At 55.7% G+C, this 57390-nt stretch carries 53 protein-coding genes and 1 riboswitch (2 of these 54 cut by a window edge); of the genes, 30 read left to right on the top strand and 23 right to left on the bottom strand.

Annotated features, from left to right (window positions below; all coding sequences use genetic code 11):
- The 4 genes from AC6HVW_RS15420 to AC6HVW_RS15405 form a co-directional block, all read right to left on the bottom strand.
- On the bottom strand, positions 1–786 hold the 5' end (the start) of the coding sequence (locus AC6HVW_RS15420; protein ID WP_497569525.1) for a fimbria/pilus outer membrane usher protein. 1869 nt of this gene lie to the left of the window's left edge; the window shows 786 of its 2655 coding nt (coding positions 1–786); its start codon is at positions 784–786; the stop codon falls past the left edge of the window.
- A gap of 75 nt (positions 787–861) precedes the next feature.
- Positions 862–1563 carry a fimbrial biogenesis chaperone gene (locus AC6HVW_RS15415; RefSeq protein WP_059201862.1) on the bottom strand — a complete coding sequence of 234 codons (702 nt, stop codon included), beginning with the start codon at positions 1561–1563 and terminating at the stop codon, positions 862–864.
- 57 nt (positions 1564–1620) lie between these two features.
- Positions 1621–2166 carry a fimbrial protein gene (locus AC6HVW_RS15410; RefSeq protein WP_059201047.1) on the bottom strand — a complete coding sequence of 182 codons (546 nt, stop codon included), beginning with the start codon at positions 2164–2166 and terminating at the stop codon, positions 1621–1623.
- 119 nt (positions 2167–2285) lie between these two features.
- Positions 2286–2564: a winged helix-turn-helix domain-containing protein gene (locus AC6HVW_RS15405; protein ID WP_497569556.1), complete on the bottom strand. Its 279-nt coding sequence runs from the start codon at positions 2562–2564 to the stop codon at positions 2286–2288.
- 825 nt (positions 2565–3389) lie between these two features.
- On the opposite strand from AC6HVW_RS15405, the gene AC6HVW_RS15400 reads away from it, so the two are divergent.
- Positions 3390–4322: a winged helix-turn-helix domain-containing protein gene (locus AC6HVW_RS15400; RefSeq protein WP_497569524.1), complete on the top strand. Its 933-nt coding sequence runs from the start codon at positions 3390–3392 to the stop codon at positions 4320–4322.
- A 187-nt stretch (positions 4323–4509) separates the two neighbouring features.
- On the opposite strand, the gene plsY is transcribed toward AC6HVW_RS15400, so the two are convergent.
- Positions 4510–5148, bottom strand: a complete 639-nt coding sequence (gene plsY / locus AC6HVW_RS15395; RefSeq protein WP_059201859.1) for a glycerol-3-phosphate 1-O-acyltransferase PlsY — start codon at positions 5146–5148, stop codon at positions 4510–4512.
- 107 nt (positions 5149–5255) lie between these two features.
- On the opposite strand from plsY, the gene folB reads away from it, so the two are divergent.
- Together folB and bacA are read left to right on the top strand one after the other, a co-directional pair.
- Positions 5256–5615: a bifunctional dihydroneopterin aldolase/7,8-dihydroneopterin epimerase gene (gene folB, locus AC6HVW_RS15390; protein ID WP_186485992.1), complete on the top strand. Its 360-nt coding sequence runs from the start codon at positions 5256–5258 to the stop codon at positions 5613–5615.
- Between the two features lie 140 nt (positions 5616–5755).
- Positions 5756–6583, top strand: a complete 828-nt coding sequence (bacA, locus tag AC6HVW_RS15385; protein WP_186485979.1) for an undecaprenyl-diphosphate phosphatase — start codon at positions 5756–5758, stop codon at positions 6581–6583.
- Between the two features lie 165 nt (positions 6584–6748).
- On the opposite strand, the gene AC6HVW_RS15380 is transcribed toward bacA, so the two are convergent.
- A complete protein-coding gene (locus AC6HVW_RS15380) occupies positions 6749–6928 on the bottom strand; it encodes a type II toxin-antitoxin system CcdA family antitoxin (protein ID WP_497569523.1) in 180 nt (59 codons plus the stop codon).
- Positions 6929–7229: 301 nt separating this feature from the next.
- Between AC6HVW_RS15380 and lldP the strand changes: the two genes are divergently transcribed.
- From lldP to lldD, 3 genes are read left to right on the top strand one after another with little or no spacing between them, the layout of a single operon-like run.
- Positions 7230–8885 (top strand): L-lactate permease, encoded by a 1656-nt coding sequence (gene lldP / locus AC6HVW_RS15375; RefSeq protein WP_071682112.1) that lies wholly within the window; start codon positions 7230–7232, stop codon positions 8883–8885.
- Positions 8882–9664: a transcriptional regulator LldR gene (gene lldR / locus AC6HVW_RS15370; protein WP_071682111.1), complete on the top strand. Its 783-nt coding sequence runs from the start codon at positions 8882–8884 to the stop codon at positions 9662–9664. The genes lldP and lldR overlap by 4 nt, the downstream gene beginning before the upstream one ends.
- Before the next feature lie 17 nt (positions 9665–9681).
- Positions 9682–10821, top strand: a complete 1140-nt coding sequence (gene lldD, locus AC6HVW_RS15365; RefSeq protein WP_166733417.1) for an FMN-dependent L-lactate dehydrogenase LldD — start codon at positions 9682–9684, stop codon at positions 10819–10821.
- A 28-nt stretch (positions 10822–10849) separates the two neighbouring features.
- Here the strand turns inward: lldD and AC6HVW_RS15360 are convergent, their stop codons facing one another.
- Together AC6HVW_RS15360 and AC6HVW_RS15355 are read right to left on the bottom strand one after the other, a co-directional pair.
- On the bottom strand, positions 10850–12085 hold the full coding sequence (locus tag AC6HVW_RS15360) for a multifunctional CCA addition/repair protein (RefSeq protein ID WP_497569522.1): 1236 nt from the start codon (positions 12083–12085) through the stop codon (positions 10850–10852).
- A gap of 108 nt (positions 12086–12193) precedes the next feature.
- On the bottom strand, positions 12194–12811 hold the full coding sequence (locus AC6HVW_RS15355; protein WP_021179496.1) for a TIGR04211 family SH3 domain-containing protein: 618 nt from the start codon (positions 12809–12811) through the stop codon (positions 12194–12196).
- A gap of 278 nt (positions 12812–13089) precedes the next feature.
- On the opposite strand from AC6HVW_RS15355, the gene AC6HVW_RS15350 reads away from it, so the two are divergent.
- The 4 genes from AC6HVW_RS15350 (at position 13090) to yjeH (ending at position 20150) form a co-directional block, all read left to right on the top strand.
- Positions 13090–14397, top strand: coding sequence for a CYTH domain-containing protein (locus AC6HVW_RS15350; RefSeq protein WP_021806872.1), 1308 nt, complete (start codon positions 13090–13092; stop codon positions 14395–14397).
- A 47-nt stretch (positions 14398–14444) separates the two neighbouring features.
- The gene (gene glnE / locus AC6HVW_RS15345) at positions 14445–17282 is read left to right on the top strand and encodes a bifunctional [glutamate--ammonia ligase]-adenylyl-L-tyrosine phosphorylase/[glutamate--ammonia-ligase] adenylyltransferase (RefSeq protein WP_071682108.1); all 2838 of its coding nucleotides are present in this window, start codon (positions 14445–14447) and stop codon (positions 17280–17282) included.
- Positions 17283–17396: 114 nt separating this feature from the next.
- Entirely contained in the window at positions 17397–18827 is a 1431-nt protein-coding gene (gene hldE, locus AC6HVW_RS15340; protein ID WP_071682107.1) for a bifunctional D-glycero-beta-D-manno-heptose-7-phosphate kinase/D-glycero-beta-D-manno-heptose 1-phosphate adenylyltransferase HldE, read from the top strand.
- 69 nt (positions 18828–18896) lie between these two features.
- Positions 18897–20150 (top strand): L-methionine/branched-chain amino acid transporter, encoded by a 1254-nt coding sequence (gene yjeH / locus AC6HVW_RS15335; protein ID WP_059201850.1) that lies wholly within the window; start codon positions 18897–18899, stop codon positions 20148–20150.
- A 30-nt stretch (positions 20151–20180) separates the two neighbouring features.
- On the opposite strand, the gene ubiK is transcribed toward yjeH, so the two are convergent.
- The gene (gene ubiK / locus AC6HVW_RS15330) at positions 20181–20456 is read right to left on the bottom strand and encodes a ubiquinone biosynthesis accessory factor UbiK (RefSeq protein ID WP_021806869.1); all 276 of its coding nucleotides are present in this window, start codon (positions 20454–20456) and stop codon (positions 20181–20183) included.
- A gap of 147 nt (positions 20457–20603) precedes the next feature.
- Positions 20604–20765, top strand: a riboswitch (FMN riboswitch).
- 111 nt (positions 20766–20876) lie between these two features.
- Between ubiK and ribB the strand changes: the two genes are divergently transcribed.
- On the top strand, positions 20877–21530 hold the full coding sequence (gene ribB / locus AC6HVW_RS15325; RefSeq protein ID WP_021179502.1) for a 3,4-dihydroxy-2-butanone-4-phosphate synthase: 654 nt from the start codon (positions 20877–20879) through the stop codon (positions 21528–21530).
- Positions 21531–21588: 58 nt separating this feature from the next.
- Here ribB and zupT read toward each other — a convergent pair whose 3' ends face one another.
- A complete protein-coding gene (zupT, locus tag AC6HVW_RS15320; protein ID WP_021806868.1) occupies positions 21589–22356 on the bottom strand; it encodes a zinc transporter ZupT in 768 nt (255 codons plus the stop codon).
- A 208-nt stretch (positions 22357–22564) separates the two neighbouring features.
- Here zupT and ygiD point away from each other — a divergent pair, with 208 nt between their 5' ends.
- On the top strand, positions 22565–23347 hold the full coding sequence (gene ygiD / locus AC6HVW_RS15315) for a 4,5-DOPA-extradiol-dioxygenase (RefSeq protein WP_071682106.1): 783 nt from the start codon (positions 22565–22567) through the stop codon (positions 23345–23347).
- A 57-nt stretch (positions 23348–23404) separates the two neighbouring features.
- On the opposite strand, the gene AC6HVW_RS15310 is transcribed toward ygiD, so the two are convergent.
- Both AC6HVW_RS15310 and AC6HVW_RS15305 read right to left on the bottom strand, forming a co-directional pair.
- Entirely contained in the window at positions 23405–24565 is a 1161-nt protein-coding gene (locus AC6HVW_RS15310; RefSeq protein WP_166733415.1) for a glutathionylspermidine synthase family protein, read from the bottom strand.
- A gap of 3 nt (positions 24566–24568) precedes the next feature.
- Entirely contained in the window at positions 24569–25228 is a 660-nt protein-coding gene (locus AC6HVW_RS15305) for a DUF1190 family protein (RefSeq protein ID WP_021179506.1), read from the bottom strand.
- A 339-nt stretch (positions 25229–25567) separates the two neighbouring features.
- On the opposite strand from AC6HVW_RS15305, the gene AC6HVW_RS15300 reads away from it, so the two are divergent.
- From AC6HVW_RS15300 to dhaM, 4 genes are read left to right on the top strand one after another with little or no spacing between them, the layout of a single operon-like run.
- Positions 25568–26668, top strand: a complete 1101-nt coding sequence (locus tag AC6HVW_RS15300) for a glycerol dehydrogenase (RefSeq protein ID WP_071682104.1) — start codon at positions 25568–25570, stop codon at positions 26666–26668.
- 50 nt (positions 26669–26718) lie between these two features.
- A complete protein-coding gene (gene dhaK, locus AC6HVW_RS15295; RefSeq protein WP_021806863.1) occupies positions 26719–27786 on the top strand; it encodes a dihydroxyacetone kinase subunit DhaK in 1068 nt (355 codons plus the stop codon).
- A gap of 9 nt (positions 27787–27795) precedes the next feature.
- Positions 27796–28434: a dihydroxyacetone kinase subunit DhaL gene (gene dhaL / locus AC6HVW_RS15290; RefSeq protein WP_021179509.1), complete on the top strand. Its 639-nt coding sequence runs from the start codon at positions 27796–27798 to the stop codon at positions 28432–28434.
- On the top strand, positions 28431–29861 hold the full coding sequence (gene dhaM / locus AC6HVW_RS15285; RefSeq protein ID WP_497569521.1) for a dihydroxyacetone kinase phosphoryl donor subunit DhaM: 1431 nt from the start codon (positions 28431–28433) through the stop codon (positions 29859–29861). The genes dhaL and dhaM overlap by 4 nt, the downstream gene beginning before the upstream one ends.
- Here the strand turns inward: dhaM and dhaR are convergent.
- Both dhaR and tolC read right to left on the bottom strand, forming a co-directional pair.
- Positions 29858–31807 carry a dihydroxyacetone kinase operon transcriptional regulator DhaR gene (gene dhaR / locus AC6HVW_RS15280; RefSeq protein WP_071682103.1) on the bottom strand — a complete coding sequence of 650 codons (1950 nt, stop codon included), beginning with the start codon at positions 31805–31807 and terminating at the stop codon, positions 29858–29860. The genes dhaM and dhaR overlap by 4 nt on opposite strands.
- 161 nt (positions 31808–31968) lie before the next feature.
- A complete protein-coding gene (gene tolC / locus AC6HVW_RS15275; RefSeq protein ID WP_037376203.1) occupies positions 31969–33390 on the bottom strand; it encodes an outer membrane channel protein TolC in 1422 nt (473 codons plus the stop codon).
- Positions 33391–33673: 283 nt separating this feature from the next.
- Between tolC and nudF the strand changes: the two genes are divergently transcribed.
- The 6 genes from nudF (at position 33674) to AC6HVW_RS15245 (ending at position 39139) form a co-directional block, all read left to right on the top strand.
- The gene (nudF, locus tag AC6HVW_RS15270) at positions 33674–34306 is read left to right on the top strand and encodes an ADP-ribose diphosphatase (RefSeq protein WP_021179513.1); all 633 of its coding nucleotides are present in this window, start codon (positions 33674–33676) and stop codon (positions 34304–34306) included.
- Positions 34307–34732, top strand: coding sequence for a DUF1249 family protein (locus AC6HVW_RS15265; protein ID WP_021179514.1), 426 nt, complete (start codon positions 34307–34309; stop codon positions 34730–34732).
- 27 nt (positions 34733–34759) lie between these two features.
- The gene (cpdA, locus tag AC6HVW_RS15260; protein WP_021806859.1) at positions 34760–35587 is read left to right on the top strand and encodes a 3',5'-cyclic-AMP phosphodiesterase; all 828 of its coding nucleotides are present in this window, start codon (positions 34760–34762) and stop codon (positions 35585–35587) included.
- On the top strand, positions 35587–36162 hold the full coding sequence (gene yqiA, locus AC6HVW_RS15255; RefSeq protein ID WP_071682102.1) for an esterase YqiA: 576 nt from the start codon (positions 35587–35589) through the stop codon (positions 36160–36162). The genes cpdA and yqiA overlap by 1 nt, the downstream gene beginning before the upstream one ends.
- Before the next feature lie 89 nt (positions 36163–36251).
- Positions 36252–38147, top strand: coding sequence for a DNA topoisomerase IV subunit B (gene parE, locus AC6HVW_RS15250; protein WP_071682101.1), 1896 nt, complete (start codon positions 36252–36254; stop codon positions 38145–38147).
- A 92-nt stretch (positions 38148–38239) separates the two neighbouring features.
- Positions 38240–39139 (top strand): LysR family transcriptional regulator, encoded by a 900-nt coding sequence (locus tag AC6HVW_RS15245; protein WP_186485975.1) that lies wholly within the window; start codon positions 38240–38242, stop codon positions 39137–39139.
- Positions 39140–39294: 155 nt separating this feature from the next.
- Here AC6HVW_RS15245 and AC6HVW_RS15240 read toward each other — a convergent pair whose 3' ends face one another.
- Positions 39295–39606, bottom strand: coding sequence for a putative quinol monooxygenase (locus AC6HVW_RS15240; protein ID WP_071682099.1), 312 nt, complete (start codon positions 39604–39606; stop codon positions 39295–39297).
- Between the two features lie 45 nt (positions 39607–39651).
- Positions 39652–40233, bottom strand: a complete 582-nt coding sequence (locus tag AC6HVW_RS15235; RefSeq protein WP_071682098.1) for an NAD(P)H-dependent oxidoreductase — start codon at positions 40231–40233, stop codon at positions 39652–39654.
- A gap of 142 nt (positions 40234–40375) precedes the next feature.
- Here AC6HVW_RS15235 and AC6HVW_RS15230 point away from each other — a divergent pair, with 142 nt between their 5' ends.
- The 4 genes from AC6HVW_RS15230 to ftsP all read left to right on the top strand — a co-directional run bounded on the left by AC6HVW_RS15230 (position 40376) and on the right by ftsP (position 45322).
- On the top strand, positions 40376–40498 hold the full coding sequence (locus AC6HVW_RS15230; RefSeq protein WP_256221135.1) for a hypothetical protein: 123 nt from the start codon (positions 40376–40378) through the stop codon (positions 40496–40498).
- 13 nt (positions 40499–40511) lie between these two features.
- Positions 40512–42785, top strand: coding sequence for a DNA topoisomerase IV subunit A (gene parC / locus AC6HVW_RS15225; protein ID WP_071682097.1), 2274 nt, complete (start codon positions 40512–40514; stop codon positions 42783–42785).
- A 291-nt stretch (positions 42786–43076) separates the two neighbouring features.
- Positions 43077–43808 (top strand): 1-acylglycerol-3-phosphate O-acyltransferase, encoded by a 732-nt coding sequence (locus AC6HVW_RS15220; protein ID WP_071682096.1) that lies wholly within the window; start codon positions 43077–43079, stop codon positions 43806–43808.
- 98 nt (positions 43809–43906) lie between these two features.
- Complete coding sequence (gene ftsP, locus AC6HVW_RS15215) at positions 43907–45322, top strand: cell division protein FtsP (RefSeq protein WP_021179523.1); 1416 nt, start codon at positions 43907–43909, stop codon at positions 45320–45322.
- On the opposite strand, the gene AC6HVW_RS15210 is transcribed toward ftsP, so the two are convergent.
- The gene (locus AC6HVW_RS15210) at positions 45319–46233 is read right to left on the bottom strand and encodes a LysR family transcriptional regulator (protein ID WP_021179524.1); all 915 of its coding nucleotides are present in this window, start codon (positions 46231–46233) and stop codon (positions 45319–45321) included. The two genes, ftsP and AC6HVW_RS15210, sit on opposite strands and share 4 nt — an antisense overlap.
- Positions 46234–46366: 133 nt before the next feature.
- On the opposite strand from AC6HVW_RS15210, the gene xapA reads away from it, so the two are divergent.
- On the top strand, positions 46367–47188 hold the full coding sequence (gene xapA, locus AC6HVW_RS15205) for a xanthosine phosphorylase (protein ID WP_024529143.1): 822 nt from the start codon (positions 46367–46369) through the stop codon (positions 47186–47188).
- 72 nt (positions 47189–47260) lie between these two features.
- The gene (locus AC6HVW_RS15200; RefSeq protein WP_071682095.1) at positions 47261–48520 is read left to right on the top strand and encodes a nucleoside permease; all 1260 of its coding nucleotides are present in this window, start codon (positions 47261–47263) and stop codon (positions 48518–48520) included.
- Between the two features lie 36 nt (positions 48521–48556).
- Here AC6HVW_RS15200 and AC6HVW_RS15195 read toward each other — a convergent pair whose 3' ends face one another.
- The 3 genes from AC6HVW_RS15195 to AC6HVW_RS15185 are packed head-to-tail and all read right to left on the bottom strand — an operon-like array spanning position 48557 to position 51905.
- On the bottom strand, positions 48557–49486 hold the full coding sequence (locus AC6HVW_RS15195) for a PfkB family carbohydrate kinase (RefSeq protein ID WP_021179527.1): 930 nt from the start codon (positions 49484–49486) through the stop codon (positions 48557–48559).
- Complete coding sequence (locus AC6HVW_RS15190; RefSeq protein ID WP_497569520.1) at positions 49483–50880, bottom strand: purine-cytosine permease family protein; 1398 nt, start codon at positions 50878–50880, stop codon at positions 49483–49485. The genes AC6HVW_RS15195 and AC6HVW_RS15190 overlap by 4 nt, the downstream gene beginning before the upstream one ends.
- A gap of 8 nt (positions 50881–50888) precedes the next feature.
- Positions 50889–51905: an ADP-ribosylglycohydrolase family protein gene (locus AC6HVW_RS15185; protein ID WP_497569519.1), complete on the bottom strand. Its 1017-nt coding sequence runs from the start codon at positions 51903–51905 to the stop codon at positions 50889–50891.
- A gap of 215 nt (positions 51906–52120) precedes the next feature.
- Here AC6HVW_RS15185 and AC6HVW_RS15180 point away from each other — a divergent pair, with 215 nt between their 5' ends.
- Together AC6HVW_RS15180 and AC6HVW_RS15175 are read left to right on the top strand one after the other, a co-directional pair.
- Positions 52121–52855 carry a GntR family transcriptional regulator gene (locus AC6HVW_RS15180; RefSeq protein WP_497569518.1) on the top strand — a complete coding sequence of 245 codons (735 nt, stop codon included), beginning with the start codon at positions 52121–52123 and terminating at the stop codon, positions 52853–52855.
- 87 nt (positions 52856–52942) lie between these two features.
- The gene (locus AC6HVW_RS15175; protein ID WP_021179531.1) at positions 52943–55108 is read left to right on the top strand and encodes a YgiQ family radical SAM protein; all 2166 of its coding nucleotides are present in this window, start codon (positions 52943–52945) and stop codon (positions 55106–55108) included.
- A 131-nt stretch (positions 55109–55239) separates the two neighbouring features.
- Here AC6HVW_RS15175 and AC6HVW_RS15170 read toward each other — a convergent pair whose 3' ends face one another.
- From AC6HVW_RS15170 to ahr, 3 genes are all read right to left on the bottom strand, one after another.
- Positions 55240–55845, bottom strand: a complete 606-nt coding sequence (locus tag AC6HVW_RS15170; protein ID WP_021806846.1) for a transglycosylase SLT domain-containing protein — start codon at positions 55843–55845, stop codon at positions 55240–55242.
- A 139-nt stretch (positions 55846–55984) separates the two neighbouring features.
- On the bottom strand, positions 55985–56800 hold the full coding sequence (dkgA, locus tag AC6HVW_RS15165) for a 2,5-didehydrogluconate reductase DkgA (RefSeq protein ID WP_021179533.1): 816 nt from the start codon (positions 56798–56800) through the stop codon (positions 55985–55987).
- Positions 56801–56887: 87 nt separating this feature from the next.
- Positions 56888–57390: the 3' portion of an NADPH-dependent aldehyde reductase Ahr gene (gene ahr, locus AC6HVW_RS15160; RefSeq protein ID WP_071682091.1), read on the bottom strand. It continues 544 nt past the right edge of the window; 503 of the gene's 1047 nt are visible here — the last part of the coding sequence; its start codon lies beyond the right edge, outside the window; its stop codon occupies positions 56888–56890.

Here is a 57390-nt window from a genome sequence, read left to right as displayed (position 1 = left end):
GGTGTTTGACTGCCCCATCAAGACACGGGCCTTGAGGGCTGGGACATCGCGCTGCAGGTAGGTATTGATGTTGCTGTACTGGTTCGGCCCGTTGTCCATCCGGGTATAGGAGCCGTTATGTCGCAAATACCAGGCCCCGACGTTTAGCCCGGCATTCACCCCGGCGAACAGCGAGTTGAAGGTTTCACCGTGTGAATCGCTGGTATAGCCATTGATGTTATAGCCCAGCTGTGCGGAAGCAATACCGCTGTCCCACAGCTCCGGGCTGACAGTACCCCGGGCAGTATTCAGCATGTAGACCTGAGGAATGACGATATCCAGACGCTGTTCATTACTGTCGTAATTAACCTGGGCTTCAGGAATTTTTTGCTGAAGATCGAGACACTGCTCGCCTGCTTGTTGCTGGCTTAAAAAGTCCGAGGGTAATTTTTCGTAATTGAACGCAATACTCTTAATCAGCTCGCTGGTCAGGCAGGGGTACACGGTTTTATCCGCACGCGCCTTGAACTCGATATCGATATTGCTGACCAACTGTTCGTTGACATACACCGCCGTTTTGTAGACGCCGGGCAGGGCCGATGAGCCATTGGCAAAGCGGCTGAGGTCAACCGACTTTTCATCATCAACATTCAGGAAAGACGGATCAAACTCCAGGTTCTTTGCGATCTCTTGTGGCGCGGAGGGGGCGCTTTCCGCCTGGACGCCGCCAACAAAAAAGGTCGATAACATGGCCATCGCCAGAGGAGAAAGCCGACTCTGGAGATCTGATTGCAAAGATTTAGACATAAGAGATCCTTTCAAGAACGTATTTCCTGAATAATGATGAAGACGATAATTAATGTGGTGGGACGTAGTAGGTGCTTATTTCACAACTGCATCGAAGGGCAGTACGGCACCGTAGTCGTTCACATAAGTTCCGCTGATTTTGCTTCCAGCCTGGCCCGGTAATTCCAGCGTCATGGTGCTTCGTGGGGCGATCATCGCACTGTCGAGTTTCTTGCCGTTGATGGACAGATTGACCAGCGAGGCATAGAACGGCGTCGGGTTGTTGGCCTGGACCTTGTTCCCCTGAGTACTCCAGGTGACCGCCTTGGCGGCATCGTTGGCATTACCTTCCAGGCCGGCCGGACGATAGAACAGCTTGATACGGGTACGGAAAGCCATTTGCAGCTTGTTTTCAGCGGTTTTGGCCTGACTCTTGGCCGGCACTTCCAGCACGTTCAACCAGAACACCGACTCTTTATCCATCGGTAATGCACCGCCGGAGTAGCTGATACGCAGCGTCTGGCCCTTGCCGGCCTCGACTCGGTTCATCGGCGGGGTCAGGACGAAGGGCACCTTGATGGCTGATGGTTTGGCATTGGCATCGCCACTGTCGATCCAGCTTTGCAGCAGCACCGGTGAAGGGCCCACGTTGCTGATTTTGACGCTGACTTCCTTTGCATCCGACGGGTAAATCACGCGGGTACCGCTGATCACTACGCTGGCCAGCGCATGGGTGCTGAACAGCGCCAGGGCTGCCAACGTACAAATCTGGTGTGTCGTGTGTGTGAGAAACTTCATGATTAACTCCAAACGGTCAGACGAGTTGGGAGGGGGAAATCCCCCTCCCGCAGTCCATTACTGGTACTGGATAGAATAAACAACGTTGCTCACTACGGTACCGGCTGTGGTTGGTGCTTCAGCGTAGTAACGCACGATGTATGGCAGGCTTGCACTGCCGCTGGAAATATCTTTATAAGTGGTGTTGGTTACCTGGTTCTGGTTACCCGCCTGGATCACTGCCGGAGACGCGCTTGAGCCGTCCAGCAGCTGCAGGCTGACGTTGGTAGCACCACCGGTCATGTTTTTCAGGCGGCCAGTTACCTGATCAACAGAAGAACCTGCTTCGAAGAACGCGGAAGCGGTCTGCAGGGTGCCAGAGCAGTTGTTCAGCGCCATCACGAAGCCAGTGTCACCAGCTGTGCGGGTAGCGGCCTGCAACTGGTTGGTACCTACAGTTGGCAGAGTCACGGTCGCGTCAGCAGCCTGGCCGTCAACAACAACGTCACAGGTAGTAGCGGTCAGTTCACCGTTAAAGGTGATGGTACCGGTAGAGGCTGCTTGAGCCATACCCAGAGAACCGAATGCTGCGACCAGGGATGCAACGATTGCTAACTTTTTCATATATATTCCTACTTACCTTAGTTTTGTTAAACCATTCTAATATCCATTGGAATGGCGTGGTTATATACCTATATCTAAATAGGTATGTTGATTTCGTTCTGTCATTAACAGAACAGAATTTATGTAATATGTAGTGATCCAATTTTTGAGTTATTTACGGCGTAACCCATGCCATGGATATTTTCAATAAAATCATCGGGGAGGCCGATGAACGACAGTTTCTTTCTTAATTCGTTTACCGTTTGCCACAGTCGTTGATTAGACGATGACAGGTTGAATTCGTCCCAAACGCTTTTCATAATGTCATCTTTATAGATAACAGCGCTGGTGCGATTCATTAGTAAACATGTTAACAGTCGTGATTGAGTCTCGTTTAAAGAGACCACTTTAAAAGACATGTTGTGCTCGGAAAGCTCTTCGGAGTAATGCACGAGCCTGCGAGTCGCAATGTTAAAGAGAACATTATCATTAAGCAGAAATCCATAAAGTCTATTTTCCATATACACTTGGTTCATTATTTCGCGGTTGTATCTCAAAATAACAAGCCTCCCTTGAGTCACGTATTATAGAAGCGATTATTTTCATGGCAACCTATTGGTTACGAGTAAGGTTGATGTCACTTTGGCCTGCATTACGGAATTAAATTCTGCAATAGAGGCATGTTTCAACTTTTTAAACCATGTTTTTCCATCACTCCTAGCGATTGTGGTGGGTCATTACTCCGGAAATTTTATCAGTCAAAAAAACTTTATATAGTTATTTTAAAGTATAAAATTCTGTTTTATGAAAAATATCTGATATATATCATAGCGATAAATGCATGTCGCTAGGGCTAGGATTTATCTGGCGCCATTGGTTAAATTTATCAACGCAGTGATGATGAATTATCACTATTTGCTGCAACGTGATGAATAGACTTAACTTAATCATCCCGTCCTGTTGATGGGAAAATAGTAACCGAATTGAGAGAATATTCTTAATGAAGTCATTTTAATTGTTATTATCAGGGGAAAATGCGTTATTTTTCAATTTGTTGTGGTGATTTTTTATGCGTTTTCGGGATGTTCTTTAGCGAAATTAATCTCATAAACTGTTAGATAAGAAATATGTTTTAAGGGATTGATATTAAAAGGGTTGCTTGTCGGGAAATTCTTATGTGAAGTATTATACTTCATGGTAAGCGTATGCATTTTCTTGTGGCGATAACTTCCAGGTGATTGAAAATGAAAAATAAATATGTAATCAATGACACGGTCTTGTATACACCTGATGAGCATCGGTTAACCCCCCTTGGCAGACGGGGTAAGGAAACGATCTTGAATACCCCTGTTAACCGCTGTTTGCTGTTATTGCTGCAAAATCCTGGGGATGTCGTACGTCAAGAGACTCTTCTTGCTGAAGTTTGGGAAAAACACGGCCAATACGTCACTATCAATACTCTTTACCAAAACATCTTGTTACTCAGAAGAGGCATGAGAGAGGCGGGAGTTATCATTTCGGCGATCAAAACCATTCCTAAGGTAGGGGTAAAGTTCACTGGTAAGGTTCAGTTGCTTGAGGAAGACGATAATACACAGGCTAAAAGTGAGCCTAATATTGCCGCTGAAGAGATTCCTGTTAACAGGGATTCAAAAGATGAGGCCGCCACGATTAGCAGTGACGTGCCGATAGAAAGTGTCTCTGGCGATGAAATAGTATTAAAAAATGTAAATCGGCGTTCCTGGGGAAGTTATCTCAAAGAAAATACGGGGATCCGTTTCTTCTTGCCTGCTGCATGTTTCATAATGCTTGCCAGCCTGTTTACCATTGGTCCGGCCGAAAGCGTCCTTTTTTATGATACGCATGATAAAATTGGTGAGTTAGATCAATGCTCTGTTTATGTAGATCGGGGGGATAAGAGTATTAATCCTGATGAAATTAAACGCTTCATGGCAGACAGAAATCTGAAGTGCAACTCTGGTGAATTCTTATATATTACCCGAGCACCAAGAAGCGAGAATATCCGCTTCTTCTTTTGCAGAACGGCTTCTGATGGCGATATTGATTGTTCCACGCGCTTTACTGTTGCTTCTAATGCAATAAAGTCTATGAATTCAGACCGATCAACGAGAGGGAATGCTCCAAACTCTAGGCTTACTCTTGATCATAATCCCTAAGTTTCCGTTGCAAACGAGATGGCAAAATTTGGTTAGGGGCGTCAGTGCGGCAGAGGGACGCGGGATCCGTCATCGCGGCACCAGCCAAAGGCGCGGCTTACGGCCCTGTGTGCCCTCTCAAGACATGGAGAAAATATGTTTCAGCGGCTTGAGCGTTTCAGAAGGCTGACGTTTCCAGCCTTGTTGATCACTCTTCCGGTTTATCTTCCTGTTCCACAACACCGTCTTTCTTCTTGCGGAACTTACCCCAGATCTTCCCTTCCTGGCCGCGCCACAGGCGCTGGATATTGTCGTGATGACGCATCAGGATCAGGCAGGAGAGCATCGCCACCGGGAAGGTAAACTGCGGTTTGAACCACCAGACGTAGAACGGTGCAATCAGCGCACTGACGATCGCCCCGAGCGAGGAATAGCCGCTCAGCAGTACGGTCAGCAGCCAGGTGCCGGTCATCAGGCCAGTGAGATCCCAGCCGATCGGCGCAATGGCACCGAACGCCGTCGCCACGCCCTTGCCCCCACGGAAGTGGAAGAACACCGGGTAGATATGCCCAAGACAGGCGGCGATCGCCGTCAGGCCCAAATACAGCGGTGGAACGTTGAACGCATAGGCCAACCAGACTGGCAGCATCCCTTTTAGTATATCGAACACCAACACCGTAGCCGCCGCCAGGCGGCCGCCGATACGCAGGACGTTAGTCGCCCCTGGATTTCCCGATCCATGTTCACGCGGATCCGGTAGCCTGGCGATCCGGCAAACCAGGATCGCGCTGGAAATTGAGCCACACAGATACGCGAAGATAATCATGCCAAGCGCGGTAGCACTCATAACGCGGTTCCGTTTAATAATGGTCGTTTTACTCGCAACATCTATGGATAATACGCATATTCCGTCGGAAGTGGTATCCGGCAAGGCCAAAAACTGAGAATGACGTGATGGATATCGTATTTATTGAAGAGCTTACCGTGATCACCACCATTGGCGTTTATGATTGGGAACAAACCATTGCGCAAAAGCTGGTGTTCGATATCGAAATGGCGTGGGACAACTGCCAGGCGGCCGCCAGCGATGATGTAAATGATTGCCTGAGCTATGCCGATATCAGCGATGCGGTCATCCAGCATGTGCAGCCCAATCGTTTTGCGCTGGTGGAGCGTGTCGCAGAGGAGGTATCCGAAATTTTGCTACGGCGCTTTAAATCTCCCTGGGTCCGTATTAAGGTCAGCAAGCCGGGTGCAGTCGCGCACGCCAGCCGGGTTGGGGTGATCATCGAACGCGGTCAGCGCCCAGCCTGACAAGTTGTCACCAATATGCAACTAAAGACCGATATGCTGGTCTGTAACTAGAATTGTTTAAGCGGCAAGGTATTGAACACTGCCGCTTTTTTGTGCTTGTACCTTTAATAGCGTTAAATTTGAAATGGGGTAGTGGTCTGATGGCGGACATGCATTCATTGTTTGTGGCATTCGTGCTTGGGGTAGTCGAAGGGCTGACAGAGTTCCTGCCGGTTTCCTCTACTGGGCACATGATTATCGTTGGTGAGTTACTGGGTTTTACCGGAGATAAGGCGAAAACCTTCGAAGTTATTATCCAGCTGGGTTCGATCCTGGCGGTGGTAGTGGTGTTCTGGCGCCGTCTGTTTGGCCTGATCGGCATTCACTTTGGTGGTAAACCGGTACCCCATGAAGGGCACACGGCAGGGCGGCTGAAGCTGGGCCATATCCTGCTGGCGATGATCCCGGCGGTTGTCCTGGGGCTGATCTTCCACGATGTGATCAAATCCCTGTTTGAACCAAAAAACGTGATGTATGCCTTGGTCGTTGGGGGGCTGCTGCTGCTGGCAGCCGAATGGCTGAAACCGAAAAAGCCGCGTGCGGTCGGGCTGGATGATATTACCTATCGGCAGGCATTTTTGATCGGTTGCTTCCAGTGTCTGGCGCTGTGGCCTGGTTTTTCCCGTTCCGGCTCTACCATTTCGGGCGGTATGCTGGTTGGCGTGAGCCGCTATGCGGCCTCTGAATTCTCCTTCATTCTGGCGGTGCCGATGATGCTCGGGGCCAGCGGCCTGGATCTGTACAAGAGCCTGCACTTCCTGACGCTCAGTGACCTGCCGATGTTTGCCGTCGGTTTCGCTACCGCGTTTGTGGTGGCGTTAATTGCAATCAAGACCTTCCTGCAGCTTATCAAGCGTATCTCGTTTGTGCCTTTCGCCATCTACCGCTTTATCGTCGCGGCGGCGGTCTACATGGTGTTTATTAATTAATTCTTGCACCAGCTCGAACGGTTTCTACTCTCCAATAGTGGGCTCTTTGCCCACTATGTTCATATTGCTTGTATTGGCGCATTCGATTGGTCGCTACCAGTGGCTTCAAATTCCATCAATGAGAAAATCTATTGCCGTTTTTGCAGTAGACGGTGAATTGCATTGTTAAAACGTTCTGTACTCATCGCTGAAACAGCCGTGTTCATCATGAAAATGATTTAATGCCTCGAGAGTTCCCTTGTTTTCTTCCTGCCATTTTTTCGTTGCGTGATTATGTAGTTTGGCAGCAAAGCTGGCGTTAAGGTTAATACCCACATTATTAATGAGCCTATTATTTGCTGTCATGTATGTACTCCTGCTGTTGTCTGCACCACATCATACACATATTAAAAAAGGCTATAGCGCGAGGGTTCACCAAATAATGTTGCTGCTTAATCTTGCTCATTTAGCACCCCCTTCTCCTCCTTTTGGTCCGACCAATGCCGGAAAAATGTGAACCTCTGGCACATAAACGGCAAAAACCCAAACAGACACATTGCATGTTTTTAACAGTAAGTTAACTATCGGTTATCAATTATATGACTTCGCCCTGTTGGTACGACCCATTAAGCGGAGGAGTAGGTGAATAATCGCGGGAGTTAACTACATGGAAGTCTGGCAACAAGTTTATGATCCCATTGGCAATATTTGGCTATCAAGTGCGATCGCGGCACTGCCTATTGCGTTTTTCTTCTTGGCACTGATTAAACTTAAGCTCAAGGGGCATATTGCAGCAACGTTAACCGTTGGGATAGCTTTGCTGGTGGCGTTACTCCTCTACCGCATGCCCATTGACCGAGCGCTTGCTGCGGTGGTTTATGGTTTTTTCTACGGGTTGTGGCCGATAGCCTGGATCATTATTGCCGCAGTATTTGTCTACCAGATTTCGGTGAAGACCGGGCAGTTTGACATCATCCGCTCTTCCATTCTCTCTATCACCCCCGACCAACGTTTACAGATGTTGATCGTTGGCTTCTGTTTTGGTGCCTTTCTGGAAGGTGCCGCCGGGTTTGGCGCACCGGTAGCCATTACCGCCGCCTTGTTGGTTGGGCTGGGGTTCAATCCGTTGTATGCCGCAGGGCTTTGCCTGATCGTCAACACCGCCCCGGTGGCTTTCGGCGCTATGGGCATCCCGATTATCGTTGCGGGCCAGGTGACCGGGTTGGACAGCTTTGCAATCGGCCAGATGGTCGGGCGCCAATTGCCGTTCCTGACGATTATCGTGCTGTTCTGGATCATGGCAATTATGGACGGTTGGCGCGGCATTAAAGAAACCTGGCCTGCGGTGGTTGTGGCGGGGGGAAGCTTTGCATTGGCGCAGTATCTCAGCTCCAACTTTCTTGGGCCAGAGTTGCCAGACATCATCTCCTCGCTGGTTTCACTGGTATGCCTGACGCTGTTTCTGCGGGTTTGGCAGCCAAAACGCCTGTTCCGCTTCGATCATGCAGAAGGGGCGGTCGTCGACCAAAAGCTGGTGCAGCAGCACTATGCTTTAGGGCAGATAATTCGCGCCTGGATGCCGTTTATTTTCCTGACCGCTACGGTCACCCTGTGGAGCATCCCGCCGTTTAAAGCGCTGTTCGCTCAAGGTGGTGCGCTGTACGAGTGGGTGTTCTCTATTCCGGTGCCTTTTCTGGATAAGCTGGTGGCCAAAATGCCGCCGGTGGTGGCAAACATCACGCCTTATGTCGCCGTTTTCAAACTTGACTGGTTCTCTGCCACCGGCACCGCCATTATGGTTGCTGCGATCGCCTCTGTGATTTACCTACGCATGAAGCCCAAAGATGCGCTCACCACGCTGGCTGAAACGCTAAAGGCGTTGATGCTGCCCATCTATTCCATTGGCATGGTGTTAGCCTTTGCCTTTATTTCCAACTATTCCGGCCTGTCGGCAACCTTGGCGCTGGCATTGGCGCATACCGGCAGCGCGTTCACCTTTTTCTCACCGTTCCTTGGCTGGTTGGGCGTATTCCTGACCGGCTCAGACACTTCGTCCAACGCGTTGTTTGCCGCTCTGCAGGCCACCACCGCCCAGCAGATCGGCGTTTCGGATGTGCTGTTGGTTGCGGCTAACACCACCGGTGGAGTCACAGGCAAAATGATTTCACCACAGTCTATCGCGATTGCCTGTGCTGCCGTGGGGTTGGTGGGGAAAGAGTCTGACCTGTTCCGCTTTACGGTAAAACACAGCCTGATCTTCACCTGTATGGTGGGGGTTATTACTACGCTTCAGGCTTACTGGCTGACCTGGATGATCCCATGACTGTAAATCTTCAACCCATTGAGCCACTACGCTCGGCCGATCGTTTGGTTGAGCGTATCAAGGTGATGATCCGCGAACGCCAACTGGAAATGGGGATGCGCTTGCCTGCCGAGCGCCAGTTGGCCAACGAGTTGGGTGTCTCGCGTTCCTCTTTACGTGAGGCGATTCAAAAACTGATTGGTGAAAAAGCGCTCATCAGCCGACGTGGCGGCGGAACCTATGTCTGCGACGAGCTTTCCCCCTGGTCGGAGCAATGCATCGTGGAACCGCTGAGAACCTTGGTTGCCGACGATCCTGACTATCGTTATGACATTCTGGAAGCTCGCCACGCCATTGAGGCCAGCACCGCCTGGCACGCGGCAATGCGCGCCACCGCCGCAGACAAAGAGAAGCTACAGGCTTGCTTTGACGCCATGTTAACGCTTCAGGAGAGCGATCATCCTGAACTTGCCGCTCAGGCTGATGTGCGCTTCCATTTGGCGATTGCCGAGGCTTCACACAACGTGGTGTTGCTGCAAACCATGCGCGGTTTTTTCGATTTAATGCGCTCCTCCGTCATGCATAGCCGCCAGCGTATGTACACCCAGCCGACGATTTTCACCCGGCTGACTGAACAGCACGAGGAACTGTTGCTGGCGATCCTGGCAGGCGATCCTGAACGGGCGGGTAAAGCGGCCAAATCTCACCTGGGATTCGTGCATTCCACCATAAAAAATCTGCATGAAGACGAGGCCAGGCAGGCGCGTATAACCCGCCTTCCTGATGACAATTCACCGTAACAAAGGGAGATCGTTTGATGATTATCTCAGCAGCCACGGATTATCGCGCTGCGGCACAACGTAAACTGCCGCCGTTTTTGTTTCACTACATTGATGGCGGCGCTTATGCCGAGCACACTTTACGGCGTAACGTGGAAGATCTGGCTCAGGTCGCATTGAGGCAGCGTGTTCTTAAGAACATGTCGGCGCTTAGCCTGGAAACCAAACTGTTTAACGAAACTTTGGCCATGCCTGTCGTCCTTGGCCCGGTAGGGTTATGTGGCATGTATGCCCGCCGTGGTGAGGTGCAGGCTGCAAAGGCTGCAGAACAACAAGGCATTCCGTTTACGCTTTCGACCGTATCGGTGTGCCCAATCGAAGAGGTGGCGCCGGCCATCAAGCGGCCCATGTGGTTCCAGCTGTATGTGTTGAAGGATCGTGGGTTCATGCGTAATGCCTTGGAGCGGGCTAAAGCTGCAGGCTGTACCACTTTGGTCTTCACCGTGGATATGCCGACACCAGGCGCCCGTTACCGCGATGCACATTCGGCAATGAGTGGCCCCTATGCCGCCCAGCGGCGCTATTGGCAAGCCGTTACCCATCCTGCCTGGGCGTGGGATGTTGGCTTGAATGGGCGTCCGCACGATCTGGGCAATATTTCCGCTTACCTCGGAAAGCCCACCGGATTAGCAGATTATATCGGGTGGCTGGGGGCCAACTTTGACCCTTCGATTTCATGGAGTGATTTGGAATGGATCCGTGATTTCTGGCAGGGGCCGATGGTGATAAAGGGCATTCTCGATGCCGACGATGCACGTGATGCCGTGCGTTTTGGTGCTGACGGGATTGTGGTTTCCAACCACGGTGGTCGCCAACTGGATGGGGTGCTCTCTTCTGCTCGTGCGCTACCGAAGATTGCCGACGCGGTGAAAGGGGATATCACCATCCTGGCAGACAGTGGGATACGCAGCGGATTAGACGTGGTGCGCATGATCGCGCTCGGGGCGGACAGTGTGTTGCTTGGGCGCGCCTATCTCTATGCGCTGGCGACAGCAGGCCAGGCTGGGGTGGAAAACCTGCTCGCATTGATCAAAAAAGAGATGTGCGTAGCGATGACGCTCACGGGGGCGAAAAGTATCGCTGAAATCAGCCGTGACTCGTTGGTGCTGGAGGGGTAGGTAGGGGCGCATGCCGCGCCCGTTTTACCTAAGGCTGAGGTTCTTGCTGTTTCTTCCAGTCCGCCAACGCCTGCTGACGGCGGCGTTTGACCTCGTCGCGGATCGCCAGCCCTTGCAGGCCACTTTCCACCACCTCTTTGACCGAAACCGCGTTGGCAACCTGATAGGCCTGGCGCAGGTAATCGCCCTGCGGATAAGGGTTGTTTTCAAAACCGGTGCGTCCGCGAGCATCGGCTTCGCTGGTGAGGATCATCTGCTCCAGCCGCTGCGGTTTACGCCATACATCGATGGCATCAAACAGTTTTAACAGCGTTTCTGGCCGCAGTTTATTGACCGTGTGGATCAGGTCGTGGTACTCCGCCACCAGCTTCGCCAGCTCACGTACCGGATTAGGCACTCGCAGCCGTTGGCAAAGCTTCTCAACCAGCCTGACGCCTGCAGGGCCATGGCCATAGTGGTGTGGCCAGAGTTCTTGCGGCGTGATGCCTTTCCCGAGATCGTGGCACAGCGCCGCGAAGCGGATATCTACCTCGGGGCTGAGCTGGGTGGCAATCGCCAGCGTCATCAGCGTGTGTACGCCAGTATCAATTTCCGGGTGCCATTTCTCTGGGGCTGGCACGCCAAACAGGGCGTCGATTTCCGGGAACAGCACTTTCAACGCTCCGCAGTCGCGAAGCACCTGGAAATACACCTGCGGGCTCTGGCTCTGTAATGCCTTCTCGGTCTCTTTCCACACGCGCTCCGCCGTCAGGGAGGCCAGTTCACCGCTTTCGGCCATCTGCTGCATCAGCGCGGTGGTTTCAGGGGCAACGGTAAAACCCAGGGAGGCAAAGCGGGCGGCAAAACGCGCCACGCGTAACACTCGCAGCGGATCTTCGCCAAAAGCGTCGGAGACATGGCGTAACAGGCGGGCGTCGAGATCGGCCTTGCCGTTATAGGGGTCAACCAATACTCCATCATCACCCCGCGCCATGGCGTTGATGGTGAGATCGCGCCGCAGCAGATCCTCTTCCAGCGTCACGTCCGGGGCGGCGTAGCAGGTAAATCCGGTGTAACCCTGGCCGGATTTACGTTCGGTGCGGGCCAGCGCATACTCCTCATGAGTTTGCGGGTTGAGGAATACCGGGAAGTCTTTACCTACCTGCTGATAGCCAAGAGCCAGCAGATCGGCAGGCGTTGCGCCGACCACCACCCAGTCGTGATCCACTACCGGTAAGTTAAGCAGGGTGTCACGGACGGCACCGCCGACCAGGTAAATTTTCACGGTTCAACTCCTATCAATAGCTCGTTTGATCAGATTACATCAATTGGGCAGCGGATGCGTCAGGCAATAAAAAAGCGCCCGAAGGCGCTTAAACTGGCGGAACAGCAATCAGTTCATCCAGCGGTTATTCTTGCGGCGTGGGATCAGGTGCGGCAACAGCAGGCCGAGCAGCAAACCAACGCCGGCAACGCCGCCGCCGTACATGAACCATTGCAGAATAATGGTGCGCTGTTTGTCATCAAGTTGCAGATTCACCGCGTTCACCTTCTTCTGCGCCACAACCAGCTGATTTTTCAGATCCTGGTTTTCCTGCTGCAGGCCGCTGATGGTGCTATCGCTAGCGGCCACTTTCTGCTGCATTTCGGCGGTGCGCTGGTTCCAGCTATTATCAATATTGGCCAGCTTGTCGGTCAGGGTTTTCACCTGCTGTTCTAGCTCTGGCACCTGGGTGCGCAGGCTTGGCGTCTGGCTCAGCTGATCCAGCGGGATCCAGACGCTGCGTCCTTTGGAATCGCGGATCTGGCCGTAGCTGGTGCTGTCATTGACGCTCAACAGCGTGACTTCTTCACCGGCATTCAAGGTGCCGACGATACGGTATTGGTTACCTGGGCCGCTATGGACATAAGTATTTAATTCATCGGAGATATAGCGTTTATCTTCGGCGTGTGCGCCCCAAGTGATGCTAAAACTCAGCACGGCAAGGCAAATCAGGCGTAATTTCTGCATTATGTCATCGTTTCTGCGTGGATTTATGGAACGATAGTAGAGCGTTCAGTCTGACGGCGCAACGCCAAAACCGGAATGGGAACTATCTTACTATGCTAAATCCCGTCAGTTGCGCAGCATTCTATAACGTAACAGGTTTTTTCTGCAGTTGGCAGAGTCAAGTCAGGGGGAATCGCGGTAAGATACTCTCACTGTGCGTCGTCGGGCTGAGTGCGGCCGGCAGACTCCGCCGCCGTGAAGACTCACGCGAATGCCTAACCTATTGGTGTAAAAGAACTATGAGCGTTGAAATAGAACTGAAGTTTATTGTTTCCCCCGCAGCGATTGCCAGCCTACCGGAGCGGATTGCCGCCTGGCCCAATCAGCATTCTGCGCCGCAGAAGCTGACCAATATCTACTATGAAACCGCCGACAACTTCCTGCGCAACCATGATATGGGCCTGCGTATTCGCGGTTTTGACGATAGCTATGAAATGACCATCAAAACCGCCGGTTCGGTGGTGGGTGGGCTGCACCAGCGGCCGGAATATAATGTCGCCATTGCCAAACCCGCTCTGGCGCTGAAAAAATTCCCGGCGGATATCTGGCCGGAGGGCTGCAAGCTGGCCCCGTTGCAAAAGGCGTTGCAGCCGCTGTTCCGCACCGACTTTGTGCGTGAAAAGTGGGTGGTCACTTACGGCGCAAGCGAGATCGAGATTGGGCTCGACCAGGGTGAAGTCCGCGCGGGTGAACTGGCTGAACCGTTATGCGAGCTGGAGCTGGAGCTGAAAAGCGGTGAGACTGCTGATTTGCTGGCATTGGCCACTGCATTGGCGGAACAGGGTGGTTTACGCCAGGGCAGCCTCAGCAAAGCGGCTCGGGGCTATCATCTGGCGCAGGGCAATGCCGAACGTGAGTTACGCCCGTTAAGCGTGCTGAAGCCTGCACCTAAGTCCACAGTAGAACAAGGCATGGTAGCCGCTTTCGAGCTGGCGCTGAGCCATTGGCAGTATCACGAAGAGCTGTGGCTGCGTGGCGACAAGCAGGCACGCCGTGCGGTAATGGAAGCCATCGGTCTGATCCGCCAGGCGCTGGTGATCTTTGGCGGCTTGGTTCCGCGCAAGGCAAGCACCGATCTGCGCGCTCGGCTGACGGCTTTAGAGCCTTTGCTGGTGGATAAAACCACCCAGCCGCAGGAGCTGTGCTACGGCACGGAGTATCTGCAATGTAAGTTGGCACTCACATCGTGGTTGATCACCGGCGCATGGCGGCCGTTTATCGATGCCAAATCGCAGGCTAAGCTGGATGGTTCATTCAAGCGTTTTAGCGATATCATGCTGGGCCGTAGCGCCGCAGAGCTGAAAGAAGCCTTTACACGCACCCTGAATGAAGATGAATATCAAGAGCAACTGCCACGCCTGACGCGCCAGGTGCTGGCGTTTATCCTGCTTTCTGGTGCCTATCCGGATAGCGAAACCGGGCCGTATATCGACAGCTGGCGCGAACTGCAATCAGCCATTGCCGAGCGTCGTCAGGGTTGGTACGAAGCCAGCCGCAAACAGGCATTATCCCATGCGCCATTCTGGTTAAACGGCGCGGTTCGTTAACTCCAGCGGGCCTGCCGGGCTGCAGGCCACAGAACGGGTCATTCACTATGTTGCCACTCTCTGCTGCGTTACAGCTTCAGGCACAGAACATCGTGCAGCGATTTCAGGAAACTCAGGGCGCGGAGTTGAAACTCAGCGCCGCAGAACAAAGCGTTCTGGCGTCGAGTGATTTTGTCAGCGACATGTTGCTCGGCCATCCTGAATGGTTGGTAACGTTACGCCAGCAGCCGCCGGTGGCCGATGAGTGGCAGCACTATGCCGCCTGGTTGCAGGATGAGCTTGAAGAGGTGCAGGACGAAGCGCAGCTTATGCGCGTGCTCCGTCTGTTTCGCCGTGAGAGCCTGGTGCGTATTGCCTGGGCGCAGGCTCAGCAGCTATGCACCACGCAAGAAACGCTACAACAGCTGAGTGCTCTGGCAGAAACGCTGATCGTCAGCGCTCGTGACTGGCTCTATCAAACCTGTTGCCGCGAGTGGGGCACGCCTTGCAATGCCGATGGCGTGCCGCAACCTTTGCTGATCCTGGGGATGGGCAAACTCGGCGGTGGCGAACTGAATTTCTCCTCTGATATTGATCTGATCTTTGCCTATCCGGAAAACGGCCACACCCAAGGTGGGCGGCGTGAGCTGGATAACGCCCAATTCTTTACCCGCCTGGGGCAACGGCTGATCAAAGCGTTGGATCAGCAAACCATCGACGGCTTTGTCTACCGCGTCGATATGCGTCTGCGGCCCTTTGGCGATAGCGGCCCGCTGGTGATGAGCTTTGCCGCGCTGGAAGATTATTACCAGGAGCAGGGGCGCGATTGGGAACGCTACGCGATGGTCAAGGCGCGCCTGATGGGGGGGCATGAAGATGCCTATAGCCAGGAGCTGCGTAAGACATTGCGGCCATTCGTGTTCCGTCGCTATATCGATTTCAGCGTGATCCAGTCGCTGCGTAATATGAAGGGCATGATTGCCCGCGAAGTGCGGCGGCGGGGGCTGAAGGACAACATCAAGCTGGGTGCCGGTGGCATCCGCGAAATCGAATTTATCACCCAGGTCTTCCAACTGATCCGTGGTGGGCGTGAGCCCAGTTTGCAGGGGCGATCACTGCTGCCGACGTTGCAGGCGGTGGGTGAACTGGGGTTGTTGACCGCGCAGCAGGTCGCAGAGCTGAGTGACGGCTATCTGTTCCTGCGGCGGCTGGAGAATCTGTTGCAGGCGATTGCCGACCAGCAGACCCAGACCCTGCCGCAGGACGAGCTGGATCAGGCGCGACTGGCCTGGGGAATGGATCAGCCAGACTGGCCGTCGTTGATGATGGTGCTGGACGAGCACATGCGCCAGGTCCGTACGGTATTTGATGACCTGATCGGCGACGATAGCCCAGACGTAGGCGAAGATCCCAACTACCAGCATTACCACAGCCTGTGGCAGGATGCGTTGGATGAGAGCGAGCTAGAGCCACTGACGCCCCATCTGGACGAAGAGGCGCGGCGGCAGATGCTGCGTTCCATCGCCGACTTCCGCCACGACGTGGACAAACGCACCATTGGCCCGCGTGGCCGTGACGTGCTGGATCAACTGATGCCACGCTTGCTGGCCGAAGTGTGTTCGCGCGTGGACGCGGCCACGGCTCTGACGCGCCTGACCCAGCTGTTGCTAAGCATCGTGACCCGCACCACCTACCTCGAGCTGCTGGTGGAATACCATGCCGCTCTCAGCCACCTGATCCGCCTTTGTGCCGCATCCCCGATGGTGGCCAGCCAACTGGCGCGTTACCCACTGTTGCTCGACGAGCTGTTGGATCCGGCCACGCTGTACCAACCGGTGGCCCCGGATGCCTATCGTAGCGAACTGCGCCAATACCGCCTGCGGGTGCCGGAAGACGATGAAGAACAGCAGTTGGAAGCGTTGCGGCAGTTCAAGCAGGCACAACACTTGCGCATTGCCGCTGCGGATATCGCCGAGGTGCTGCCGGTGATGAAAGTGAGCGATCACTTAACCTATCTGGCCGAGGCGATCATTGATGCGGTGGTGCAGCAGGCGTGGAAAGACATGGTCGCGCGCTACGGTCAACCAACCCATCTGCATGAGCGGGAGGGGTTAGGGTTCGCGGTGATCGGCTACGGTAAGCTGGGAGGCTGGGAACTGGGCTATAGCTCGGATCTAGATCTGGTGTTCCTGCTGGATTGTCCACCAGACGTCATGACGGATGGCGATCGCTGCATCGATGGCCGTCAGTTCTATCTGCGCCTGGCGCAGCGGGTGATGCATTTGTTCAGCACCCGCACCTCTTCCGGCATTCTCTATGAGGTGGATGCCCGTCTGCGTCCTTCCGGAGCTGCCGGGATGCTGGTCAGCACCGTCGAAGCCTTTGCCGATTATCAGCGTAACGAAGCCTGGACCTGGGAGCATCAGGCTCTGGTGCGGGCGCGCATCGTGTATGGCGATCCGGCGCTGCATCAGCAGTTCGATGCGATCCGCCGCGAAATTTTGTGCAAACCGCGTGAAGTGAACAAGCTGCAGCAGGAGGTGCGTGAAATGCGCGAGAAAATGCGCAACCATCTGGGCAGCAAACAGCGCGATCTGTTTGATATCAAAGCGGACGAAGGCGGGATCACCGATATCGAATTTATTGCCCAATACCTGGTCTTAGGTTATGCCGCGGGTGAACCGCGCCTGACGCGTTGGTCGGATAACGTGCGTATCTTTGAGCTGATGGCTAATTACGACATCATGCCGGAAGACGAGGCCCAGGCGTTGACCCAGGCTTATGTCACCATGCGTGATGAGATCCACCATCTGGCGTTACAGGAACACTCCAGCAAAGTCAGCAGCGAGCTGTTTGCTGCCGAGCGTGAGCAGGTGCGCGCCAGTTGGAGCAAATGGCTGGGCTGAGGGAGACGTATTGTTTGCCTAAGCATTGAGCTGGTAGGCAGTTTTTACGGGTATTGCGGGCTATTATGCTAATATCTGCCGAATTTATTTTTATGACTTGTTTGGAGTTATCGGATGAAAGTTACACTACCTGATTTTCGCCGCGCCGGTGTGTTGGTGGTTGGTGACGTCATGTTGGATCGCTATTGGTATGGGCCGACCAGCCGTATTTCACCGGAAGCGCCGGTGCCGGTGGTCAAGGTTGAAACCATCGAAGAGCGTCCCGGTGGTGCGGCTAACGTTGCGATGAACATCGCCTCGTTAGGGGCCAATTCGCGCCTGGTGGGTCTGACGGGGATCGACGACGCGGCGCGTGCGCTGAGCGCCAAGCTCAACGAAGTTAACGTGCGCTGTGACTTTGTCTCGGTCCCTACGCACCCAACTATCACCAAGCTGCGCGTACTTTCCCGTAACCAACAGCTGATCCGCCTGGACTTCGAGGAAGGTTTCTCCAACGTCGATCCGCAGCCGATCATGGAGCGTATCCAGCAGGTATTGCCGCAGATTGGCGCACTGGTACTGTCGGATTACGCCAAGGGCGCGCTGAGCAAGGTGCAAGGCATGATCGCATTGGCGCGTGCGGCGAAGGTTCCGGTACTGATCGACCCGAAAGGCACCGATTTTGAACGTTACCGTGGCGCTACGCTGCTGACCCCAAACCTGTCCGAATTTGAAGCCGTGGTCGGTCATTGTCAAAGTGAAGAAGAGCTGGTGACGCGTGGGATGAAGCTGGTGGCGGACTTTGAACTGTCTGCACTGCTGATCACCCGTTCCGAGCAGGGGATGACGTTGCTGCAACCGGGCCGTGAGCCGTTGCATCTGCCAACCCAGGCGCAGGAAGTGTTCGACGTGACCGGTGCCGGTGATACGGTGATCGGTGTGCTGGCCACCGCCCTGGCGGCGGGTAATACTCTGGAAGAGTCCTGCTTCTTGGCTAACGCCGCCGCCGGTGTGGTGGTGGGTAAGTTGGGCACCTCGACCGTCTCGCCAGTCGAGCTGGAAAACGCCATTCGTGGCCGCGCCGAAACCGGCTTTGGTGTAATGACAGAAGCCGAGCTGAAAAAAGCGGTAGCGCAGGCGCGCCAACGCGGCGAGAAAGTGGTGATGACCAACGGCATCTTCGACATTCTGCACGCAGGCCATGTCTCGTACCTGGCGAATGCGCGCAAATTGGGCGATCGCCTGATCGTGGCGGTGAACAGCGATGCGTCAACCAAACGCCTGAAAGGGGAAACCCGCCCGGTTAACCTGTTGGAAAACCGAATGGTGGTGTTGGGCGCGCTGGGAGCCGTGGATTGGGTAGTGCCGTTTGAAGAGGATACGCCGCAACGCCTGATCGCCGAAGTTCTGCCGGATCTACTGGTGAAGGGCGGTGACTACCAGCCGCATGAGATTGCTGGCAGTGCTGAAGTCTGGGCCAACGGTGGCGATGTGCGGGTACTGAACTTTGAAGATGGGTTATCCACCACCAACATCATCAAGGCCATCAAGGATGGGCGCGGTTAATATTTTTTGACTGTAGGGGCGCTGAGCACTGCGCCCGAAAAAGACGACGGGTAAACAGGGTGGTTTGCAGTGAGTGGACTAAAGCAGGAGCTGAGTTTAGCGCAGGGCGTTGGGCTATTGTCCACTTCACTGTTGGGTACCGGGGTCTTTGCCGTTCCGGCATTGGCGGCGCAGGTGGCGGGTGGCGACAGCCTGTGGGCCTGGCCAATACTGATTGTGCTGGTATTCCCGATCGCCATCGCTTTTGCGGCGTTGGGCCGCCATTTCCCCAGCGCCGGTGGTGCCGCGCATTTTGTCGGCCTGGCTTTTGGGCCACGCATGGCAAAGGTAACCGCTTGGCTGTTCCTCTCTGTGATCCCCGTTGGGTTGCCTGCCGCATTACAAATCGCCGCAGGATTCTGGCAGGCCACCTTTGGTTGGGATGCCAACGGCCTGTTGCTGGTGCAAATTGTCACGCTAGTGGTGATTTGGCTGCTTGGCACACGCAGCGCCGGTTCCAGTGCCAATATTCAGACCTTGATTGCCCTTCTGGTGATAGCTCTGGTGGGGGCTATCTGGTGGCAAGGCGGCATTACCCCATCCCAAATCCCATGGCCTGCGGTCAGCGATATTTCTCCTCCTAATATGTTCCACGCGTTGGCGGTGATGTTCTGGTGCTTTGTCGGGCTGGAGGCTTTTGCTCATCTGGCGACCGAGTTTCGCCATCCAGAGCGGGACTTTCCACGTGCGTTAATGCTCGGGCTGTTGGTGGCGGGGGCGGTCTATTGGGGCTGTACCGTAGCGGTGCTGCACTTCCATGCTTACGGCGAACATCAGGCGGCGGCCGCTTCGTTGCCGGGGATCGTGGTGCAACTGTTTGGCGAGCATGCGCTGTGGATTGCCTGCATCATCGGCTATCTGGCCTGTTTTGCCAGCGTGAATATCTACACCCAGAGCTTTGCCCGCCTGGTCTGGTCACAGGCCCAGGAAAAGCCTGCTAGCGGCTTAGCCAAACTCTCTGCGGGTCAGGTGCCGGTCAATGCATTGAGCGCAGTGGTAGGTTGCTGCCTGCTGTTCACTTTGCTGATCTATACCCTGAAGCTGCCGCTGGATACGTTGCTGGTGTATGCCAATGGCATTTTCGTGCTGATTTATCTGCTGTGTATGTTGGCGGGTTGGCGGATCTTGCAGGGGCGTTCGCGGCTGATGGCGATCGTCGGATCCGCTTTGTGCTTGTTGTTACTAGTGATTATCGGCTGGAAAAGCCTGTATGCGCTGGCGATGTTGGTGCTGATTTGGCTGGTGCTGCCGCGTAAAACGCCGGCGGTGGTCTCCAAGCAATAAGGGCGCATTGATGCGCCCCTTACAATAAACTTATTCGTCTGCTGGCTTGGCTACCGGTGCGGTATCCAGCTTGCCTTCCAATTCAGTCAAGCGCTGTTCCAGCAATGCCAGCTTCTCGCGGGTGCGCAGCAGGACTTGAGTCTGCACGTCAAATTCTTCGCGGTTAACCAGATCCAGACGGGTCAACTGCGCTTGCAGTACCTGGCGGATTTTTTTCTCAACGTCTTCCCCGAATTCACGTACGCCTTTAGGCATCGACTCTTGGACCTGGCGTGCGATCTGTTCAATTTTTTTCGGGTCAATCATGGCGTTTCCCTTTCTGATATTTGGTGGCAGATGCCTAGTGTAATGCGAGTTGCTCGCCGGATAAACCATTACCGTGTTTGCTGCGCGATCCCTCATTACGCGACCGGATGGCTTGAAACGCTAAAGCGATGGGGTTATAGTCGAGATGCTTATTCTCAGGGCGGGGTGCAAGTCCCCACCGGCGGTAAATCACCATTCACGGTGAAAGCCCGCGAGCGCTCAGCCTATCTCTCAGGAGTGGGTTAGAGGTCAGCAGATCCGGTGTAATTCCGGGGCCGACGGTTATAGTCCGGATGGGAGAGAGTAACGACACCTGTCGGGCGTATGCCCCGCTTGCGTTATTTTTTTGGCTATTGGCATAGCCACTCCTCAAGATCGCCCTGGTTCTGGTAATCCATAATTTTAATGAGGTTTTTTACCATGAATCAGACTCTACTTTCAGATTTCGGCACGCCGGAAGAACGCGTTGAACGCGCTCTAGATGCACTGCGCAACGGGCGCGGTGTAATGGTGCTTGATGATGAAAACCGTGAAAACGAAGGTGACATGATCTTCGCCGCAGAAACCATGACCGTTGAACAGATGGCGCTGACCATTCGCCACGGTAGCGGCATTGTTTGCCTGTGTATCACTGAAGATCGTCGCCAGCAGCTTGAGCTGCCGATGATGGTCACCAACAACTCCAGCCAGTTCCAGACCGCCTTTACCGTGACGATTGAAGCGGCGCAGGGCGTGACCACTGGCGTATCGGCTAGCGATCGCCTGACGACCATCCGTGCGGCCATTGCAGACGGTGCCAAGCCGAGCGATTTGAACCGCCCAGGCCACGTGTTCCCGCTGCGTGCTCAGCCTGGTGGCGTATTGAACCGCCGTGGCCACACTGAAGCGACCATCGATCTGGTCTCAATGGCCGGTTTCAAACCCGCTGGCGTGCTGTGCGAGCTGACTAACGATGACGGCAGCATGGCGCATGCGCCAGAAGTGATCACCTTTGCCAAGCAGCATGACATGGTGGTGCTGACTATCGAAGATCTGGTGGCCTATCGCCAGTCGCACGAAAAGAAAGCCAGCTGAGTCGCTGACTGAAATGAAAAAGCCGCTGATGAAGCGGCTTTTTTGTGCTTAAAATTCTTTATCCGATGCCGCCGCTTTGCAACAGCGTCAGGCTAAATCCCATCACCGCCATGCCGCACAGCACGCCATAGCTTGGATTATTATGTGGATCGATCTCTTTGGCCAACGGCATTAATTCATCTACCGACAGCGCCACCATAATCCCGGCCACCGCAGCCATAATCGACGCCATCACCACCGGTGAAACCATCGGGCCGAGCACCAGGAAGGCCAGAACGCCCCCCAGAATTTCTGCCATGCCGGAAATACCAGACCACAGCAGCGCCTTGGTTTTGGAGCCGGTTGCCGCATACACCGGCCCGGCGACCGCCAATCCTTCTGGAATATTGTGGATGGCGACCGCGAGCGCAATGCCCATCCCCAGTTCCAGATCGGCGCTGGCGGTGACAAAGGTAGCAATCCCTTCCGGGAAGTTGTGCAGGCTGATGCCGAGCGTCAGCAGCATGGCGGTGCGTTTCAGGTTATGGGGCTTGATGGGCTTTTGCACCAGATCTTGCGGATGCTGGTGTGGCAGCATGCGATCCAGCGCAAAGTAACCTAACAGCCCGAGCATAAACATGCCGTAGCCAAGCATGGGCGACATGCCGACGGTGTGCAACGCAGCGGGCAGCATTTCCATCAATGAAATTAACAGCATAATCCCTGCGGCAAAGCCGAGCGCAAACGCCAGCAGGCGGTTGGAGGGCTTCTGGCCAATAATGCCGAGCAGGGCACCGACAAAGGTTGCGCCCCCGGCTAACAAGGTCAGGATCAGCGGTACAGACATGCATTCTCCTTGTATACTAATGAAAATATACCCATTTCCGATACTAACAGAGCCAAAGCATAAATCGAGTGGATTTGGCTGATGGTTTCAATCGCTCCAGCCATTCAAATTTCTTGAAGATCACCATCAGGGTTATCCGGCTGCCTTGGTAGGACAAACAGCGTAATGTAGTCAGCAGAACGATTTTCACGCTAACCAAGGATTTTTTATGACCACCTCTCGTATGCCTGCACTCTTTCTTGGCCACGGAAGCCCGATGAACGTGCTGGAAGATAACCGCTATACCCAGGCCTGGCGTGCGTTAGGTGAGCAATTGCCACGGCCAAAGGCGATCGTTGCTGTGTCTGCCCACTGGTACACTCGTGGGACGGCAGTAACGGCGATGGAACATCCAAAAACCATTCACGACTTTGGTGGCTTCCCGCAGGCGCTGTTTGATACGCAGTACCCGGCACCGGGTTCACCGGAGCTGGCGGCAGAGCTGCAAAGCCTGTTGGCCCCGGCGCAGGTGATGGCCGATACCAGTGAGTGGGGGTTGGATCACGGTAGCTGGGGCGTGCTGATCAAGATGTATCCGCAAGCCGATATCCCGGTGGTGCAGCTGAGCATCGATGGGACTCAGCCAGCGGAATACCATTTTGAGCTGGGCCGTAAGCTGGCGGCGCTGCGAGAGCGGGGGATCATGATCGTGGCCAGCGGCAACGTAGTGCATAACCTGCGCATGGTGAAATGGCAGGGTGACACCAGCCCGTATCCTTGGGCGGAGTCATTCAACCAGTACGTACGTGATAACCTGGACTATCAGGGCGAACATCACCCGCTGGTGAATTTTATGCAGCATGAAGGCGCAGCGTTGTCGAATCCGACGCCAGAGCATTACCTGCCGTTGCTGTATGTATTGGGCGGCTGGGATGGTAAAGAGCCGATTTCGGTGCCAATCGATGGGATTGAAATGGCCGCGCTGAGCATGCTTTCGGTGCAGGTTGGTTGAATAAAAAAGGCGCGAAAAATTCGCGCCTTTACGATCGAATAGGTTCGACCCTACGGATTAACCAAGAATAATATGTGGGTAGAAGCGCGACAGATCCTGGGTGATCAACTCGCGATCTTCACGCAGGCCAATGCCGCAAGGCTGATCGTTGACCAGCCAGCTGCCGATCAGCGTATAGCTGCCTTCAAACTGTGGCAACTGATGGAACTGCTGCACAATCATGCCTTCTTCGCCGTATGGCCCATCTACGCGCGCCACTTCCTGACCGTTCTGGACGATCTGGATGTTGGCACCCTCGCGTGAGAACAGCGGCTTGGTGACGTAATGATCCATCTGCGGATGATCGTCCTCGGCAAAGTAGGCTGGCAGCAGGTTTGGATGATCCGGGAACATTTCCCACAACAGCGGCAGCAGAGCCTTGTTGGAGATAATGCTCTTCCAGGCCGGTTCCAGCCAGCGTACGCCAGCGTCTTCCAGCTTGGTGGAGAACATCTCGCGCAGCATGAATTCCCACGGATAGAGCTTGAACAGGTTACCGATCACCTGATTTTGCAGGTCGGTGAACTGGCCTTTCTCGCCCAGGCCAATCTCTTCCATATACAGAAATTCGGTCGGTAGGCCCGCTTCCAGCGCGCAATCTTGCAGATATTGCACTGTACCGCGATCTTCCTCACTGTCTTGGCAGCAGGCCAGATGCAACAGGCCAAAGCCGTGATTGGCTTGCAGATCGGCGAAACGTTCGATCAGTTTTTCTTGCAGGCTGTTGTACTGGTCAGAGGCGGGATCCAGCTTGCCGGCGTTGATCTGATCTTCCAGCCACAGCCATTGGAAGAACGCTGCCTCATACAGTGAGGTTGGCGTATCGGCGTTATTTTCCAACAGCTTGGGTGGATTGATGCCGTCATAGGCCAGATCGAGGCGTGAATACAGCGAAGGCTGATTAGTGCGCCAGGAGCTGCGAACAAATTCCCAGGTGTGCTTGGGGATGCAGAATTTGGTCATCAGTTGATCGCTATTGACCACCTTATCTACCACCTTCAGGCACATCTGGTGCAGTTCGGCGGTGGCATCTTCAATCTCTTCGATCTGCGCCAATGTGAATTGGTAATAGGCATCTTCACACCAGTAAGGTTCGCCGTACATGGTATGAAAGGCGAAACCAAATTCGGTGGCTTTTTCGCGCCAATCTGGGCGCTCGCTAATCGCAACGCGTTTCATGCATTAACCACCCATGCTGCGTGAGCTGCTGGAAGTGGCGCTGCTGCGCTGCATGCTGGTCTGTTTGGCCACGGATTCACCGAAACCGCCACGGGTAACGGTATTGGTCACCGCTGGTTTTGGGGCCATGGCGGTTTTAGGTACCGTCATGGAACGGCCGCCTGCGGTTGCCGGGCCATAGCTTTTACCGCTGGCGTCAACAAACTTGCCGTTTGCCGGGCTGGCGGCGTTTTTAGAGGTAAACAGCGGCTGTTGAGCGTAGCCCCCGCCACCCATCATGCGGCCCATCATGTAGCCCGCCATCAGCGGCATCCACATGCTGCCGCTGCTTTGTGATTCTGCGGCCATGCCAGCCTGTGCTGGAGCCTGGGTACATTGTGCTTCGCCGAATTCGGCGACGCAGTCTTCACGAGTGGCGTATTTAGGCGCGGTTTTTTCCGCTTCCTTCAGCGCGTTGTTATACGCGGTGGTGCACTGCTCGCTCATTGACGGGTTGGAGGTTGAACAATCGTCAGCATTTTTATACAGGGAAACCGTCTCATCCGCCTGTTCGCAGCCGGCCAGCATAAACACTGCGCTGATCGCCAAAGCTACGGGAGCAACACGGTAGCTGCGCCAGGATTTGCGGAAGGTGTCTTTGTTGATGTTTTTGGTCCGTTTCATCGATATCTATCCCATCATGCGGGCTGTATTCGCCCTTGCCCAGTCGTGGTCGATAGGATAGGGGAAAGATGCTCAAAATTAAAGCTGAAACACCCGCAGGATCCACTCTTTACGCACTTATACGTTACGGTGTGCGCCAGTTCGCTTTACGGCGCATAACTGCAGCAAAAGCGTTACATAATGGAACGTTTTGTCCGAAGCTACGTTCCATTATGTAACGTTTTTTTCCTTAGTCGCCAAGCGGCCGGCAGGTCGTATAGTCAGCAACAGAACAATACGTCGATATCATCCTCTGAAATCTGAACGTTACTTGATTAACGTCCCTACAAGGAGTCAGTTATGTTGAGAATCATTCAATCCCCAAGCAAATACATTCAAGGTGCCAATGCGTCGGCCTGCGTGGGCGAATATGCCAAAGCCCTTGCCGATCATTACTTTGTGATCGCCGACGATTTCGTTATGAAACTGGCGGGCGATACTGTGATGGGCAGTCTGCATCAGCACGGAGTGAAGTATCACGCTGGTACGTTTAATGGCGAATGCTGCCGCAAGGAAATTGACCGCCTTGGTCAGGAACTGAAAAGCCAAGGCTGCAAAGGTGTGATCGGTATCGGCGGTGGTAAAACGCTGGATACCGCCAAGGCGATCGCCTATTACCAGCATGTGCCGGTGGTGTTGATGCCGACCATTGCTTCGACGGATGCGCCTACCAGCGCGTTGTCGGTGATCTACAGCGAAAGCGGCGAGTTTGAAGAATACCTGATTTACCCCGCCAACCCGAATATGGTGGTGATGGACAGCGCCATTATCGCCAAAGCGCCGGTACGCCTACTGGTGGCGGGCATGGGGGACGCGCTCTCCACCTATTTTGAAGCTCAGGCCTGTTTCGATGCCCAGGCCACCAGCATGGCGGGCGGCAAGTCTACGCTGGCGGCGCTCAATCTGGCACGTCTATGCTATGAAACGCTGTTGGCTGAAGGGGTTAAGGCCAAGTTGGCTGCGGAGTCTGGTGTGGTCACCGAAGCGGTGGAGCGCATCATTGAAGCTAACACCTATCTGAGCGGTATCGGTTTTGAAAGCAGCGGTCTGGCGGCGGCGCACGCCATACACAACGGTTTTACCGTGCTGGAAGAGTGCCATCATCTGTATCACGGGGAAAAAGTGGCGTTCGGCACCCTGTCTCAACTGGTGCTGCAAAACAGCCCAATGGCGCAGATAGAAACGGTGTTGAACTTCTGCCAGCAGGTCGGGCTGCCGATTACCCTGGCGCAAATGGGCATCACCGGTGAACTGACAGAAAAAATCGGCAAGGTGGCAGAGGCCAGCTGTGCCAAGGGTGAAACCATCCACAACATGCCGTTTAGCGTGACGCCGGAAAGCGTACAGGCGGCCATCCTGACGGCAGACAAACTGGGCAGCGCCTGGTTGCAACGCGCATAAATCATCGGGCGCGGTTAGCGCGCCCGCTGTTTCCTACAGAGGAATTAACCGTGAAAAAGCTAATCAATCAGGTCGATTCGGTACTCAATGAACAACTACTCGGCATGGCTGCCGCTCACCCGGAGCTGCGGGTGCATCAGGATCCGGTGTTTGTGACCCGCACGGCGGGGCCGATCCCAGACAAAGTGGCGATCCTGTCAGGCGGTGGTAGCGGCCATGAGCCGATGCACTGTGGCTTCGTGGGCGAGGGAATGCTGGATGGTGCCTGCCCAGGGGAGATTTTCACCTCGCCGACGCCGGATAAAATGTACGACTGCGGCCAGGCCATCGACGGCGGTGCCGGGGTATTGCTGATCATCAAGAACTACACCGGTGACATTCTCAACTTTGAAACGGCGACCGAATTGCTGCATGACAGTGGCGTGCCAGTGGCAACGGTGTTGGTGGATGATGACGTGGCGGTGAAAGACAGCCTATTTACCGCTGGCCGACGCGGGGTCGCCAACACGGTGCTGATGGAAAAACTGCTTGGCGCGGCAGCGGTACGGGGCTTTGATCTGGATGCGCTGGTCACGCTGGGGCACAAAATCAACAACCAAGGCCACTCGCTAGGGATTGCTCTGGGCGCTTGCACCGTGCCTGCGGCAGGTAAACCGTCGTTTACTTTGGCCGATAACGAGATGGAGTTTGGCGTTGGCATCCACGGCGAACCGGGGATCGAACGGCGGACGTTCACCACCCTCGATCAAACGGTAGATGACATGTTCCATACCCTGATCGATCACGGTGATTACCAGCGCTCGATCCGCGTTTGGGATCGTCAGCAGGGGGAGTGGCGTGAAGAGAGCCAGAGCAAACGAGCTTTGACGCAGGGCGATCGGGTGATTGCGCTGGTCAATAACCTTGGGGCGACGCCGCTTTCCGAACTGTATGGGGTTTACCACCGTTTGGCGCAGCGTTGCGCCGCAGCCGGGATCGTGATCGAGCGTAACCTGGTGGGATCATACTGCACCGCATTGGATATGCAGGGGGTTTCCATCACCTTGCTGCAAGTGGATGACGAGTTGTTATCGCTGTGGGATGCGCCGGTGAACACGCCAGCGCTGCGTTGGGGCTGAGGAGGGATCATGACATTAAGCAAACAGCAGGTCGTTGAGTGGTTGATGCGTTGTGGTGAGGTCTTTACCCGCGAACGCGATTTCTTGACTCAGTTGGATAGCGATATTGGCGATGGCGACCACGGCCTGAATATGAACCGTGGCTTTAGCAAGGTGGTAGAAAAGCTGCCCTCGGTAGCGGACAAGGACATTGGATTTATTCTCAAGAACACCGGTATGACGCTGCTTTCCAGCGTTGGTGGTGCCAGTGGTCCGCTGTTTGGCACTTTCTTCATTCGAGCGGCTCAGGCGGCCAATGCCAAGCAAAGCCTGGATCTGGCGGAATTGAAGCAGGTGATCCAGGAAGGCGCGGAAGGCGTAGCGATGCGCGGCAAGGCAGAACCGGGCGATAAAACCATGTGTGATGTCTGGGGGCCGGTCGTTGCAAGCCTGGGCGAGTCGCTACAGCAGCAGCTCAGCGTAACCCAGGCGCTACAACAGGCCGCCGTTCGGGCGGAGCAGGCCGCACAGGCCACCATTGTGATGCAGGCCCGTAAAGGGCGCGCCAGCTATTTGGGCGAACGCAGTATCGGCCATCAGGATCCGGGCGCAACCTCCGTCATGCTGATGATACAAACGCTGGCCCAAGTGGTCGAGGAGGCAGGATGATCAACATCGTTGTGGTTTCTCACAGTGCACAACTGGCGCAGGGTGTTGAGCAACTCGCCCGCCAGATGATGCGCGGCGAGGGGTGCAAACTGGTGCTGGCGGCAGGGGTTGATGATGAGCTACATCCGATCGGCACCGATGCGGTGAAAGTGATGGAAGCGATCGAATCCGTGGCGGACGGAGCGGGGATCGTGGTGCTGATGGATCTCGGCAGCGCATTATTGAGTGCGGAAACCGCACTTGAGCTGCTCGACCCAGAGGTGGCGGCCAAGGTGGTGCTGTGTGCGGCACCGCTGGTGGAAGGCACGCTGGCCGCGGTCGTAGCGGCTAACGCGGGCGGTAGCCTGGAGCAGGTACTGGCAGAGGCGCAAGGAGCCTTGCAGGTCAAGCAGGCACAGCTCGGTGAGGAGATACCTGCCAGCAAGCCGCTGAATTTACCGCTGAGCCAGGGAAAAAGCCTGAGTTGGACGGTACAGAATCCACACGGGTTGCACGCTCGCCCGGCGGCGCGTCTGGCAGAGGCTCTGGCTCCTTTTACAGCGGAACTGGTGCTGGAAAAACATGGCCAATGTGCCAACCCACGCAGCCTGAATCAGCTTGCTTTGTTGCAGGTTCGCCACGGTGACACTATCCGCCTGATTGCCGATGGTGCACAGGCGGATGAAGCCCTGGCAGCTTTCAAGGTGTTGGCAGAACAGCACTTTGGCGAAACCGTATCTGAGCAGCAATTGCCTTCACTGCACGGTATCCCCGTGGAGGAAAGCGTCAGCAGTGGTCCGATATTCCAGGTGTCGAGCTTCTGGCCGAAAACGGAAGAGCGCCAGCTAGGGGCCGATGGCGTGCTCAATGAACAGCAGCGCCTGCGTATCGCATTGCAGCAGACGTTAGACGATCTGAACAAGCTGGCGGATCGCACTGGCAACCTGATCGGTAAACCGCAGGCGGCGATCTTCGGGGCGCACAGCATGTTGCTAGACGATCCCGACCTGCAACAGGCCGCCTTTACCCGTATCGCACAACAGCAATGCAGCGCGGAACAGGCGTGGCGGCAGGAACTGGAGCAGATTGCCGCTGATTATCGGGCGCTGGATGATGAGTATTTGCAGGCGCGGGAACTGGACGTACGTGACATGCTGCGCCGTACGCTGAGCCATCTGGCACGGCAGCCTATCCCGGCGATCGTGCTCAATGAGCCAGCGATCCTGGTGATGGATGAGCTGATGCCTTCCGACGTCGTGATGCTCGATCGGCGCATGGTACTCGGTATTTGCCTGAGCGGCGGCAATGCCTTGTCACACACCGCGATCCTGGCCAAAGCGATGGGGATCCCGATGGTGGTCGGCATGAGCGAATGTATGAGCAAGACCCGCAGCGGTCAGAAAGCGATGCTGGATGCGGCGCGCGGCACTTTACAACTCAGCCATTAACCCCGCAGCTTGAACTGGCTGATATCGATATTCATCTGTTTGACTTTACGCCACAGCGTGGTGCGGCTGATGCCCAGCAGCTGCGCCATCTCGTTAAGCTGCCCGTGGCTGACGTTGGCCACGCGGATAATCGCCTGCAACTCCATTTCCGCCAGCGTCATCAGTGGCATAGCCGGTTGAGAGTCGCTTTCCACTAGCGGCTGATGGCTGAGCAAGTGAGCGGGGAGGTCGGCCAGCTGAATATGGTGGCCGTGGCAAATCATCGCGGCGCGCTCTATCACCCCTTTCAGTTCCAGATCGTTACCCGGCCACAGGTACAGACCAAGCTGGGTCATTACCTCGTCGTCTACCCGGAAGCGGCACTGGAAGTGTTGCTCCAGAGCGCGCAGATGGTGCTGGACCAGCAAAGGGATGTCACTGAGGCGCTGGCGTAGCGGCGGAATTTGGATCTCGAAGGCCTGCAGGCTATAGAACAACTGGCGACGAAAACGATTCTGTTGCACCAGCAGTGCCAGGTTGGCGGCGCTGGTAGCGATCACCCGCACGTTCACCGGGATCACGCGGCTGGAATTCATACGCATTACCACGCCGGTTTTTAGCACCTGCAACAGGGCGGACTGCATGGCCAGCGGCAAGTATTCGACCTGTTCAAGATGCAGCGTACCGCCGTTGGCCAGTTCGAACTTGCTGAGCTGGCCCGCCTGTTCTTCGTTGGCATCACTGCCGAGTAACTCCTTCAACCCTTGTGCCTCGGGCAGCAACTGGCAGTTCAAGGCGATATAAGGCCCGGCGGCACGTTCGCAGGCATTGTGGATGGCCTGGCTGAGCAGCTCTTTCCCCACCCCTTCTTCACCGCACAGCAAAATCGGGTGATGGCCCTTTGCCGCCTGCTGGCCATAGCGGATCAGGCGACGCATTTCCTGGGTGCCTGAAGGCATCTGTTCGAAGGTGTGGCTGACCCGGCCGATCTGGCTACTGACGTATTGATGCAGCCTTTCCAAGGGATGCAGCAAGGCGATGAAGCTACAGTGCTCACCGTCCAATATCGGTTTGAGGGTGAGCAGCGCGGCGATAAACTGGCCCTGACTTTCAAAGGTGACCTCCACATGCTGTAACGGCTGGCGTTGGCTGATGGCGCGGTTAAGCAAGGCCGGTAACGTCAGCAACTGTGCCAGTGGTTTGCCTTGGCTCTGCTGTTCATGCAGCTTGAGCATCGCGGCGGCGCGCGGGTTGATATATTGCAGATAACCCCGGTGATCCCAGGCCATGACGCCGTCGTCTACGCTGTCCAGTAGCCCGTTGAGCTGATTGAGATGGCGATTGGATTCGGCCAGCAAGCTGTCGGCGTTCAGGGCATTGCCGATCTCTCGGGCGATCGCCAGGATCAGGGAAAGATCGCCCGCATTGCAATCGGCCAACTGGCAACCCAAAGCCAACATACCGCGCTGGCGGCCGCTATTGTCATGCACTGGCGCGGCACAGAATGACCAGCCATGCAGTGCCTGGCGCACGTGTTCATCGCTATGGATCTGTACCGGATGGCCCTCAGATGCGGCCAGGGAAGGGGCATTGGTGCCGATATCGCCTTCCGCCCAGTAAGCACCAGGCGCAAAACCCAGTTCGAGCAGTTGCTCGCCGGTCGCCTTGTCGCCGCATTGCCACAGCGTGCAGCCGCTTTCGTCGAGGATCAGCAACACGCAGTGGCGCTGTTCCATATATTCCCAGGCATCTTCCAACGCCGCCTGGCCGAGCGTAATGAAATCATCCTTACGCCGGCAGATAGAGTCGAAGGTAGTGCCCAGGGCGCGATGTGGGGCTTTCCACACGGCGGGTTGCATCAGATGGCTGCAGCGTAGCCAGGAGGCATAAATGGCCGGGGAGGGGCGCAGCTGTGGCGGTAACGCGCCTTCGGTGATCAACCGTTGCCAGAGTGAAGCGTTGTCCATCAGATCCCGTTCAGCAGATAAACCCCAATAGGGAGCGGATCATAACATTAACCTGTTTAGAGAGGCTGTGAGGTGAGGGGCAGATGCGGGATTATTGGATAAAAAAACGGAGCGCGGCAAATGCCGGGCCCCGTTAATCGGTAGCTCAAAGCTGGAGCAGGTTATCTGCTAGCCGTTGGCCGAGTGGTGCTGGAACCGTCAACATAGGCATCTTGCGCCGCTGTTGGGGGGGCTACCACATCTGGCGCGGTGGAGATTGGCTTGCCTAGTGTTCCGTTAAGCATCATCAGATCGTTTTCGTTCAGCGTGCCGAGCGCCGATTTGATGTTCAGCTGGTTGATCAGGTAAGAATAACGCGCATTGGAAAGCTGTTGCTTGGCGTTATACAGCGTGGTTGTCGCATCCAGCACGTCAACGATGGTACGGGTACCCACTTCGTAACCGGCTTCGGTTGCATCCAGAGAACTCTGGGCAGAAACCACCGCTTGTTTATAAGCGCTGATGCTGCTGATGGACGCAGAAACGTTGTTGAATGAGGAACGCACGGTTTGCACCACGCTGCGGTGGGCGCTTTCCAACTGCTCACTGGCACCGACGAAGTTGTACTGCGCCTGTTCTACCCGCGAGTTGGTTACGCCGCCGTTGTACAGCGGCACGCTAACGCTGATGCCGACCTGGTTCTGGCCATTAATCGAGTCGTTGCCACTGGTCCCTGTGTTAGCTCTGGAACCGCTGTATTTGGAATTGGTGATCCCGGTAGAAGCATTTAAATCAACCGTTGGCATATAGCCGGTTTGTGCCGATTTGATCTGCTCACGGGCCAGATCCTGGTTCAGGCGGGCAGACAGCAGGCTCAGGTTGCGGCTTTCCGCTTCTTTCAACAGGCTGTTGACGGCATCCGGGCGCTTGGTGCTGAACTTGTTGGTATCCAGCGAGGCCAGTTCCGGGTAGAAGGTGCCGGTAATTTGGCGTAACGATTCTACCGCGTTATCCAGGTTGTTACGGGCAGTCACTTCGTTGGCCAGCACGGTATCGTAGTTGGCACGAGCGTTCTGCACGTCGGTAATGGCAACCAGGCCCACGTTAAAACGTTGGGTGGTCTGATCCAGGGTACGGTAGACCGCTTGTTTATTCGCCTGGGTATAGGACAGGGCGTCGATCGCCTGCAGTACGTTGAAATAGGCGGTGGCCGTATCCAGGATCAATTTCTGGGAAGACGTCTGGAAAGTGACATCGGTAATACCGGCGGTCTTTTCCTGCAGCGTCAGCGCGCGCCATTTGGACATATCAAAGATAGTCTGGGTCAGCGCGAGCGAGCCTTGGGTGGTATTGCTGTTAAGCCCATTGGCATCGCGGAAGCCGTTGTTATAGGTATAACCAGCAGATAAGCCAAGCTGCGGCAGCAACGGGCTGCGTGCTTCGTTGATTTTTTCAAACGCCGCATCACGATCGGCAGCGGTTTTACGCAGATCCGGGTTACTTTCCCTGGCCTGTTTGTAAACCTGCAACAGGTTCTCTGCCTGGCTCATGGTGCTGAAGCCAGCGAGGCTCAGACCAATAAGAAGGGGGAGCAGTTTCTTCATTTGCATTCCTTGTTGTGCAGCAATATTGCTATGTTAGCGCTGACGATAGACGAATAGTTGCCAATTCTAGCAGAGTCTGCCGAGCGCTGAGGGTGGCTTAATGTGCCATCTCACAGAACTTTTACCTTGGTGTACGCTACGTTTACTGACACTGGGCTATTTGCATCGGCGCTACCTGATATCATGGTTCACAATCTAACACAAAGCGGGTGAAGATAATCCCGCCGTTTCTGTCATCAAATCCCTTTATTTTGCCGGCATAATCACACAGGAGAATTCGTAGATGAACCGCTCGCAACCTTCACCCGTTACTTTCGACAAAAATGATGTAGAAATTATTGCACGAGAGACGCTATACCGTGGTTTTTTTTCACTCGACTTATATCGCTTTCGCCATCGTTTGTTCAACGGTGAGATGAGCGGTGAGGTCACGCGCGAAGTTTTTGAGCGCGGCCATGCGGCGGTGTTGCTACCCTATGATCCCATCAGGGACGAAGTGGTGCTGGTTGAACAACTGCGGATCCCGGCCATCGATAGCTCAGCTTCCCCCTGGCTGCTGGAAATGGTTGCGGGTATGATCGAAACGGGAGAAAGCGTTGAGGACGTGTGCCGCCGCGAAGCGTTGGAAGAGGCTGGCGTGGTGGTCGGGCGCTGCAAGCCGGTGCTGAGCTATCTGGCCAGCCCTGGTGGCACCAGCGAACGTCTGTCTATTATGGTCGGTGAGGTTGACGCCCTGACGGCCGAAGGGATCCACGGATTGCCCGAAGAGCATGAAGATATCCGTGTCCACGTGGTCAGCCGCGAACAGGCTTACCGCTGGGTTGAAGAAGGCGCGATTGATAATGCCGCATCAGTGATTGCATTGCAGTGGCTGGCGTTGCACCATGAATCGCTTAAAGCAGAATGGGCCAACTAAATGCAAAAGCGCTATACCCCTGACTTCCCGGAAATGATGAGATTGTGTGAAACCAACTTCGCGCAATTGCGGCGTTTGATGCCGCGTAACGACGAAGTCGATGAAACCGTCACTTATCAGGTGAATGGCGCCCATTATCGTCTGACTATTGTTGAATCTACCCGTTACACCACGCTGGTGCAGATTGAGCAGACTGCGCCTGCGGTCAGCTACTGGAGCCTGCCTGCGATGACGGTACGGCTGTACCACGACGCGATGGTTGCGGAAGTGTGTTCCAGTCAGCAGATCTATCGGTTTAAAGCGCGTTATGATTATCCGAACAAAAAGTTGCATCAACGCGACGAAAAGCATCAAATTAACCAGTTTCTTGCTGATTGGTTGCGCTACTGTTTAGCGCATGGAGCAATGGCGGTTCCGGCTTGTTAGGTCGACGGAGATAACAAAGGACACCATTTGGAAAGCCTGTTTAGACTGCCCGTGGCGAGTGGGGCCAAGGTCAGGATCTTACAAATAACAGATACCCACCTGTTTGCTGGCAAGAGTGAGACCTTGCTCGGCATCAATACCTATGCCAGCTATCACGCGGTGCTGGATGCGGTGATCGCGCAGCAGCGTGAGTGCGACCTGATCGTGGCAACCGGCGATCTGGCGCAGGATCACTCCCAGGCGGCATACCGGCACTTTGCCGATGGCATTACCCGTTTACCTGCGCCCTGTGTCTGGCTGCCGGGGAACCACGATTTTCAGCCTGCGATGGTAGATGCGTTGGCCGCAGCCGGTATCTCACCTTCAAAGCAGGTGCTGCTGGGGGACAACTGGCAGGTGCTATTGCTTGATAGCCAGGTGTTTGGCGTGCCGCACGGCGAGCTGAGTGAATACCAGTTGGAGTGGATGGAGCGTTGCCTGGAGGCTCATCCAGAGCGCTACACGCTGCTGTTGCTGCATCACCATCCGTTGCCTTCCGGCTGCACCTGGCTTGATCAACACAGTTTGCGTAACCCGCATACGCTGGCGGCCGTGCTGTGGCGCTATCCGAAAGTGAATACCCTGCTGTGCGGGCATATCCACCAGGAATTGGATCTGGGCTGGCACGGGCGTCGGCTGTTGGCCACGCCGTCCACCTGCGTGCAATTCAAGCCGCACTGCACCAATTTTACCATCGACGACGTTTCCCCAGGTTGGCGCTATCTTGACCTGTTGCCGGATGGCCGGGTGGAAACCCAGGTATTCCGGCTGGAAAACGATGACTTCCGCCCCGACATGGATTCGGACGGCTACTGATGCCCTCAACCTTACTTTACCTGCACGGTTTCAACAGTTCGCCGCTTTCGGCCAAGGCCACGGCTTTCAAAACCTGGCTGGCGGAACATCATCCCCATATCGACATGCTGGTACCGCAGTTGCCGCCTTACCCGGCGGAGGCGGCGGAAATGCTGGAAGATTTGGTGATGGCGCGGGCAGGTCAGACGATGGGCGTGGTAGGCTCCTCGTTGGGCGGTTATTATGCCACCTGGTTATCGCAGTGTTTTGCGTTGCCAGCGGTAGTGGTAAACCCTGCGGTGAAGCCGTATGAGCTGCTGGTCGACTATCTGGGAAGCAACGAGAACCCCTACACCGGGCAGCAATATGTGTTAGAGTCACGCCACGTTTATGATCTGAAAGTGATGCAGGTCGATCCCTTGGAGTCGCCGGATTTAATCTGGTTGCTACAGCAAACGGGCGATGAAATTCTCGATTACGGTCAGGCAGTGGCTTATTACACCGCCTGCCGGCAAACGGTGGAGTCGGGCGGAAACCACGCTTTCGTCGGTTTCGAGCACTACTTCCCCCAGATTGTGGATTTTTTAGGGCTATGACGCCGCGGCAACTTCAGCTATCACAGATATACTGAACAGGCAGCGGGCGATTTCGGCACCTTCCCTCAACCACGAAAAAATAATCAACGATGACTCAATCCAGCTATAACGCTGATGCCATTGAAGTACTCAGCGGTCTAGAACCAGTGCGCCGTCGTCCCGGTATGTACACCGACACGACGCGTCCGAACCACCTCGGTCAAGAGGTGATAGATAACAGCGTCGATGAAGCGTTGGCGGGCCATGCCAAGCGTATCGACGTGATCCTGCACGCCGATCAGTCACTGGAAGTGATCGACGACGGCCGCGGCATGCCGGTGGATATCCACCCTGAAGAAGGCGTACCGGCGGTTGAGTTGATCATGTGTCGTCTGCACGCGGGCGGTAAATTCTCCAACAAGAACTACCAGTTCTCCGGCGGCCTGCACGGCGTGGGGATTTCGGTGGTTAACGCCCTGTCCAAACGGGTGGAAGTCAACGTCCAGCGCGACGGTAACGTGTATAGCATCGCTTTTGAGAACGGCGACAAGGTGCAGGATTTGGCGGTGACCGGTAGCTGCGGCAAACGCAACACCGGCACCAGCATTCATTTCTGGCCTGACGAGCAGTTCTTCGACAGCCCGCGCTTCTCGGTTTCCCGCCTGTCGCACCTGCTGAAAGCCAAAGCGGTGCTGTGCCCCGGCGTTGAAATCTACTTTATTGACAAGCTGAACAATACCGAGCAGCGCTGGTGCTATCAGGACGGCCTGACTGACTACCTGATGGAAGCGGTGAACGGCCTGATCACTCTGCCGGAAAAGGCGTTTGTCGGCAATTTTGCCGGTGATACCGAAGCGGTGGACTGGGCGCTGCTGTGGCTGCCGGAGGGCGGGGAACTGCTGACGGAGAGCTACGTCAACCTGATCCCTACCATGCAGGGCGGCACGCACGTCAACGGCCTGCGCCAAGGGCTGCTGGATGCGATGCGCGAGTTCTGTGAATTCCGCAATATCCTGCCGCGCGGCGTGAAGCTGTCTGCGGAAGATATCTGGGATCGCTGTGCCTACGTGCTGTCGGTGAAAATGCAGGATCCGCAATTCGCGGGCCAGACCAAAGAGCGGCTCTCTTCCCGTCAGTGCGCGGCGTTTGTTTCCGGCGTGGTGAAAGATGCCTTCAGCCTGTGGCTGAATCAGAACGTCCAGGCGGCCGAGCAACTGGCCGAACTGGCGATCTCCAGCGCTCAACGTCGCCTGCGAGCGGCGAAGAAGGTGGTGCGTAAAAAGCTGACCAGCGGGCCTGCGTTACCGGGCAAGCTGGCGGACTGCACCTCGCAGGACCTGAGCATGACCGAACTGTTCCTGGTGGAAGGGGACTCGGCGGGCGGCTCGGCCAAGCAGGCGCGCGATCGCGAATATCAGGCGATCATGCCGCTGAAGGGCAAGATCCTCAACACCTGGGAAGTTTCCTCAGACGAAGTGTTGGCTTCGCAGGAAGTGCATGATATCTCGGTAGCGATCGGCATCGATCCCGACAGCGAAGATCTCAGCCAACTGCGCTACGGCAAAATCTGTATCCTGGCGGATGCGGACTCCGACGGCCTGCACATCGCCACGCTGCTGTGTGCGCTGTTTGTTCGCCACTTCCGTTCGTTGGTGAAAGGCGGCCATGTGCACGTTGCGATGCCACCGCTATACCGTATCGACCTGGGTAAAGAAGTCTATTACGCCCTCGACGAGGAAGAGAAAGCCGGCGTGCTGGAGCAGTTGAAGCGTAAGAAGGGCAAGCCGAACGTACAGCGCTTTAAAGGGTTGGGTGAGATGAACCCGCTGCAACTGCGTGAAACGACGCTCGATCCCAACACTCGCCGTCTGGTGCAGTTGACCATCGATGACGAGAATACCGATCAGACCATGGCCATTATGGACATGCTGTTGGCGAAGAAGCGTTCGGAAGACCGCCGCAACTGGCTGCAAGACAAGGGCGATACCGCCGAGCTTTCCGTCTGATGCCTGTGGGGCCGCAACCGCGGCCCCACGTTTTTACATTGTGCCATCCCTGGCGCACTGCGTGCTGCGCCCGATAACCCAGGGCGGAATGCATGAAAATCACCCTCGAAGAACTCTTGGCCTATACCTCCGTGATCGACAGCGGTTCGATTACCGCCGCCGCTGAGCAGCTTGGCCAAACCACCTCTGGCATCAGCCGGGCGCTGAGCCGTCTGGAAAAAAAACTCGATACCACGTTACTGCGCCGCACCACACGTCGTCTGGAGTTGACCGAAGAGGGGCAGAGCTTTTTGGCCCATGCGCGGGAAATTATCAACTCTGTGGAACATGCCGAAGAGCAGATGGCGCTGCGCCGTCTGAACCCGGCGGGCAGGCTGCGGGTTAACGCTGCCGCGCCCTTTATGGAACATGTGATCGTGCCGCTGGTCTCCGGTTTCCGCCAACGTTTCCCACAGATTGAGCTGGAGCTGAACACCGATAACCTGATTATCGATCTGTTGGAGAAGCGCACCGATATCGCCATTCGTATTGGCGCATTGCGAGACTCCACCATCCACGCGCGCCTGCTGGGGGCGAGCCGGTTACGCATCCTTGCCAGCCCGGACTATATTGCCCGCTTTGGAGCACCGCAGAGTGTCGAAGAGCTTAACCACCATAGCCTGCTGGGCTTTACGCAGCCCGAGTCGCTCAATCTGTGGCCGTTGCGCCATCGGCAGGCGGAGCGCTTTGCCATTACCCCAACGCTATCGGCCTCCAGCGGCGAAACGCTGCGGCAACTGGCGCTACGCGGGGAAGGGATTGCCCAATTGGCCGATTTTATGACGCGGGAAGATCAGCGGGAAGGGCGTCTGGTTCAGCTGCTGGCGGCCGAAACGTTGGATGTCCGCCAGCCGATTAACGCGGTGTATTATCGCAATGCCCAGTTGGCCGCACGGATCACCTGTTTTCTGGACTATGTCAGCGCGCATATCACCGATGCACAGAGCCTGTAGAGCGGAGATGTCTGTTGCCCTCACCCCAGCCCTCTCCCACAGGGAGAGGGGGCTAGTACAGCGTCGTCTTCAGGGGCAGAAGTAGGGTTGAAGCAGAGGAAGTGTGCTGTAATCAAGTTGTGGCACGGACCGTCCCCTCTCCCTGTGGGAGAGGGTTAGGGTGAGGGGTTATCCAGCACATAAATGGTTGTGTCCAGCACGCTGTCCTTGATGGTTTCACGGTGTTTGAGCATGTGATCCATCTGCAGGTGTTGTTCCAGATGCGCCTGGCTCTGCCACTTCTCTAGCATAAAGATGGAATCCGGCGAACGCTTCTGCCACGGTGCCTGGGTGTCGGCGTCGATCATTGGCTGATAGCCGCCACAGCCTTCTTCCGCCAACACCGCTGGTAACAGCTTTTCAATCGCTTGTAATACGCTTTCACGATGACCTGGTCTGGTTCTGATTTCTGCAATTACGGTGATCATAATGGCCTCACTGGCTAACGGTATGATTGATAAAACCCATCACAGTTAAGCAAACACTTCGCCCAGATGTGCGCGCAAACGTGCGATATCGCTGGCGATATCCGGTTGTTTAATCACATCGTTACAGATAAAGGTCGGCAGTGCTTCCATTCCGAGGAACTGGTTGGCCTTGTGGAAGTGCAGATAAACGCCGTCTACGCCCACGCCGTGGAAGAACTGGTCAGGATCGGTAAAGGCTTCCAGCGGGGCATTCCAGGTCAGGCTCAGCATGTAGCTCTTGCCTTGGAGAAGCCCGCCGGAACCGTATTTTTTGCTGGCATCGGAACGGGTGCGGCCATCGCTGGCATACAGGCTGCCGTGGCCAGCGGTGAACACTTCGTCGAGGTATTTTTTCAGGATCCAGGGCTCGCCCATCCACCAGCCTGGCATCTGGTAAATCACCGTATCGGCCCACAGGTATTTCTGCACTTCGGCTTCGATATCATAGCCGTCATCGACTACGGTGACCTGCACATCGTGCTTGGCATCGCGCAGGAAACTTTCTGCTACGTCGCTCAGGGTCTGGTTCAGCTCGCCGTTGGAGTGGCCGAATTGCTTCTTGGCGTTAATAATCAGGATATTGCTCATGGGTGCTGGGTTCCTGTCAGAATGTAGAATGTGATGGCCGTAAGGCATATCGTTGAAACGGAGTGTAATCCTTCTTGCAGCAGGGAAAAATGCGATCTAGCGCACAACAGTGTTGACTGTGAGTCAAGAAAGGCGGCCACTGATGGCAAAATTTCGCATAAACTGGGGCGATCGCCAGCATCAATGGCCGATCCACGCAGCATCTGTGACAGCCACCCCGCAGATGAGTTACTATCGCGGGCAGAATCGACCCTTTGTCGTCTGAGGATATCTGAGTAATGAGCGAACTGACTCATGACGGTGTTGAGCGTCTACCGCTGCACACATTCACTGAAAACGCCTATCTGAACTATTCCATGTACGTCATCATGGATCGGGCGCTGCCGTATATCGGCGATGGTTTAAAGCCGGTACAGCGCCGCATTATCTATGCCATGTCGGAGCTGGGGCTTAGCAACAGCGCCAAATTCAAAAAATCTGCCCGTACCGTCGGTGACGTACTGGGTAAGTATCATCCGCATGGCGATAGCGCCTGTTATGAAGCTATGGTGCTGATGGCGCAACCCTTCTCTTACCGCTACCCGCTGGTAGATGGCCAAGGGAACTGGGGGGCACCGGATGACCCTAAATCTTTCGCCGCGATGCGTTATACCGAATCGCGCCTGTCGAAATACGCCGAAGTGCTGCTGGGCGAGTTGGGCCAAGGCACCACGGACTGGGTGCCCAACTTCGACGGCACCATGCAAGAACCGAAGATGCTGCCTGCACGCCTGCCGAACATCCTGCTCAACGGGACAACCGGTATCGCGGTAGGCATGGCAACGGATATTCCACCACATAACGTGCGTGAAATTGCCGCGGCGGCGGTCGCCCTGATCGATAAACCAGGCTCATCGCTCGACGATTTGCTGGAGTTTGTGCAGGGGCCGGACTTCCCGACGGAAGCGGAAATTATTACCCCGCGCGAAGAGATCCGCAAAATTTACCAGAATGGCCGTGGCTCGGTACGCATGCGTGCCATCTGGAAGAAAGAAGACGGCAGCGCGGTGATCACCGCTTTGCCGCACCAGGTTTCCGGTGCCAAAGTGCTGGAGCAAATCGCCAGCCAGATGCGGGCTAAAAAGCTGCCGATGGTGGAAGACCTGCGCGATGAGTCCGACCACGAGAACCCGACCCGTCTGGTGATTGTGCCGCGCTCGAACCGTATCGATCTGGATCAGGTAATGAACCACCTGTTTGCCACCACCGATCTGGAGCGCAGCTACCGCATCAACATGAACATGATCGGTCTGGACAACCGCCCGCAGGTCAAAGGGCTGGTGGAGATCCTTTCCGAATGGCTGGTCTTCCGCCGTGATACGGTGCGCCGCCGCCTCAATTACCGCCTGGAAAAAGTGCTCAAACGGCTGCACATCCTGGAAGGTTTGCTGGTTGCGTTCCTCAATATCGACGAAGTGATCCACATCATTCGCAGCGAAGATGAGCCGAAGCCGGTATTGATGCAGCGGTTTGGCATCTCTGATACCCAGGCCGAAGCGATCCTCGAGCTGAAGCTGCGCCATTTGGCCAAGCTGGAAGAAGTGAAGATCCGCGGCGAGCAGGATGAGCTGGCAAAAGAGCGCGATCATCTGCAGGCGCTGCTGGCTTCTGAGCGCAAGCTGAACAACCTGATCAAGAAAGAAATCCAGGCCGATGCGCAGGCTTATGGCGACGATCGTCGTTCGCCGTTGACCGAACGTGAAGAAGCCAAGGCCATGAGCGAGCACGATTTTGTGCCTTCAGAGCCGGTGACGATTGTGCTGTCGCAAATGGGCTGGGTGCGTAGCGCCAAGGGCCACGATATCGATCCGAGCGGCCTAAGCTACAAGGCCGGAGATAGCTTCCTTGCCGCCGCGCGCGGTAAGACTAACCAGCCGGTGGTGTTCATCGACTCGACTGGCCGCAGCTATGCGCTCGATCCGCTGACGTTGCCTTCAGCACGTGGCCAGGGTGAACCGTTAACCGGTAAGCTGACGCCACCGCCAGGTGCCACCATCGAGCAGGTGCTGATGGCTGCGGACGATCAGAAACTGCTGATGGCTTCCGATGCCGGCTACGGCTTCGTGTGTACCTTTAACGATCTGGTTGCACGTAACCGCGCCGGTAAGGTGATGATCACCCTGCCGGACAACGCCAAGGCACTGCCGCCGATGGAAATCCACGGCAGCGACGATATGCTGCTGTCTATCAGCACCGCTGGCCGCATGCTGATGTTCCCGGTCGCCGATCTGCCACAGCTGTCGAAGGGCAAGGGCAACAAGATTATCTCGATACCGTCGGCGCAGGCTGCCAGCGGGGAAGATAAACTGGCCTGGCTGTTCGTACTGCCGCCGCAGACCTCGATCACCCTGCACGTAGGCAAGCGCAAGCTGAAACTGCGCCCGGAAGATCTGCAGAAATTCCGCGCCGAGCGTGGCCGTAAGGGCACGTTGTTGCCACGTGGCCTGCAGCGTATCGATCGGGTTGAGGTGGATATGCCAGAGCGCGAATCGTTGGGTGATAGCGAAGAGTAAAGCGGTGATATACCCTGCTTGGGCGCAATAAACTGCGCCCAAGCGATCGCAGGTATTCTTACGTAGGGGCGCTGCATGCTGCGCCCGTACCCGTTCAGGGCTTTTTTATCCTGATCTTTTTTTTTAAGTGAGTTAATTTTTCCGGCTATAAATTTATTGTGCCGATCGCTGGCTGGCGGGAAAATAGAGAACTTAGAAGCGCCGCGCGTTCTTCAGCCTGCGCTCCTCATACAAAAAGAAATCTTCCCTGCCGTTCAGCGGCCGGGTTGGCAGTGTGCTAATGAGGTTGTTATGTTATTGATATTACGTGCGATCATTGTCACGGTCTATTGCCTGTTGGTGAGTTTTTTCGGTTCGCTTTACTGCTTGTTCAGCCCGCGTAACCCCCGCCATGTAGCGACCTTTGGCCATCTGTTCGGCCGCCTGTCGACAGTGTTCGGCATCAAGGTTGAACTCCGTAAGCCTGCTGGCGCGGACAACAACGGCAAATGTATTTACATTGCCAACCATCAGAACAACTACGACATGGTGACGGTTTCTAATGCGGTACAGCCACGCACCGTGACCGTGGGCAAAAAAAGCCTGGTGTGGATCCCGTTTTTCGGCCAGCTTTACTGGTTGACCGGTAACCTGCTGATTGACCGGGATAACCGCGCAAAAGCCCATGGCACCATTGCTCAGGTGGTGGATGCCTTCAAGAAACAGGACATCTCGATCTGGATGTTCCCGGAAGGAACCCGCAGCCGTGGCCGTGGTTTACTGCCGTTTAAAACCGGTGCGTTCCACGCGGCGATCGCGGCCGGTGTGCCGATTGTGCCGATCTGTGTTTCTTCTACCGACAAGATCAAGCTGAACCGTTGGAACAACGGCCATGTGATTGTGGAGATGCTGGAACCTGTCGATACCAGTCATTACAGTAAAGAACAGGTGCGTGAGCTGGCGGCCCATTGTCGCGAGCTGATGAAGGCGAAGATTGACCAGTTGGATGCGGAAGTCGCCAAGCTAGACGCCGCCAAAAAATAATAGAACGCAGTTAGCTATTTTCATACGGCCTCATGCCGTTTATGCCCCGCTTTAGCGGGGCTTTGCACAAGGTTCAGCTTTGTTTTCATGGAGAAGATATGTCACTCAGTCGACGTCAGTTTATTCAGGCATCGGGCTTGGCGCTATGCGCAGGAACCGTGCCGCTGAGGGCCGAAGCGAGCGGGATGCCAACTCCGTTACCGATCCCGCCACTGCTGGAATCCCGCCGTGGCCAGCCGCTGTTTTTAACCCTGCAACGTGCCCATTGGGCCTTTATGGACAACCGTAAAGCATCCGTCTGGGGCGTCAACGGCATGTATCTGGGGCCGACGGTGCGGGTCTACAACGGCGACGATGTCAAACTGATCTACAGCAACCGCCTGCCCGAGCCGGTATCGATGACCATCAGCGGGTTGCAGGTGCCAGGTACCCTGATGGGCGGTGCGCCGCGCATGATGTCGCCCAACGTTGATTGGTCGCCGGTGATCCCTATTCGGCAGGCGGCGGCTACCTGCTGGTATCACGCCAACACGCCGAACCGTATGGCACCACATGTGTACAACGGCTTGGCTGGCCTATGGCTGGTCGAGGATGAAATCAGTAAAAACCTGCCGCTGCCTAACCATTACGGCGTCGATGATTTCCCGCTGATCATTCAGGACAAGCGCCTGGATAACTTCGGTACGCCGGAATACGATCCTCCGGCGCAGGGGGGCTTTATTGGCGATACGCTGTTGGTCAACGGCGTGCAGAACCCGTTTATCGAAGTCTCACGTGGGTGGGTTCGCCTGCGCCTGCTGAACGCCTCGAACTCACGGCGCTATTCATTGCAGTTGAGCGATGGGCGGCCGATCAACGTGATCGCCAGCGATCAGGGATTCTTGCCTGCACCGGTTGCGGTACAACAACTTTCTCTGGCTCCAGGTGAGCGCCGCGAAGTGCTGATCGACATGTCGCAGGGGGCCGAAGTGACCCTCACCGCCGGTGAAGCAGCAGGGATCATGGATCGTTTGCGCGGTCTGTTTGAACCTTCCAGCATGCTGGTTTCCACCCAGGTACTGACGTTGAAACCGACGGGCCTGTTGCCGTTGGTCACCGACAATCTGCCAATGCGCCTGCTGGCGGATCAACTGCTGGATGGTAACGTCAGCCGCTCGCGTGAATTCCGTCTGGGAGACAAGATGGCCGGCATCAACGGGGCCATCTGGGATATGAACCGCATCGACGTACAAACGATGCAGGGCACCTGGGAGCGTTGGACCATTCATGCCGATACGCCGCAGGCGTTCCACATTCAGGGCGTGCAGTTCCTGGTGAAACGCGTCAATGGCGCGCAGCCGATGGCGGAAGATCGCGGCTGGAAGGATACCGTCTGGGTCGACGGCGACGTGGAGCTGCTGGTGTACTTCAACCAGGTTTCCTCGGAGCACTTCCCGTTCCTGTTCTACAGCCAGACGCTGGAAATGGCCGATCGCGGTTCGACCGGCCAGTTTGTGGTCCAGGCTTCCGCTTAAACAGCCCCGGGCGTTCGCAGCATTTTCAGGAACGCCTTCACCACCGGTGTGGCACTTTCGGCGTGGTAGATCGCATACAGATCCGCCGAAGGGGCCGCCTGCAACGGGCAGAACCGTACGCCGGGCCACGGTATGCGCCCGTAGCTGTCCGGCAGTAACGTAATGCCAAAGCCTTCCGCCACCAGCGCCATCAAGGTTTGCGGTTCATTGACCTGATGGACGATGTCTGGCGCAAAGCCATGTTGCAGACACAGGTTGTGCAGATACAGCCCCAGGCTGGCCTCGTTGGGCGGCAGCACGATAAATTTGTCATGCTTCAGGGCGGGGAGTTGGATTTCCTCCCCCGTTGCCAGTGGATGCCCCTCCGGCAGCACCACCGAGATCTTCTCCCGCGCCAATAATTGACAGGCCAGCCCTGGCAGCGCCTGTTGTTTTGCCTCACGCCAGACTCCGATATCGATATGTCGCTTCTGCAATGAGACGATCTGCTGGCTAGGCGTTTGTTCATTTAACGTCCAGGTGACCTTCTCTTCCTGCCCGGTAAAGCGTTTCAGTGCCGGGATCAAACCGCCCCAGACCGAGGTGCCTACCATGCCAATCACCATATGGCCGGCCTCGCCACGACCCAGTTGCTGTACCTGATTGAGCGCATTGCCCGCCTGATCCAGCAACGTTTCGACGTTATGGAACAGCGTGCGGCCAGCCTGCGTCAGCGCCATGGAGCGGGTGGTGCGTTTGAAAAGTTCCACCCCCAACTGGTTTTCCAGCTCTTTGATATGTTTGCTGAGCGGCGGTTGGGACATGTTCAGCCGCTGTGCGGCCTGAGTAAAGTTCATCTCCTCTGCCACTACGCGGAAATAATGCAGCAGGCGAAAGTTGATCCGGCTAGGGTCGGGTAGTGGCTTTTTCATGGTTGTTCGGGCCTCCCGATGCGGGGTATTTATAGGTAAACGGAATAAATCAGCGGGCAACAATGTATTGGTCGTCACCCGCTGTCGCTCTCTACTATGGGAATTAAATTATCCCCCTACAGAAGAGAATACTATGTTTAATCAAGACGATGCTTTTTCTTGTGCCGACGTGCTGCGGACCAGACTACCTGGCTTTCAACCCCGTGCAGCACTGATTCTGGGATCGGGACTGGGGGCGCTGGCAGACGTAATGACCGACGCCGTAACCATCGACTATACCGAATTACCAGGTTTCCCGGTGAGCGGCGTAGTGGGCCACGCAGGGCAATTGGTGGCGGGCTGGCTGGAAGGCGTGCCGGTACTGTGCATGAAAGGGCGCGGGCATTTCTATGAGGGCCGTGGCATGCAGGTGATGACCACTGCCGTGCGCACCTTCAAACTGCTGGGCTGTGAATTCCTGTTGGCGACCAATGCCGCTGGCTCACTGCGTAAATCGGTGGCTCCGGGTAGCCTGGTGGCGCTGACCGACCACATCAACTTTATGCCGGAATCCCCGCTGGTGGGGGCTAACGACGAGCGTTTTGGCCCACGCTTCTTCAGCCTGGCTAACGCCTACGATCGTGACCTGCGTGCGCAGCTGGCGGCGGTAGCGGCCAAGGCCGGTATCCCATTGGCTGAAGGGGTGTTTGCCGCCTACACCGGCCCGAACTTTGAAACCCCGGCCGAGATCCGCATGATGCAGACGCTGGGCTGCGACGTGGTGGGGATGTCGATCGTGCCAGAAGTGCTTTCGGCCCGGCACTGCGGCCTGAAGGTGCTGGTGGTCTCGGCGATGACCAACTATGCCGAAGGGTTATCCGATACGCCGCTTTCCCATGAGCAGACGCTGAGCTGCGCCGCGCTGGCGGCAGACGATTTTATGCGCCTGATCCGTGAGTTCTTCAAAACGCTGTAATTCTTATTTCCATCCGACTACCCCGCGGCAAGCCCTACCTTGCCGCGTAAATCACAACAATAGGTGATGGTAATGGCAATAAAAACACGATTGAAGGTGATGATTTTTCTCCAGTTCTTTATCTGGGGCGCCTGGTTGGTGACGTTGGGATCCTACATGATCAACACCCTGCACTTTAGCGGTGCGCAGGTAGGCATGGTGTACAGTTCGAAAGGGATCGCCGCGCTGATCATGCCAAGCCTGGCAGGGATCATTGCCGATCGCTGGATCAAGGCCAACCGTCTGTATGGCCTTTGTCATCTACTGGGGGCGGTGGCGTTGTACTACGCCGCACAGGTCGATCAGCCGATGGTGATGTTCTGGGTCATGCTGTTCAACGCGATGGTCTATATGCCCACCATGGCGCTTTCCAACGCCATTTCTTACTTCTGTCTGGAAAAGCACGGTTTTGATACGGTCAAGGATTTCCCGCCGGTGCGGGTTTATGGCACCGTAGGCTTTATTCTGGCGATGTGGTTGATCAGCTTTAGCCGCATTGAATTGAGCAATATGCAGCTGTATCTGGCTTCTGCGGTGTCGCTGCTATTGGCGGTCTACTCCCTGACGCTGCCAAATTGTCCGACCAACAAGGTGAAACGCTCGCAAAGCTGGGTCAGCATGTTGGGGTTGGATGCGTTCGTGCTGTTCAAGCAAAAGCGCATGGCGGTGTTCTTCCTGTTTGCCATGTTGCTGGGGGCGGCGCTGCAAATCACCAATACCTTCGGCAACCCGTTCCTGCACGATTTCTCGCTTAACCCGCTGTATCAGGACAGCCTCAGCGTGCGCTATCCTTCGGTGCTGCTCTCCCTGTCGCAAATCTCTGAGGTGTTTTTCATCCTCACCATCCCGTTCTTCCTGCGTAGATACGGCATCAAGCAGGTGATGCTGATCAGCATGGCGGCCTGGACGCTGCGTTTCCTGTTCCTGGCCTACGGTACGCCTGCCGGGTTCGGCTTCCTGCTGCTCCTGCTTTCAATGATCGTTTACGGCTGCGCGTTTGATTTCTTCAATATTTCCGGTGCCATCTTTGTGGAGAAAGAGACCGACCACCGCATTCGTGCCAGCGCTCAGGGGTTGTTTATGACCATGGTTAACGGTGCAGGGGCTTACGTTGGTGCCATTGCCAGCGGCGAGGTCGTGGACTTCTTCACCCATAACGGGGTGAAAGATTGGCAGAGTATCTGGCTGGTGTTTGCCGCCTATACGCTGGTGCTGGGGGTGATTTTTGCCCTGTCTTTCAACTACCAACATCGGCCGGAAGAGATGAACGGGGAGCTACAGAAGGCGCATTAAGGTAAAACACAGGGGCTGAGTTCAGCCCCTGTGATATCAGGCAGGAAAACGCTGTTGCAACTGTTGCCAGTCTGGTGCTCCGGCGGCACCACGGCTGGCCACCACGCAGGCAGCCACGCGGTTGGCAAGATCGACCGCTTGTACCAGCGGCAGGCCAGCTGAAAGCCCGGCTAGCACACCCGCGCAGTGGGCATCCCCCGCACCGATGGTATCGACGACGTCAACCGGGTAAACGGGCACATGCTGCGGCTCATTGCGGCCATCACAGACCCAGGCACCGTCACGATCCAACCGGCAAATCAGGGTAATGTTATGCGCTGTGGCATAACGTTGCGCAGCGCTGACAGCATCACCTTCCCCACACAAGATCGCAACTTCATCGCGGTTGAGGGTGAGCAAGGTGTGGCTGTCGCTAAGCATGGCGAAAAACGCTTCACCCAGTTGGCCGACACGCGGGCCGGGATCCAGTAACCGCCACTGATCGAACGGCAGTCGGGTAAGCCAGTCGCGCAGTGCTTCACCAGGTTCCCCCACCAGCTCATAGCCGTTGGCATAGACCACCGTTTCCGGCGTTAGCGGCAGGGTAGCCAGCTGCGCCTTATTCCAATGCGCTTCACAACCGGTCACGGTAACAAAAGTACGTTCACCGTTGGGTTCCACCAATGCCAGACACCAACCATTATCCAACTGGCCATGGCGTAACAGCACCGGCAAATCCAGCTCCTGCATGGCGGCTTCGATGGCCGCTCCCCAGTCTCCGTTGCCCACCGGCATACCGTTAATCACGGGGACATCCAGGCGGCGTAGTGCCCGCGCTACGTTGAAGGCACAACCGCCAATCTGCCGCTCTTGCGGCTGCGCTTCGATATCTTCACCGCTGACCGGCAGCTTTGGCAGCGTGAGGACCACGTCTCCCACGGCTCCGCCTACCACCAGAATAGGTTTTACTGCGACAAATTCACTCATTGATGTCCTTTGTTGCTTGCCAGATAGAGGCCATAGGCAACCAGGCTGACCAGGAAGGAAACGAACAGCCCCAGGCTGGAATCAGCGAACAGGCCTTTTGCCAATGGGCCATCGATAAAGCCGGTTTTGGTCACCAGCAGCCCGCACAAGGCGCCGAGGAACCAGCAGAATAACGGCACCTTACGCACGCCACGGTTCTGGCCGTTCAGGCCGTACAGGGCATTACCGTCGTAACCATGATGACGGCGCACTTTAGCATAATCGAGAATGAAAATGGCTTCCCAGGCGGCAAGGAATACCCCGCAGAACACCAGGAAAGAGATAAATGGCCCCATAAAGTCGCCAGAGATAAACAGCACATAGATGGCGATGCCAAGGATGACCACGGCGTCAATGGAGACGGCCAGAGACTGTTTCACCTTCACGCCTAGCGTTAGCAGGTTAAGGCTGGCGGAGTAGAGACTGAGCACGGCAATAGTGACGATACCGGCGGTCGCAGCCAGCAGATAAGGGATAGCCATCCACGTTGGCAGCACCGAACCGATTAACGCAATCGGGTTGGCGGCGCTGGCCAGATCCGGCAGCTGTACCGAAAGCAGAATGCCGGTGAACATCAGCAGGATCAGAGGCAGACAGGCACCGCCAACCACGGCGGAAAAGATGCTTTTGTCTGAAGACTCAGGGCTTTGATAACGGCTGTAATCGGCCCCGGCGATGGCCCAACTGATCCCGGTACCGGCGGCGATCACCGAAACGGCGGGCAGGAAGCCGGTCAACCAACTGCCAGAAGGCAGTGACAACACTTTGCCCCACTCGGTGGTGAAGACGATATACAGCACCACAATCAGCGTCATGGTGCCGAATATCCGGCTGAACCAGCTCTGCATCCAGACTACCGTGTTCTGGCCCAGCAGGCTGACTACGATGGTCAAGCCACCAAACAGCAACAGGCTGAAAGCGGTAAGGGAGTGGCTTTCACTCAGGCCTATGGCCTGGAACAGCGCGGCCAGGGTGAGCGTGCCGGTGATGACGTTCACCGCTTCCCAACCCATCAGGTTGATCCAACTGAAGGTGGTGGGCGCGATGTTGCCCTTCAGACCAAAAATCACCCGCGATAAGGTCAAAGTAGAGGTGCGGCCACGTTTCCCGGCGAAACTGGTGTAGCCTACCAAAGCAAAACTGGCTACGCCGACCAATGCGGCCAGGATTGACTGGATAAAGGACAAGCCGAACGCGACAATAATTGCCCCGTACACCACGCCGAGAATGCCGATGTTGGCGGCAGACCATATCCAGAACAGCTCGAGCGGTTTACCGGTCTGCTCTGCATTCGGTACGCGATCGATCCCCGTGCTTTCTACTTTCCATGTCTCACTGCGGTTGATTTCACTCATGGTGCGATTTATTCCTGTTTGCGCAGCCTGAGGAGAGCGGCCGCGTAGGGCTCAAAATCTATTTGATTGGCGCTATTGATCGTGGCAATCCACTCCGCCGGGAAGGCGGCTATGCCGCGTAAGGCTCCGCAGATCGCCGTTGCCATGGCGCCAATGGTATCGGTATCTCCACCCAGATTGGCAGCCAGGATCGCACAACGTTGCGGATCGGTGTCTGCCAGTTCAACCAGCGCCAATGCCATTGGGATCGACTCGATAGTGTCCATCCCGGCACCGACGGTATGGTAAAGCTCCGCCAATGCTTCGCTATCCGGCAGATGGCCCAGGTTAGCGGTGAACTCCAGCGCCCAAACCAGACGGCGACTGAGCGAAGGGCTGAAGGTGGTGATATGTTGCTGTTGCACCTGCTCCACATGTGCAGGCAGTTCTTGCTTGATGGTGGCCCAATCCGCGCCTTCGACAGCCCGGCTAACGGCCCAGGCAATGGCAAAAGCGCCAGCCACGGCGATATCCGACTTGTGGGTCGGGCTGCAAGACAGCCTTACCGCTGTGATAAAGGCTGGCAAATCGCTACTTGGCAGCAGGCAACCTAATGGAGCGACACGCATGGCCGCTCCATTGGTCACGCCGTTAGCGGCGATCTCTGCCACCGGTGTACCGGCGCGGAACGCCAACAGCGCGGCTTTGGAGCTGGGGCCGAGGATATTTTTCTCAAAGGCTCCGATCCGTTCTGCCCACAGCATGATGTGGTGAGCAATACGTTCTGGCTCGACCCGGCCCTCTGCGGCCAACAGCGCATCCATCAAGGCAACGGCCTGCTGGGTGTCATCCGTGTATTCCCCGGCGATAAAGCCGTTTGCTGCGATATTTTCTGCCGGGCCAGGCAGGAAGTCGGTGATCCAACCAAAATAATCACTAACCTGTTGTAATGGCCACAGTTCTGACGGCATCCCCATCGCATCGCCTACGGCTTGCCCATAGAGCGCCCCGAGTATGGCGTGGTGAGGATTTTTTATATTATTCATTTATATGGGTGTTCCCTGGTGTTGGTGCTAACCGATGTAAAACATCAGTGTTGCTAATGTTAGTCGTAAAGTGGATCCAATTAAAGTCCAATAGTCGAAAAATGTGACTCCAATCTAAGTCCAATGCAAGCGTGCATGGTGTAATTACCCTGAATGTGACAAATATGGTAAAAACGAGGCGGTTGTGGAATGCGAACAAATCAGAGGTGGGTCCGATGAATGATTTTATTGCCTGGCTGCGTCAGCAGTTTTCACAGGCAGCGGCGGCACCACGTTACATCCAGCTGGCGAATTCCCTGGAAATTGCCATCAAGCAGCGTGTGCTGGGCGTTGGCGACTTTTTACCGCCGGAACGCGTGTTGGCTGAAGCATTGGATTTGTCACGCGTTACGGTCAGTAAGGCGATGAGGTTGCTGGAGGAACAAGCGCTGGTCTCACGCCAACAGGGCATTGGTACTCGAGTGGCCATGCACATCGGTTATTCCCTCAATCAGGATAGCGGCTTTACCGCGCAGGTTTTGCGCAGTGGCAGCAGCGTCAGCAACCAATGGCTGTTGCGTTCCTGCATAAAGGCACCCAGTGAGGTAGCCAAGGCTCTGGAGTTGGCAAGCGACAATATCGTGGTCAAGCTACGCCGCCTGCGGTTGATGGATGGCAATCCGGTATCGTTGGAGACCACCTATATCCCGACCCGTTTTTTGCCCGATCCCGAAGAGCTGGAACACTCGCTGTATGCACTATGGAAGTCGCGAGGGATTGTGCCAGAGGGCAGGCATTTTTTATTGAAAGCGGTTGCCAGCAATGATGAAAACGCCAGCTTGCTCAATGTGCAAAGCGGCGCGCCGCTGTTACGCATTGTCCAGATCAGCCGCAACGTTCAGGGCGAAGTGCTGGAGTTCAGCGAAACGCTGTGCCGCAGCGATGTGTACGAGTTTGAGGTCAAAAGCTGAGTAATCTGACAAATAACCATGCTCTTTTGGCGGCGAGTGCGTATAATCGCCGCCCGGCGATAAATTAACCTGCACAAGAGCACCCGAATGAGCACTACCAGCCTGATCCAACCCGAACGTGAATTGTTCTCCTACGAGCCTTATTGGGCCGAATGTTTTGGCCCCGCGCCGTTTTTACCGATGTCGCGTGAGGAGATGGACCAATTAGGCTGGGATAGCTGCGATGTGATTGTGATCAGCGGGGACGCTTACGTCGATCACCCAAGCTTTGGCATGGCGATTGTGGGCCGCATGCTGGAGGCTCAGGGCTTCCGCGTGGGGATCATTGCCCAGCCGGACTGGAGCAACAAAGAAGACTTTATGCGTTTGGGTAAACCGAACCTGTTCTTTGGCGTGACCGCCGGCAATATGGACTCGATGATCAACCGCTATACCGCCGATCGTAAGCTGCGTCATGACGATGCCTACACCGCCGGCAACGTGGGCGGCAAACGCCCGGATCGCGCCACCCTGGTCTATAGCCAACGCTGTAGAGAAGCCTATAAAGATGTGCCCGTCATCCTGGGCGGTATCGAAGCCAGCCTGCGCCGCATTGCCCATTATGATTACTGGTCGGATACCGTGCGCCGTTCGGTGCTGGTGGATTCCAAGGCCGATATGCTGATCTACGGCAACGGCGAACGCCCGCTGGTGGAGTTGGCGCATCGCCTGGCGGCGGGTGAAAAAATTCAGGATATCCACGATATCCGTAACACCGCAGTGATGCGTAAAGGGGCCATGCCGGGCTGGAGCGGGGTGGATTCTACTCGCCTGGACAAACCGGGCCGTATCGAGCCAATTCCTAATCCTTACGGTGAAGATTTGCCCTGTGCCGATGGCAGCACGCCAGAGCCAGAGGCCAAGCCCGTCACCGTACGTGCCGCCAAACCCAAGCCGTGGGAAAAAACCTACGTGCTGCTGCCTTCCTTCGAGAAGGTAAAGGCGGACAAGGTGCTGTATGCCCATACTTCGCGCATCCTGCACCATGAAACTAACCCTGGCTGCGCCCGTGCGTTGATGCAAAAACATGGTGACCGCTACGTGTGGATCAACCCACCGGCGATCCCGCTCACCACGCCGGAAATGGACAGCGTGTTTGCCCTGCCGTACCAGCGTGTGCCGCACCCATCCTATGGCGAAGAGCGTATCCCGGCCTACGATATGATCCGCTTCTCGGTGAACATTATGCGTGGCTGCTACGGCGGCTGTTCGTTCTGTTCAATCACCGAGCATGAAGGGCGTATTATCCAGAGCCGTTCGGAAGACTCGATCGTGCGTGAAATCGAAGAGATCCGCGACAAGGTGCCAGGCTTTACCGGGGTGATCTCCGATCTGGGTGGTCCAACGGCCAACATGTATATGTTGCGCTGTACCAACCCGCGTGCCGAGCAAACCTGCCGTCGCGCCTCCTGTGTGTATCCGGAAATCTGTACCTATATGGATACCAACCATGAGCCGACCATCAAACTTTACCGCCGCGCCCGTGAGCTGGAAGGGATCAAGAAGATCCTGATCGCCTCCGGGGTGCGTTACGATCTGGCGGTTGAAGATCCGCGCTATATCAAGGAACTGGCGACCCATCACGTGGGCGGCTATCTGAAGATCGCGCCGGAGCATACCGAAACCGGGCCATTGTCCAAGATGATGAAGCCGGGGATGGGCAGCTACGATCGCTTCAAGCAGCTGTTCGATCAGTATTCCAAACAGGCAGGGAAAGAGCAGTATCTGATCCCTTATTTCATCTCCTCGCATCCGGGCACCCGTGATGAGGACATGGTGAATCTGGCTCTGTGGCTGAAGAAAAACCGTTTCCGTCTCGATCAGGTACAGAACTTCTACCCGTCGCCAATGGCGAACTCCACCACCATGTATTATAGCGGCAAGAACCCGTTGGGTAAGGTGGGGTATAAGAGCGAAGACGTGTTTATTCCGAAGGGCGATCGCCAGCGCCGCCTGCATAAGGCATTGTTGCGCTATCACGATCCGCTCAACTGGCCGCTGATCCGCACCGCGTTGGAAGAGATGGGGATGAAGCACCTGATTGGTGGCCGTCGCGAATGCCTGGTGCCAGCACCGAGCATTGACGAGCAGCGCGAGGCCAAGCGCTTACAGCGGCATACCCGCCCGGCGTTGACCAAGCACACGGACATTACCCGCCAGCGCACGCCGTCCAACAAGCCACCGCGCAAGCCTATCCGCAACGGTAAGGCCTGATAGAGCAGGGAGCCCAAGTGGCTCCCTTTCTTTTATCCCCTCTAGGGGATATTCCATAAATTATCCCTTGGTGAGGATATTATTTTGTTATCCCTTTCAGGAAAGACTCTATGGAGCTAGCTATTGCAAGGCTACAAACTGTTATACGCCGCCTCGACCTTCAGCATATAACGCGGTGCCTGCGGTGAGGGATGGTACTGGCGCACATGCCAGTGAAAGGCCTCGGGTGACAGGTTGTTGATCATTCTGATGGCTTTTTTGCGATCGCTGGAGAAGGTACGTAGCAAGGCTCCTGCGCCGTTGGCATAGGCCACTTCAGTGGCATAGCGGCGGGTCACCGGATCGTCAATCCACTTCAGTTGCTGCTGTTGCAGCGCACCGATATAGGCCGCGCCCAGATCGATATTGGTTTCTGGATCCAACAGATCGTCATCATCCGGGCAGCCGCGTTTGCCTTTAAAGCGGTAGGCATCACAACCGGCGGTATTCGCCTTGAGCTGCATCAGGCCGATGGCGTTGGAAGGGCTGACAGCCTTGGGGTTAAAGCCGGACTCTACCTGAATAATGGCGGCGATCAGCTTTTCATCGACATCATACTCGTCGGCCGCGTCTTCGATTTCATCGTCATAGGCGTGAGGATCGTGGCTAGTACGCTGGTGCTTACTGGAACAGCCCGCCAGCACCAACAGCATTAACACCATGGTCAGGCGCGGCAAAGATGAGAAAGAGAAGGTCATGAAACTCCAAGCTGCTGTGATCGGATCGCTGCGCCATATCATAGCGCCAGTGACCGATAAGATCTTGGGTTAAAAGCCAATTAACGCGAGAGGCTGCCAACAATAAAGCAACGGGGCCGACAGTGCGACCCCGTGATGTTTACAGAGAGTCTGGATCCGGCCCCAGGCGGTTACCGATATCCAGCTTGGTGATTTCGCCCAGTTCGTCCTTATCCAGTTTGAAATCAAACACCTCAAAGTTTTCACGAATGCGCGCGGGCGTAACCGATTTCGGGATCACGATCAGGCCGCTGTCCAGATGCCAGCGCACGACGATCTGTGCCGGCGTCTTGTTGTACTTCTCCGCCAGCTTTTTGATGAGAGGTTGATCAAAGACGCCTTCACCCCCTTGCGCCAATGGGCTCCAGGATTCGGTGGCGATGTGATGAGTCGCGTTCCAGGCGCGCAGCTGTCGCTGTTGCAGCAGCGGGTGCAGTTCGATCTGGTTGATCACCGGCGCGACGCTGGTTTCATCCAGCAGACGTTGCAGATGTGGTGTGTGGAAGTTACAGACGCCGATGCTTTTCACCAGCCCTTGCTCACGCAGTTTGATCAAGCCGCGCCAGGCTTCGACATACTGATCCTGTGCCGGTTTCGGCCAGTGGATCAGGTAGAGATCGACGTAATCCAGCTTCAGCTTTTTCAGGCTGGTTTCCAGCGCTGCCTGCGGATCACCCTGATCGTCGTTCCACAGCTTGGTGGTGATAAACAGCTCTTCACGTGGGATCGCGGTGGCTTGCAGCGCGGCACCCACCCCTTCCTCGTTTTTGTAGATCGCGGCGGTATCGATGGAGCGATAGCCGACCTCCAGCGCCTTGGTGACGGCCTGCGTGGTTTCTTCAATGCTGGCTTGCCATACGCCGAGTCCCAACTGCGGCATCAGATTACCATCGTGGAGTTTGATGATGGGTTGCATGCGCTATCTCCTTATGACTGCTTTCAGGCCAAAGCCTGCTTACATGAATTTTAGTTCGCCACCTCAGTGCTTGCCGAGTTTGCGAGCTCAAGCGTGCATATCCAGTACTATACGATAACGGGCCTTGCCCGCTTCAAGATGCGCGATGGCATCGTTGACCTTGCTCAGCGGGAAATGCTCCACCTGCGGCTCAATGCCATGCCGGGCGCAGAACGCCAGCATATCGGCCAGGCGTGAAGGGGCACCGGTAGGTGAAGCGGAAAGTTCAGCCTGTTTGCTGATAAACGAGAATACCTGAACCGGCACCGGGTCGGGGATCGCCCCAACGAAGTGCAGGCGGCCTTTCGGGGCCAAGGTGCCGATAAAGGCATCCCAATCTAAAGAGGCACTGGCGGTGACCAGAATAAAGTCGAGCTGATTGGCGATGGCCTGTAATGCGGTGCCGTCATTGCTGGCCACCACGCGGTGTGCACCCAACGAAAGCGCTTCGTCACGTTTGCTGTTGGACGAGGTGAAGGCGGTGACTTCACAGCCCCAGGCATGCATAAAGCGGATCGCCATGTGGCCCAGGCCGCCGATACCGACCACGC

This window comes from Serratia sp. NCCP-200, from assembly GCF_059697885.1.
Note: the sequence above shows the minus strand (reverse complement) of the source record. Positions and strands in the feature narration are given on the sequence as shown.

Coding starts and splice junctions, on each gene's coding strand:
- AC6HVW_RS15415 (WP_059201862.1), bottom strand. CDS start 1,563: ATGAAGTTTCTCACACACACGACACACCAGATTTGTACGTTGGCAGCC.
- AC6HVW_RS15410 (WP_059201047.1), bottom strand. CDS start 2,166: ATGAAAAAGTTAGCAATCGTTGCATCCCTGGTCGCAGCATTCGGTTCT.
- AC6HVW_RS15405 (WP_497569556.1), bottom strand. CDS start 2,564: ATGTCTTTTAAAGTGGTCTCTTTAAACGAGACTCAATCACGACTGTTA.
- AC6HVW_RS15400 (WP_497569524.1), top strand. CDS start 3,390: ATGAAAAATAAATATGTAATCAATGACACGGTCTTGTATACACCTGAT.
- plsY (WP_059201859.1), bottom strand. CDS start 5,148: ATGAGTGCTACCGCGCTTGGCATGATTATCTTCGCGTATCTGTGTGGC.
- folB (WP_186485992.1), top strand. CDS start 5,256: ATGGATATCGTATTTATTGAAGAGCTTACCGTGATCACCACCATTGGC.
- bacA (WP_186485979.1), top strand. CDS start 5,756: ATGGCGGACATGCATTCATTGTTTGTGGCATTCGTGCTTGGGGTAGTC.
- AC6HVW_RS15380 (WP_497569523.1), bottom strand. CDS start 6,928: ATGACAGCAAATAATAGGCTCATTAATAATGTGGGTATTAACCTTAAC.
- lldP (WP_071682112.1), top strand. CDS start 7,230: ATGGAAGTCTGGCAACAAGTTTATGATCCCATTGGCAATATTTGGCTA.
- lldR (WP_071682111.1), top strand. CDS start 8,882: ATGACTGTAAATCTTCAACCCATTGAGCCACTACGCTCGGCCGATCGT.
- lldD (WP_166733417.1), top strand. CDS start 9,682: ATGATTATCTCAGCAGCCACGGATTATCGCGCTGCGGCACAACGTAAA.
- AC6HVW_RS15355 (WP_021179496.1), bottom strand. CDS start 12,811: ATGCAGAAATTACGCCTGATTTGCCTTGCCGTGCTGAGTTTTAGCATC.
- AC6HVW_RS15350 (WP_021806872.1), top strand. CDS start 13,090: ATGAGCGTTGAAATAGAACTGAAGTTTATTGTTTCCCCCGCAGCGATT.
- glnE (WP_071682108.1), top strand. CDS start 14,445: ATGTTGCCACTCTCTGCTGCGTTACAGCTTCAGGCACAGAACATCGTG.
- hldE (WP_071682107.1), top strand. CDS start 17,397: ATGAAAGTTACACTACCTGATTTTCGCCGCGCCGGTGTGTTGGTGGTT.
- ubiK (WP_021806869.1), bottom strand. CDS start 20,456: ATGATTGACCCGAAAAAAATTGAACAGATCGCACGCCAGGTCCAAGAG.
- ribB (WP_021179502.1), top strand. CDS start 20,877: ATGAATCAGACTCTACTTTCAGATTTCGGCACGCCGGAAGAACGCGTT.
- zupT (WP_021806868.1), bottom strand. CDS start 22,356: ATGTCTGTACCGCTGATCCTGACCTTGTTAGCCGGGGGCGCAACCTTT.
- ygiD (WP_071682106.1), top strand. CDS start 22,565: ATGACCACCTCTCGTATGCCTGCACTCTTTCTTGGCCACGGAAGCCCG.
- AC6HVW_RS15310 (WP_166733415.1), bottom strand. CDS start 24,565: ATGAAACGCGTTGCGATTAGCGAGCGCCCAGATTGGCGCGAAAAAGCC.
- AC6HVW_RS15305 (WP_021179506.1), bottom strand. CDS start 25,228: ATGAAACGGACCAAAAACATCAACAAAGACACCTTCCGCAAATCCTGG.
- AC6HVW_RS15300 (WP_071682104.1), top strand. CDS start 25,568: ATGTTGAGAATCATTCAATCCCCAAGCAAATACATTCAAGGTGCCAAT.
- dhaL (WP_021179509.1), top strand. CDS start 27,796: ATGACATTAAGCAAACAGCAGGTCGTTGAGTGGTTGATGCGTTGTGGT.
- dhaM (WP_497569521.1), top strand. CDS start 28,431: ATGATCAACATCGTTGTGGTTTCTCACAGTGCACAACTGGCGCAGGGT.
- dhaR (WP_071682103.1), bottom strand. CDS start 31,807: ATGGACAACGCTTCACTCTGGCAACGGTTGATCACCGAAGGCGCGTTA.
- tolC (WP_037376203.1), bottom strand. CDS start 33,390: ATGAAGAAACTGCTCCCCCTTCTTATTGGTCTGAGCCTCGCTGGCTTC.
- nudF (WP_021179513.1), top strand. CDS start 33,674: ATGAACCGCTCGCAACCTTCACCCGTTACTTTCGACAAAAATGATGTA.
- AC6HVW_RS15265 (WP_021179514.1), top strand. CDS start 34,307: ATGCAAAAGCGCTATACCCCTGACTTCCCGGAAATGATGAGATTGTGT.
- yqiA (WP_071682102.1), top strand. CDS start 35,587: ATGCCCTCAACCTTACTTTACCTGCACGGTTTCAACAGTTCGCCGCTT.
- parE (WP_071682101.1), top strand. CDS start 36,252: ATGACTCAATCCAGCTATAACGCTGATGCCATTGAAGTACTCAGCGGT.
- AC6HVW_RS15245 (WP_186485975.1), top strand. CDS start 38,240: ATGAAAATCACCCTCGAAGAACTCTTGGCCTATACCTCCGTGATCGAC.
- AC6HVW_RS15240 (WP_071682099.1), bottom strand. CDS start 39,606: ATGATCACCGTAATTGCAGAAATCAGAACCAGACCAGGTCATCGTGAA.
- AC6HVW_RS15235 (WP_071682098.1), bottom strand. CDS start 40,233: ATGAGCAATATCCTGATTATTAACGCCAAGAAGCAATTCGGCCACTCC.
- AC6HVW_RS15230 (WP_256221135.1), top strand. CDS start 40,376: ATGGCAAAATTTCGCATAAACTGGGGCGATCGCCAGCATCAATGGCCG.
- parC (WP_071682097.1), top strand. CDS start 40,512: ATGAGCGAACTGACTCATGACGGTGTTGAGCGTCTACCGCTGCACACA.
- AC6HVW_RS15220 (WP_071682096.1), top strand. CDS start 43,077: ATGTTATTGATATTACGTGCGATCATTGTCACGGTCTATTGCCTGTTG.
- ftsP (WP_021179523.1), top strand. CDS start 43,907: ATGTCACTCAGTCGACGTCAGTTTATTCAGGCATCGGGCTTGGCGCTA.
- AC6HVW_RS15210 (WP_021179524.1), bottom strand. CDS start 46,233: ATGAAAAAGCCACTACCCGACCCTAGCCGGATCAACTTTCGCCTGCTG.
- xapA (WP_024529143.1), top strand. CDS start 46,367: ATGTTTAATCAAGACGATGCTTTTTCTTGTGCCGACGTGCTGCGGACC.
- AC6HVW_RS15200 (WP_071682095.1), top strand. CDS start 47,261: ATGGCAATAAAAACACGATTGAAGGTGATGATTTTTCTCCAGTTCTTT.
- AC6HVW_RS15195 (WP_021179527.1), bottom strand. CDS start 49,486: ATGAGTGAATTTGTCGCAGTAAAACCTATTCTGGTGGTAGGCGGAGCC.
- AC6HVW_RS15190 (WP_497569520.1), bottom strand. CDS start 50,880: ATGAGTGAAATCAACCGCAGTGAGACATGGAAAGTAGAAAGCACGGGG.
- AC6HVW_RS15185 (WP_497569519.1), bottom strand. CDS start 51,905: ATGAATAATATAAAAAATCCTCACCACGCCATACTCGGGGCGCTCTAT.
- AC6HVW_RS15180 (WP_497569518.1), top strand. CDS start 52,121: ATGAATGATTTTATTGCCTGGCTGCGTCAGCAGTTTTCACAGGCAGCG.
- AC6HVW_RS15175 (WP_021179531.1), top strand. CDS start 52,943: ATGAGCACTACCAGCCTGATCCAACCCGAACGTGAATTGTTCTCCTAC.
- AC6HVW_RS15170 (WP_021806846.1), bottom strand. CDS start 55,845: ATGACCTTCTCTTTCTCATCTTTGCCGCGCCTGACCATGGTGTTAATG.
- dkgA (WP_021179533.1), bottom strand. CDS start 56,800: ATGCAACCCATCATCAAACTCCACGATGGTAATCTGATGCCGCAGTTG.